General features: G+C 63.6%; 53 protein-coding genes, 1 tRNA gene and 1 other RNA gene (1 of these 55 running past the window's edge). 21 read left to right on the forward strand and 34 right to left on the reverse strand.

Annotation, left to right across the window (positions count from 1 at the left end; translation table 11 throughout):
• The coding region (locus AC2FMN_RS01810; RefSeq protein ID WP_496685759.1) for a radical SAM protein at positions 1–694 on the reverse strand (694 nt) is incomplete at its 3' end.
• A gap of 94 nt (positions 695–788) precedes the next feature.
• On the opposite strand from AC2FMN_RS01810, the gene AC2FMN_RS01815 reads away from it, so the two are divergent.
• Complete coding sequence (locus AC2FMN_RS01815; protein ID WP_496685762.1) at positions 789–2,780, forward strand: AsmA family protein; 1,992 nt, start codon at positions 789–791, stop codon at positions 2,778–2,780.
• A 39-nt stretch (positions 2,781–2,819) separates the two neighbouring features.
• On the opposite strand, the gene AC2FMN_RS01820 is transcribed toward AC2FMN_RS01815, so the two are convergent.
• The 4 genes from AC2FMN_RS01820 to AC2FMN_RS01835 are packed head-to-tail and all read right to left on the reverse strand — an operon-like array spanning position 2,820 to position 7,382.
• A complete protein-coding gene (locus tag AC2FMN_RS01820) occupies positions 2,820–4,316 on the reverse strand; it encodes a phosphomannomutase/phosphoglucomutase (protein WP_496685765.1) in 1,497 nt (498 codons plus the stop codon).
• A gap of 15 nt (positions 4,317–4,331) precedes the next feature.
• On the reverse strand, positions 4,332–5,165 hold the full coding sequence (kdsA, locus tag AC2FMN_RS01825; protein WP_496685767.1) for a 3-deoxy-8-phosphooctulonate synthase: 834 nt from the start codon (positions 5,163–5,165) through the stop codon (positions 4,332–4,334).
• A 5-nt stretch (positions 5,166–5,170) separates the two neighbouring features.
• Positions 5,171–6,745: a KpsE/RkpR family capsule polysaccharide export protein gene (locus tag AC2FMN_RS01830; protein WP_496685770.1), complete on the reverse strand. Its 1,575-nt coding sequence runs from the start codon at positions 6,743–6,745 to the stop codon at positions 5,171–5,173.
• Positions 6,723–7,382 carry an ABC transporter ATP-binding protein gene (locus AC2FMN_RS01835; RefSeq protein ID WP_490362212.1) on the reverse strand — a complete coding sequence of 220 codons (660 nt, stop codon included), beginning with the start codon at positions 7,380–7,382 and terminating at the stop codon, positions 6,723–6,725. Before AC2FMN_RS01835 ends, AC2FMN_RS01830 begins: the two co-directional genes overlap by 23 nt.
• 214 nt (positions 7,383–7,596) lie before the next feature.
• Between AC2FMN_RS01835 and AC2FMN_RS01840 the strand changes: the two genes are divergently transcribed.
• Together AC2FMN_RS01840 and AC2FMN_RS01845 are read left to right on the forward strand one after the other, a co-directional pair.
• The gene (locus tag AC2FMN_RS01840) at positions 7,597–8,184 is read left to right on the forward strand and encodes a uracil-DNA glycosylase family protein (RefSeq protein WP_496685773.1); all 588 of its coding nucleotides are present in this window, start codon (positions 7,597–7,599) and stop codon (positions 8,182–8,184) included.
• Positions 8,177–8,965 (forward strand): SseB family protein, encoded by a 789-nt coding sequence (locus AC2FMN_RS01845; protein WP_496685776.1) that lies wholly within the window; start codon positions 8,177–8,179, stop codon positions 8,963–8,965. Before AC2FMN_RS01840 ends, AC2FMN_RS01845 begins: the two co-directional genes overlap by 8 nt.
• Positions 8,966–9,020: 55 nt before the next feature.
• Here AC2FMN_RS01845 and yghU read toward each other — a convergent pair whose 3' ends face one another.
• Entirely contained in the window at positions 9,021–9,899 is an 879-nt protein-coding gene (gene yghU, locus AC2FMN_RS01850; protein ID WP_496685777.1) for a glutathione-dependent disulfide-bond oxidoreductase, read from the reverse strand.
• Positions 9,900–10,133: 234 nt separating this feature from the next.
• On the opposite strand from yghU, the gene AC2FMN_RS01855 reads away from it, so the two are divergent.
• Positions 10,134–10,652 (forward strand): YHS domain-containing (seleno)protein, encoded by a 519-nt coding sequence (locus AC2FMN_RS01855; RefSeq protein WP_496685779.1) that lies wholly within the window; start codon positions 10,134–10,136, stop codon positions 10,650–10,652.
• A 55-nt stretch (positions 10,653–10,707) separates the two neighbouring features.
• On the opposite strand, the gene AC2FMN_RS01860 is transcribed toward AC2FMN_RS01855, so the two are convergent.
• Positions 10,708–11,349, reverse strand: a complete 642-nt coding sequence (locus tag AC2FMN_RS01860) for a J domain-containing protein (RefSeq protein WP_496685782.1) — start codon at positions 11,347–11,349, stop codon at positions 10,708–10,710.
• A gap of 203 nt (positions 11,350–11,552) precedes the next feature.
• Entirely contained in the window at positions 11,553–12,419 is an 867-nt protein-coding gene (gene metF, locus AC2FMN_RS01865; protein WP_496685785.1) for a methylenetetrahydrofolate reductase [NAD(P)H], read from the reverse strand.
• A 94-nt stretch (positions 12,420–12,513) separates the two neighbouring features.
• Between metF and AC2FMN_RS01870 the strand changes: the two genes are divergently transcribed.
• Together AC2FMN_RS01870 and AC2FMN_RS01875 are read left to right on the forward strand one after the other, a co-directional pair.
• Complete coding sequence (locus AC2FMN_RS01870) at positions 12,514–13,419, forward strand: LysR family transcriptional regulator (RefSeq protein ID WP_496685788.1); 906 nt, start codon at positions 12,514–12,516, stop codon at positions 13,417–13,419.
• Between the two features lie 108 nt (positions 13,420–13,527).
• Complete coding sequence (locus AC2FMN_RS01875; protein WP_496681769.1) at positions 13,528–14,313, forward strand: inositol monophosphatase family protein; 786 nt, start codon at positions 13,528–13,530, stop codon at positions 14,311–14,313.
• Positions 14,314–14,322: 9 nt separating this feature from the next.
• Here the strand turns inward: AC2FMN_RS01875 and AC2FMN_RS01880 are convergent, their stop codons facing one another.
• Genes AC2FMN_RS01880 through putA form a run of 3 tightly spaced genes read right to left on the reverse strand, consistent with a single transcriptional unit; the run spans position 14,323 to position 18,874 of the window.
• Positions 14,323–14,694 (reverse strand): GFA family protein, encoded by a 372-nt coding sequence (locus tag AC2FMN_RS01880; protein ID WP_496681771.1) that lies wholly within the window; start codon positions 14,692–14,694, stop codon positions 14,323–14,325.
• The gene (locus AC2FMN_RS01885; RefSeq protein WP_496681773.1) at positions 14,691–15,434 is read right to left on the reverse strand and encodes a rhomboid family intramembrane serine protease; all 744 of its coding nucleotides are present in this window, start codon (positions 15,432–15,434) and stop codon (positions 14,691–14,693) included. Before AC2FMN_RS01885 ends, AC2FMN_RS01880 begins: the two co-directional genes overlap by 4 nt.
• A gap of 41 nt (positions 15,435–15,475) precedes the next feature.
• A complete protein-coding gene (putA, locus tag AC2FMN_RS01890) occupies positions 15,476–18,874 on the reverse strand; it encodes a bifunctional proline dehydrogenase/L-glutamate gamma-semialdehyde dehydrogenase PutA (RefSeq protein WP_496685791.1) in 3,399 nt (1,132 codons plus the stop codon).
• A 102-nt stretch (positions 18,875–18,976) separates the two neighbouring features.
• On the opposite strand from putA, the gene AC2FMN_RS01895 reads away from it, so the two are divergent.
• Positions 18,977–19,465 carry an Lrp/AsnC family transcriptional regulator gene (locus tag AC2FMN_RS01895; RefSeq protein ID WP_496685793.1) on the forward strand — a complete coding sequence of 163 codons (489 nt, stop codon included), beginning with the start codon at positions 18,977–18,979 and terminating at the stop codon, positions 19,463–19,465.
• Between the two features lie 30 nt (positions 19,466–19,495).
• A complete protein-coding gene (locus AC2FMN_RS01900) occupies positions 19,496–20,062 on the forward strand; it encodes a tetratricopeptide repeat protein (protein ID WP_496685795.1) in 567 nt (188 codons plus the stop codon).
• A gap of 57 nt (positions 20,063–20,119) precedes the next feature.
• Here the strand turns inward: AC2FMN_RS01900 and AC2FMN_RS01905 are convergent, their stop codons facing one another.
• The gene (locus AC2FMN_RS01905) at positions 20,120–22,009 is read right to left on the reverse strand and encodes a PhoX family protein (RefSeq protein WP_496683585.1); all 1,890 of its coding nucleotides are present in this window, start codon (positions 22,007–22,009) and stop codon (positions 20,120–20,122) included.
• A 226-nt stretch (positions 22,010–22,235) separates the two neighbouring features.
• Between AC2FMN_RS01905 and AC2FMN_RS01910 the strand changes: the two genes are divergently transcribed.
• The 4 genes from AC2FMN_RS01910 to AC2FMN_RS01925 all read left to right on the forward strand — a co-directional run bounded on the left by AC2FMN_RS01910 (position 22,236) and on the right by AC2FMN_RS01925 (position 27,240).
• Positions 22,236–22,309, forward strand: a tRNA-Gly gene (locus AC2FMN_RS01910).
• 127 nt (positions 22,310–22,436) lie between these two features.
• Complete coding sequence (locus AC2FMN_RS01915) at positions 22,437–24,257, forward strand: ABC transporter transmembrane domain-containing protein (protein ID WP_496685797.1); 1,821 nt, start codon at positions 22,437–22,439, stop codon at positions 24,255–24,257.
• 157 nt (positions 24,258–24,414) lie between these two features.
• Positions 24,415–26,304, forward strand: coding sequence for an acyl-CoA synthetase (locus AC2FMN_RS01920; RefSeq protein ID WP_496683579.1), 1,890 nt, complete (start codon positions 24,415–24,417; stop codon positions 26,302–26,304).
• A gap of 12 nt (positions 26,305–26,316) precedes the next feature.
• The gene (locus tag AC2FMN_RS01925; protein ID WP_496685800.1) at positions 26,317–27,240 is read left to right on the forward strand and encodes an alpha/beta hydrolase; all 924 of its coding nucleotides are present in this window, start codon (positions 26,317–26,319) and stop codon (positions 27,238–27,240) included.
• 6 nt (positions 27,241–27,246) lie between these two features.
• Here the strand turns inward: AC2FMN_RS01925 and AC2FMN_RS01930 are convergent, their stop codons facing one another.
• The 16 genes from AC2FMN_RS01930 to AC2FMN_RS02005 form a co-directional block, all read right to left on the reverse strand.
• Positions 27,247–28,083, reverse strand: a complete 837-nt coding sequence (locus tag AC2FMN_RS01930; RefSeq protein ID WP_496685802.1) for an alkaline phosphatase family protein — start codon at positions 28,081–28,083, stop codon at positions 27,247–27,249.
• A 142-nt stretch (positions 28,084–28,225) separates the two neighbouring features.
• Positions 28,226–29,863 carry an ABC transporter ATP-binding protein gene (locus AC2FMN_RS01935; protein WP_496685804.1) on the reverse strand — a complete coding sequence of 546 codons (1,638 nt, stop codon included), beginning with the start codon at positions 29,861–29,863 and terminating at the stop codon, positions 28,226–28,228.
• Complete coding sequence (locus AC2FMN_RS01940) at positions 29,860–30,675, reverse strand: ABC transporter permease (protein WP_170340710.1); 816 nt, start codon at positions 30,673–30,675, stop codon at positions 29,860–29,862. Before AC2FMN_RS01940 ends, AC2FMN_RS01935 begins: the two co-directional genes overlap by 4 nt.
• Positions 30,672–31,628, reverse strand: a complete 957-nt coding sequence (locus AC2FMN_RS01945) for an ABC transporter permease (protein ID WP_496683567.1) — start codon at positions 31,626–31,628, stop codon at positions 30,672–30,674. The genes AC2FMN_RS01940 and AC2FMN_RS01945 overlap by 4 nt, the downstream gene beginning before the upstream one ends.
• Before the next feature lie 15 nt (positions 31,629–31,643).
• The gene (locus tag AC2FMN_RS01950; RefSeq protein WP_496685807.1) at positions 31,644–33,230 is read right to left on the reverse strand and encodes an ABC transporter substrate-binding protein; all 1,587 of its coding nucleotides are present in this window, start codon (positions 33,228–33,230) and stop codon (positions 31,644–31,646) included.
• 126 nt (positions 33,231–33,356) lie between these two features.
• Positions 33,357–35,351, reverse strand: a complete 1,995-nt coding sequence (locus AC2FMN_RS01955; protein ID WP_496685810.1) for a CocE/NonD family hydrolase — start codon at positions 35,349–35,351, stop codon at positions 33,357–33,359.
• A 51-nt stretch (positions 35,352–35,402) separates the two neighbouring features.
• On the reverse strand, positions 35,403–36,506 hold the full coding sequence (locus AC2FMN_RS01960) for a glycerate kinase type-2 family protein (protein ID WP_496685813.1): 1,104 nt from the start codon (positions 36,504–36,506) through the stop codon (positions 35,403–35,405).
• Positions 36,506–36,943: a D-aminoacyl-tRNA deacylase gene (dtd, locus tag AC2FMN_RS01965; protein WP_496685816.1), complete on the reverse strand. Its 438-nt coding sequence runs from the start codon at positions 36,941–36,943 to the stop codon at positions 36,506–36,508. Before dtd ends, AC2FMN_RS01960 begins: the two co-directional genes overlap by 1 nt.
• Positions 36,944–36,967: 24 nt before the next feature.
• On the reverse strand, positions 36,968–37,648 hold the full coding sequence (locus AC2FMN_RS01970) for a nitroreductase (protein WP_496685819.1): 681 nt from the start codon (positions 37,646–37,648) through the stop codon (positions 36,968–36,970).
• 99 nt (positions 37,649–37,747) lie between these two features.
• A complete protein-coding gene (locus tag AC2FMN_RS01975) occupies positions 37,748–38,863 on the reverse strand; it encodes a TFIIB-type zinc ribbon-containing protein (protein ID WP_496685822.1) in 1,116 nt (371 codons plus the stop codon).
• Positions 38,864–38,869: 6 nt separating this feature from the next.
• Positions 38,870–39,187, reverse strand: a complete 318-nt coding sequence (locus tag AC2FMN_RS01980) for a CPCC family cysteine-rich protein (protein ID WP_496685825.1) — start codon at positions 39,185–39,187, stop codon at positions 38,870–38,872.
• Positions 39,188–39,196: 9 nt separating this feature from the next.
• Positions 39,197–40,345 carry an SPFH domain-containing protein gene (locus AC2FMN_RS01985; RefSeq protein ID WP_496685827.1) on the reverse strand — a complete coding sequence of 383 codons (1,149 nt, stop codon included), beginning with the start codon at positions 40,343–40,345 and terminating at the stop codon, positions 39,197–39,199.
• A 22-nt stretch (positions 40,346–40,367) separates the two neighbouring features.
• Positions 40,368–41,321, reverse strand: coding sequence for a DUF2927 domain-containing protein (locus AC2FMN_RS01990; RefSeq protein ID WP_496685830.1), 954 nt, complete (start codon positions 41,319–41,321; stop codon positions 40,368–40,370).
• Between the two features lie 11 nt (positions 41,322–41,332).
• Positions 41,333–42,523, reverse strand: coding sequence for a toxic anion resistance protein (locus tag AC2FMN_RS01995; protein WP_496683541.1), 1,191 nt, complete (start codon positions 42,521–42,523; stop codon positions 41,333–41,335).
• Between the two features lie 30 nt (positions 42,524–42,553).
• Positions 42,554–43,468 (reverse strand): 5-bromo-4-chloroindolyl phosphate hydrolysis family protein, encoded by a 915-nt coding sequence (locus AC2FMN_RS02000; protein ID WP_496685832.1) that lies wholly within the window; start codon positions 43,466–43,468, stop codon positions 42,554–42,556.
• A 177-nt stretch (positions 43,469–43,645) separates the two neighbouring features.
• Complete coding sequence (locus AC2FMN_RS02005; RefSeq protein ID WP_496685835.1) at positions 43,646–44,521, reverse strand: pseudouridine synthase; 876 nt, start codon at positions 44,519–44,521, stop codon at positions 43,646–43,648.
• Between AC2FMN_RS02005 and AC2FMN_RS02010 the strand changes: the two genes are divergently transcribed.
• Positions 44,520–44,990, forward strand: a complete 471-nt coding sequence (locus AC2FMN_RS02010; RefSeq protein ID WP_496685837.1) for a nucleoside deaminase — start codon at positions 44,520–44,522, stop codon at positions 44,988–44,990. The two genes, AC2FMN_RS02005 and AC2FMN_RS02010, sit on opposite strands and share 2 nt — an antisense overlap.
• A gap of 7 nt (positions 44,991–44,997) precedes the next feature.
• Here AC2FMN_RS02010 and AC2FMN_RS02015 read toward each other — a convergent pair whose 3' ends face one another.
• Complete coding sequence (locus AC2FMN_RS02015; RefSeq protein ID WP_496685839.1) at positions 44,998–46,176, reverse strand: M24 family metallopeptidase; 1,179 nt, start codon at positions 46,174–46,176, stop codon at positions 44,998–45,000.
• Positions 46,173–46,865, reverse strand: coding sequence for a metal-dependent hydrolase (locus tag AC2FMN_RS02020; RefSeq protein ID WP_496685841.1), 693 nt, complete (start codon positions 46,863–46,865; stop codon positions 46,173–46,175). The genes AC2FMN_RS02015 and AC2FMN_RS02020 overlap by 4 nt, the downstream gene beginning before the upstream one ends.
• Positions 46,866–46,922: 57 nt before the next feature.
• Here AC2FMN_RS02020 and AC2FMN_RS02025 point away from each other — a divergent pair, with 57 nt between their 5' ends.
• Positions 46,923–47,609, forward strand: coding sequence for a ceramidase domain-containing protein (locus AC2FMN_RS02025; RefSeq protein ID WP_496685843.1), 687 nt, complete (start codon positions 46,923–46,925; stop codon positions 47,607–47,609).
• Here the strand turns inward: AC2FMN_RS02025 and AC2FMN_RS02030 are convergent.
• The 3 genes from AC2FMN_RS02030 to AC2FMN_RS02040 all read right to left on the reverse strand — a co-directional run bounded on the left by AC2FMN_RS02030 (position 47,569) and on the right by AC2FMN_RS02040 (position 49,261).
• Positions 47,569–48,327: a class I SAM-dependent methyltransferase gene (locus AC2FMN_RS02030; protein ID WP_496685844.1), complete on the reverse strand. Its 759-nt coding sequence runs from the start codon at positions 48,325–48,327 to the stop codon at positions 47,569–47,571. The two genes, AC2FMN_RS02025 and AC2FMN_RS02030, sit on opposite strands and share 41 nt — an antisense overlap.
• Positions 48,328–48,333: 6 nt before the next feature.
• Positions 48,334–48,897, reverse strand: a complete 564-nt coding sequence (locus AC2FMN_RS02035) for a DUF4202 domain-containing protein (protein WP_496678679.1) — start codon at positions 48,895–48,897, stop codon at positions 48,334–48,336.
• A gap of 202 nt (positions 48,898–49,099) precedes the next feature.
• Positions 49,100–49,261 carry a hypothetical protein gene (locus AC2FMN_RS02040; RefSeq protein ID WP_496678680.1) on the reverse strand — a complete coding sequence of 54 codons (162 nt, stop codon included), beginning with the start codon at positions 49,259–49,261 and terminating at the stop codon, positions 49,100–49,102.
• A gap of 216 nt (positions 49,262–49,477) precedes the next feature.
• On the opposite strand from AC2FMN_RS02040, the gene gatC reads away from it, so the two are divergent.
• The 7 genes from gatC to AC2FMN_RS02075 all read left to right on the forward strand — a co-directional run bounded on the left by gatC (position 49,478) and on the right by AC2FMN_RS02075 (position 54,296).
• Complete coding sequence (gatC, locus tag AC2FMN_RS02045) at positions 49,478–49,765, forward strand: Asp-tRNA(Asn)/Glu-tRNA(Gln) amidotransferase subunit GatC (protein WP_005981734.1); 288 nt, start codon at positions 49,478–49,480, stop codon at positions 49,763–49,765.
• A gap of 3 nt (positions 49,766–49,768) precedes the next feature.
• Complete coding sequence (gatA, locus tag AC2FMN_RS02050; protein WP_496685847.1) at positions 49,769–51,256, forward strand: Asp-tRNA(Asn)/Glu-tRNA(Gln) amidotransferase subunit GatA; 1,488 nt, start codon at positions 49,769–49,771, stop codon at positions 51,254–51,256.
• Between the two features lie 40 nt (positions 51,257–51,296).
• A complete protein-coding gene (locus tag AC2FMN_RS02055; RefSeq protein ID WP_496678686.1) occupies positions 51,297–51,995 on the forward strand; it encodes a hypothetical protein in 699 nt (232 codons plus the stop codon).
• Complete coding sequence (locus AC2FMN_RS02060) at positions 51,934–52,662, forward strand: N-acetylmuramoyl-L-alanine amidase (RefSeq protein WP_496678687.1); 729 nt, start codon at positions 51,934–51,936, stop codon at positions 52,660–52,662. Before AC2FMN_RS02055 ends, AC2FMN_RS02060 begins: the two co-directional genes overlap by 62 nt.
• 125 nt (positions 52,663–52,787) lie before the next feature.
• Positions 52,788–53,203, forward strand: an RNA gene (gene rnpB, locus AC2FMN_RS02065) — RNase P RNA component class A.
• A 215-nt stretch (positions 53,204–53,418) separates the two neighbouring features.
• Positions 53,419–53,586, forward strand: coding sequence for a 50S ribosomal protein L33 (gene rpmG / locus AC2FMN_RS02070; protein ID WP_005630270.1), 168 nt, complete (start codon positions 53,419–53,421; stop codon positions 53,584–53,586).
• 191 nt (positions 53,587–53,777) lie between these two features.
• A complete protein-coding gene (locus AC2FMN_RS02075; RefSeq protein ID WP_496685849.1) occupies positions 53,778–54,296 on the forward strand; it encodes a hypothetical protein in 519 nt (172 codons plus the stop codon).
• A 124-nt stretch (positions 54,297–54,420) separates the two neighbouring features.
• Here the strand turns inward: AC2FMN_RS02075 and AC2FMN_RS02080 are convergent, their stop codons facing one another.
• On the reverse strand, positions 54,421–54,980 hold the 3' portion of the coding sequence (locus AC2FMN_RS02080; protein ID WP_496678691.1) for a Bax inhibitor-1/YccA family protein. The gene runs 178 nt beyond the window's last position; only the last 560 of its 738 coding nucleotides appear in the window; its start codon lies off the right edge, out of view — the gene reads right to left on this strand; its stop codon occupies positions 54,421–54,423.

Here is a 54,980-nt window from a genome sequence, read left to right on the forward strand (position 1 = left end):
CGCGATCTTTCCACGGGTTCACGTCATATTTGCGGTCCAGCCCATAGGCCGAGGTGTCCTGGCTGATGACCAGCAGTTCGCGCACGCCGTTTTCCACCAACTTTTCGGCCTCGCGCAGCACCGCATGGGCGGGGCGGCTGGCCAGCTTGCCACGCATGTCGGGGATGATGCAGAATCGGCACTTGTGATTGCAGCCCTCGGAAATCTTGAGATAGCTGAAATGGCGCGGGGTCAGCTTTACCCCCGAGGCCGGCAGCAGATCGACGAAGGGGTTCGGGTCGGGCGGCACGGCGCTGTGCACGGCATCCAGCACCTGTTCATACTGGTGCGGGCCGGTCACGGCCAGAATGCGCGGATGGTGTTCGCGGATGTAGTCCGGCTCGGCCCCCAGGCAGCCGGTCACGATCACCTTGCCGTTTTCCACCAGCGCCTCGCCGATCGCCTCAAGGCTTTCGGCCTTGGCGCTGTCGAGAAACCCGCAGGTGTTCACGATCACCGCGTCCGCCCCGTCATAGTCGGGCGAGATGCCGTATCCTTCGGCCCGCAGGCGGGTCAGGATGCGTTCGCTGTCCACAAGCGCCTTGGGGCAGCCGAGCGAGACCATGCCGATGGTGGGCTGACCGCGGCGCGGGGCATCGTCAATCCGGGCGGCAGGCGCCAGGTCGGGGCGGAGGTTGGGCGGGTTGGTGCTCATGGCGCGGCATATAGTGGGGAAATCTTCCCCTTGCAAATCCCACGCGTCGGGCAGACATCATTTAGGCAAAGGACAACAGGGGCGCATAGAAATCATGAAGTGGCTGTTTCGCATTCTTTTCATTCTGATGGCCGCCATCGGATTGACCATCGGGGCCTTGCTGTTGATGCCCGGCGACAAGCTTGGCGCGATCCTGGCGGAACAGGTCAAGGCCCAGACCGGGCGCGACCTTGCGCTTGAGGGCGACGTACGGTTTTCGTTCTGGCCCGTCCTGGGCCTGGAAACCGGACCGGTGCAATTTGCGAATGCCCCCTGGGCCGGACCCGAACCCATGCTCAGCGCGTCCAGCCTGGAGGTGGGCGTTGATGCCTCGGCCCTTCTGGGCGGCGAGGTCCGGATCGGTCGTGTATTGGCGCGCGACCCGGTCGTGCGGCTGGAACTGTCCGACGGACGCGGAAACTGGGAACTGGCACCCCGCCAACAGGCCGCGCCAGCCGAGGCCGCCTTGCCGTCTGGCGGGCCGAAACCCGCATCGCAGCCCAGTTCCGTGACGCTGGACAAGCTGGAGCTGACCAATGCCCGGCTGGTCTATGTCGAAGACGGCGCGGTTCGCATGGATTTCGCGAACGTGGATCTGTCGGCCAGCTGGCCCGACATTTCCGCCCCGATGCGGATGGACGCGGAAATGCCCGTGCCGGGTGGGGCGGTTACGGTGGCGTTGAGCATATCGGATCTGCCGGCCTTTTCTTCAGGTCAGGCGACGCCGCTGGCGCTGGACCTGAGCGCGCCCGGGGGCCAGGTTAACTTTGACGGACGCGTCAATCTGGCAGGGGAAATGGACGGGCGCACCCGGATCACGACGACCGATACACACAAGATGCTGGCCGCTTTTGGCCAGGCGGGTGTGACCGTGCCTCAGGGTCTGGGCCGCGCGGCCGACGTGCGCGGTCAGATGACCTATACCCGCGACGGACGCATCGCGCTGCGCGACATCCAGGTCGCGCTTGATCAGAACCGGATCACGGGCAATGCAGACATCCTTGTCGCCGCCACTCCGCAGATCACCGCAAACCTGACGGCGGGCCATCTGGATCTGTCGCGTGTCGCCGATGCGGATGCTGATACGCAGACCCGGAGGCAACCAAAAAACGACGCCCCGAAAGCCGGATCGTCGCCACGGGGCGACGACGGATGGTCAAAGCAGCCGATCGACGCATCGGTTCTGGGCCTGGCCGATGGGCAGATCCGCCTGAGGGCCGAGTCGATTGCGGTTCCCGGTCTCGAATTCGGCGCAAGCGACCTGACACTCAGCCTCGACCGGTCGCGCGCGGTCATGCAGATGAACCCGGCCACGCTGTTCGCGGGGCAACTGACTGGGCAGGTGGTCGCCAACAACCGCAACGGATTGTCGGTCGGCGGCAAGCTATCGGCGCAGGGGATCGACCTGCAGCAGGCTTTGACGGCGCTGGCGGGGGTTGAACGGTTGTCGGGCAAGGGGGGGCTGGATCTGGAATTCCTCGGCGAAGGTCAGAGCGAAGATCAGATCATGCGCTCGCTCAGTGGCAAGGGCAGTCTGAAGGTGGGCAAAGGGGTCATCGCGGGGATCGACCTTGATCGTCTGATGGGACGTGGCGATGCCGTGGGCGGGACGACGGTGTTCAACAGCCTGACGGCCTCATTCGTGATCCGCAAAGGAAACCTCAGAAACAATGATCTGCTGATGCAGTTGGACAATTTCCGCGCGGACGGGTCTGGCCGGATTGGACTGGGTCGGCGGGATATCGACTATGTTTTCACGCCGGTGGCCTTGCGCGCCAATTCAGGCGAGGGGCTGGCGGTTCCCGTGCGGATCCAGGGCCCGTGGAGCAACCCGTCGATCAAACCGGATCTGAGCAAAGTGATCGAGGCGGCCACCGACGAAAAGCTGAAAGAGCTGGAACAGGACGCCAAGCAGAAGGCTCTCAGGAAGGCCGGAGAAGAGCTTGACACGACCATCACGGACAGCGACCAGATCGAAGACGCGGTCAAGAAAAAGCTTGAAGAAGAGGCCAAGAAAGGCCTGCTGAAACTGCTGGGAAACAACTGATCAATGGTTGTGGGGGCGCTGGCGGCGCCCCCATTGCTGTCAGATCGTCTGGTCGTAGTCGCCCACGCCGGGCTCGGTGCGGATCACGGCGTCGAGATCGGCGAAAATGGCCCGCATTTCCGCCTCGCTTTCACTGCTTTCACATACGACGACCAGATTGGGAGTGTTCGACGAAGCCCGCACCAGACCCCAGCTGCCATTGTCCAGGATCACGCGCGCGCCGTTGACCGTGACCACCTCTTTGATGGGGCGCCCGGCCAGTGTTTCCTGCGCCTCGGCCTTGGCAACCAGCTTGTCGACCAGCCGCGCAAGGATGTCGTATTTCTCGGTATCGGCGGCATAGGGCGACATGGTCGGGGTCGACCACGTTCTGGGCAGCGCGCGGCGCAGGTCCGACATGCTTTTGTCCGGGTTCCGGTCCATCAGCTTGCAGATTTCGACGGCCACCCGCATGCCGCAGTCATAGCCGCGCCCGACAGGCTCGGCCAGGAAATAGTGGCCGGACTTCTCGAACCCGGCCAGCGCGCCGATTTCCTTAACGCGCCGTTTCATGTGGCTGTGGCCGGTTTTCCAATAGTCGGCCTTGACGCCAAGCGCCTGCAGTTCGGGATCGCTGGCGAACAGGCCGGTCGATTTCACGTCGGCCACGAAGGTGGCGCCGGGATGCAGCTTGGCCAGATCGCGCGCCATGATCACACCGACCTTGTCGGCAAAGATCTCTTCGCCTTCGTCATCGACGACGCCGCAGCGGTCTCCGTCGCCGTCAAACCCCAAGGCCAGATCCGCGCCCGTTGCTTTGACGGTCGCGGCCATGTCGTGCAGCATCTCCATTGCTTCGGGGTTGGGGTTGTAGTTGGGGAAGGTGTAATCCAGCCGATTGTGGCTGGGTACGACCTCGACCCCGATGCGCTCAAAGATTTCCGGTGCAAAGGCCGAAGCCGTACCGTTGCCCGTGGCACAGACGACCTTCAGCGGGCGGGACATTCTGAAATCGCCGACCAGATCGTCGATATAAGCCTCTTTCACCCCATCGACGAATTCATAGGACCCGCCGGGGCGGGCTACGCCTTCACCGTTCAACACGATATCGCGCAGTTCGGACATTTCATCGGGGCCATGGGTCAGCGGGCGGTCAAAGCCCATCTTGACCCCGGTCCAGCCGTTCGGGTTGTGGCTGGCGGTCACCATGGCCACGGCCGGGACATCCAGGTGGAACTGCGCGAAATAGGCCATGGGCGACAGCGCCGGGCCGATGTCCTTGACCCGGATGCCCGCCTGCATCAGACCAAGGATCAGTGCGTTCTTGATCGCCAGTGAATAGTCGCGATAGTCGTTTCCGACCGCGATCTCGGGCTTGATCCTGCGCCTGTGCATCTGCGTCCCCAGGCCGAAGCCCAGCGCGGTCATGCCGGGCAGGTTGATCTCGTCGGGATATTTCCAGCGGGCATCATATTCGCGAAAGCCGGTAGGCTTGATCATCGCGTCGCGCAGAAAGCTCCAGGTGTTCGGGGTCACCTCGGACAAGGGTTTGGTCATGTCAAATCTCGGTTTTCAAATCTGAATTGGGTTGGCTTTGGCAAGGGCGTCGAACTGCATCAGTGTCCCGATCAGGTCGCCAATCTGATCCAGCGGGATCATGTTCGGCCCGTCTGACGGTGCGTTGTCCGGGTCTTGGTGAGTTTCGATGAACACTGCGCCAATGCCCAGCGATACCGCGGCGCGGGCCATGACCGGCGCGAATTCGCGCTGACCACCCGACGATCCGCCCCGGCCACCGGGCTGCTGCACCGAGTGCGTAGCGTCCATCACGACCGGATATCCCGTCCGGGCCATTTGCGGCAGCGATCGCATGTCGGCAACCAGCGTGTTGTAGCCAAAGGATGTTCCGCGCTCGGTCAGCAGGATGTTCCGATTGCCGGTGCTTTCGATCTTTTCGACGATGTTCGGCATCTCCCATGGGGCCAGGAACTGACCCTTCTTGACGTTGACCGCCTTGCCCGTTTCACCCGCAGCCAACAACATGTCGGTCTGACGGCACAGGAACGCCGGGATCTGCAGGATATCCACCGCTTCGGCCGCGATGGCGCATTGTGCTTCGGTGTGAACGTCGGTCAGGACCGGAACACCCATCGTCTTGCGGATGTCGTCCAGAACCTTGAGGCCCGCATCGATCCCCATGCCGCGTTTGCCGGACAGGGACGTGCGGTTGGCCTTGTCATACGAGGCCTTGAAGACGTATTGCGCTCCGGCCTTGTCGCAGATTTCCTTCATCCGGCCAGCGATCATCTGGGCATGGTCGGCGGACTCAAGCTGGCACGGCCCGGCGATGACGGTCAGCGGAAGATCGTTGCCGACCGTCAGGTCAGCGATTTTTACATGTTGCATATGCTCTACGAAGATACCTGTTCACGGAGGACTGACGTGGTCAGCGAAATCATAAGGTAGATACCAGCAAACAGCAGGAATGCCAAAATCGTATTTTCGAATTTGCGCGGATAGCTGGGCTCTTGGCTGGGTACCGGGTTGACCGAAACGGTCAGGTATCGGACCTGACGGTTGGCCTCGGTCCGGGTGTTCTCCATCTGCTGCATGGCGGTCTGCAGCATCATGTCCCGGGCCGCCAGGTCGGCCTGGGCCATCTGGATGCGCACGCTCAGTCGCGCCAGCGAGTTCTCGCCAGCAGACGCATCCAGCATCTTTGCGTTCAACTCCTCCAGCACCGCCTGCAACCGCTCGATATCGGCGCGCACGCCGTCGACCTTGGCCTGGTTCGGCCGCGGGTTGTCCAGCAGGGCAGCCAGTTGCAGTTCCTTGTCCTGCAGCTGAATCTCGATTTCATTGATACGGGCGCGCAGGCTGGCGATCACGTTCTCCGGGTCCAGAACAGCGCCTTCAAGCTGCAACTCGATCAGGTCTTCCTGCGCCTTGCGCCGGGCCGCCTGTGCCGCCTCGAAGCTTTCGACGGCGTCGCGCATCTGGTCTTCGCGTTTCTTTTCAGACAGGGCGTTCACACGGTCTTCGGCATAAGAAATCAGTTTCTCCGAGAACAGGGTCGCCGTTTCCGGATCCGGTGCCGCGACTTCCATTCGAATCACGCCTTCGGTCGGGTCATAGCCGATGGTGATCATCCGCTTGTACAGCTTGAAGGCATCTTCCAGGGTCGCATCCTGTTCGAGGCGTTGGATGGGGTCGATCCAGTCTTGCTGGAAGACCTGCGAAAACCCGGCGTCACGGTCCAGAAGCAGCAGCGCCTCTTTCGATTCCAGAAAGGACTGCACCGAGATCGAATCCTGGGTCGTTGCAAATTGCGTCCCGGCAAGCAACCCGCCGATGCTGCCGGGCCCGCCATCGGCCTGCAGGATCAGAAATTCCGAATTGCTGGCGTACATCGGCGTTGCCACCTTGTAGAAATAATAGCCGACCAACAGCGTCGGCAGCAGCACGAAGGCGGCCAGCCGGGCGAACAGACCGATCAGCTTGCGCCGCCGCCGCCGGGCGATGTCTTTCTGGATCTGGCCAATCTCGAACGCACGACGCTCGGCCGGGCTGAGTTCGGGGCCCGGCAGGTTTTCAGTTTTTTCCTTGATCGTCTGCGGCAGGTGGATCTTGACTTGGTCTCTGGAGGTGCCGTCCGGGGCAGGGGCATCGCCCAATTGGCCGACGATATCCAGCAGGTTCTTGCGCGGGAACGGGTCGATCCCCTTTTGGCGCAGCAGCCGCACGGCGTCGTAATCCGACGTCGCGGCCAGGCCATGTTTCTGCGCCATGCGCCGTGCTATGCGCAATTGCCGCCCCGTAAGCCCCTCGCGCTTGATCGCATCCAGCTCGGTTCCTGCCGGCGTTTCGGCCACGCCCTGCGTCGCCTTTCGAATGCGCGAAATGGCTTCGGCCCGGGCTTCGACCGTTCCTTCGCCCTTGGCAGCCCGGTTCGGGTCGTATTTCTTAGCCTTGGGTTTGGTAGTCATACACCTGTTTCGCTTCTTCCAGAGACTCAAAAACGTGAAGCCGGCCGTCCAGTAGTACGGCCGCCTGTCTGGCGAATTTCTCAAGAACCTTCGGGTCGTGCGATACGATCACCAGAGTCGTCGTCCGCAGGCGTTCCTGCAGGATCGAACCCGCTTTCTTGTTGAATTCCACATCTGTGGTTGCCGGCATGCCTTCGTCGATAAGGTACATGTCAAAGTCCAGTGCCAGCATCAATGCGAAGGTGAACCGTGCGCGCATCCCCGAGGAATAAGTGGCCAGCGGCTGGTTGAAATATTCGCCAAGACCACAGAGCCAGCTGCAATAGGCTTCGACATAGTCCGGATCCATTCCATAGATTTTGGCGATGTAGCGCGCGTTCTCCAGCGCCGACAGGCGTTTGGACACGCCGCCGGTAAACCCCATCGGGAAAGAGACCCGGCAGTCCCGACGAATCACGCCTTCGTCGGGCTTTTCAAGACCCGCCATCATGTTGATGAGCGTCGTCTTTCCGGTTCCGTTCGGGGCAAGGATGCCCAGCGACTTTCCCAGCTCGACCCGGAACGAGGCCCGGTCCAGGATCACCTTGCGGCGTGTCCCGGTCCAGAAGGATTTGCTGACATTTTCAAACTCGAGCATTTCCGGCCTGTGCAACCTGTTCGTTCCGGCCCGGCCACGACGGTCCGGCCAAAGCCCCTTTGTTATCGGGCCATGTTGGCTACATTATGTCGAATTGTGAAACAAATCTTCAATGCGCGCGGAAAACTGTTCCGTGCGAATGTGACATGCACTTGGTCAAAATGTCACTTGGCGAGCGAAGGCCCGGCTCAAAACGAGAAGGTGAGCAGAGTTTATGGAAAGCCTATCCGACCGGATCCGGTCGTGCAGATTGTGCGCCGAGCGGTTCGCCGCTACTGCGACCGGACACAGCCCGCGACCGGTGGTGTGGTTCCGGCCCGGCGCCCGGATCCTTGTCGCGGGGCAGGCGCCGGGCGCGCGGGTCCACGACTCCGGCCGGCCCTTTACCGATCCGTCCGGCGACCGGTTGCGTGATTGGCTGGGGCTCAGCCCGGCTGAGTTCTATGACCTTTCGCGGGTCTCGATCGTTCCGATGGCCTTCTGTTTTCCCGGCTATGACGCGCGGCAGGCTGATCTGCCGCCGCCGCCCATCTGCCACAAGACCTGGCATGCGAAGGTCATGCGGGAATTGGGGGCGGTGCCCCTGACCGTGCTGGTCGGCAACCATGCCCATCGATTCCACCTGGGGACCCGATCCTCGGTGACCGAGACGGTGCGCGCCTGGCGGGACCATGCGCCGCGGGTCTTCGTCTTGCCTCATCCGTCGTGGCGCAATACGGCATGGTTGAAGAAAAACCCCTGGTTCGAGACCGAGTTGCTGCCGGTTCTGCGCGCCCGGGTGCAAGAGGTGCTGAATGACTGATACCACGGCCTTGGATGCAGCCCATGCCGCTATGGAGGCCCGTCCGCAGGACGATGCGGCCCGGCTGCGATTCTTTGAGCGGCTTGCCGATTCCGAGCTGTTTCTGATGCTGACCGAAGAGGCGCGCGGCGAAAACATCTCGCCCGAGTTGTTCGAAGTCGCCGACGGGCGCTTCGTGCTGGCCTTCGATCGCGACGAGCGTCTTGTGCAGTTCGCAGGCAGACCGGCGCCCTATGCGGCGCTGTCGGGCCGGGTTCTGGCCGGGATGCTGGGCGGGCAGGGGATCGGGCTGGGCCTGAACCTCGAGGTGGCGCCCTCGTCGATGCTGATCCCGGCCGAGGCGCTGACCTGGCTGGCCGAGACGCTCAGCCACGCTCCGCAGGCGGTCGAGGCGCGGCTGGAAGAGTTCCTGCCGCCTGCCGGCTTGCCCGATGCATTGTTGACGGCGCTGGATACCAAGCTGGCAACGGCGGTAGGGCTGGCCTCGGCCGCCTATCTGGTGGCGACGCGCGCCCAGGGCGGCGGGGCCGGGCATCTGCTGGCCTTCGTCGATGCGGTCCAAGGCGCGGAACCGGCGCTGGCCAAGGCGGTCTCCGAGGCGCTGACCTTTTCCGGGATCGAAGCTGGAGCATTGGACGTTGGGTTCTTTGCTGATGACGATGCCGCGACCGAGGCGTTGTCGATGGTTGGGCTGCGGTTTGACATCCCGCAACCGACCCGCCCGGATCCTGTCCGCGCCGCGCCCGGAAGTGATCCGGACAAACCGCCGATCCTGAAATGAAAATGCAGCGCCGGGGCGCTGCATCTTCGGTCAGGCGGCTGAAAAAGACGTCAGACTATTCGGCGGCTTGTTCCAGCTTGTCCTGCGTGCGCGTCTCGAAATCACTGGCATCGTGGCGTTCGCGCAGTTGGGTGTGCGGCTCGCCGAAGGCGCGGTTGACCATCCGGCCGCGTTGCACCGCCGGGCGGGCATCGATCTCTTTTGCCCACCGCATCACGTTCGTGTAGGAATCGACATTCAGGAATTCAGCGGCGTCGTATAGGCGGCCCAGAACCAGTTGGCCGTACCACGGCCAGATCGCCATGTCGGCGATCGAGTAGTCATCACCGGCAATGAAGGGTTTGTGAGACAGTTCCCGGTCCAGAACGTCCAACTGGCGCTTGGTTTCCATGGCAAATCGGTTGATCGGATATTCCCATTTCTCGGGCGCGTAGGCATAGAAATGGCCGAACCCGCCGCCCAGATAAGGCGCGCTGCCCATCTGCCAGAACAGCCAGTTCATCACTTCGGTGCGGTCCGGGCCGGATTGCGGCAGAAACGCACCGAATTTCTCGGCCAGATGGAACAGGATCGACCCACTTTCGAACACGCGCACCGGTTTGTCGCCAGACCGGTCCAGCAGGGCGGGGATTTTCGAGTTGGGATTGATCTCGACAAAGCCCGAGCCGAACTGGTCACCCTCGCCGATATTGATCAGCCAGGCATCGTATTCGGCGCCGTCGTGGCCCAGGGCCAGCAGTTCTTCCAGCATCACGGTGACCTTGACCCCGTTCGGAGTGGCCAGCGAATACAGTTGCAGCGGATGCTTGCCCATGGGCAGATCCTTGTCATGGGTGGCGCCCGCGATGGGGCGGTTGATGCTGGCAAAACGTCCGCCGCTTTCGCTGTCCCAGGTCCAGACTTTCGGGGGAGTATAGGTGGATGTGTTGCTCATCTTCTGCCTTTCATGCCTAAGCCCGGCGCGCCGGGTCGTCCCAGAGGTAGTATCGTCACGCCCCGAGGCCAACCCCCGACGTTGCGCGTTTCGTGAAACAATCCTCCGCAATTCGCTCACGTTTTCTCGTGGCCGGTCACAGCAGCGTTAGCTGGGCTGTGCGATCCGGGGAATTCCAATACTCTCGCATCTGACGATCACGCTGACACTGCCTCCAGAACAAGGATCACGCACATGAACCGTTTTGCACTGACTTTTGCCGCCGCCATGATGCTGGGCGTTCCGGCCCTTGCCGGGCCTCAATATGTTGACGGGACCGGCTATGCCGCATCCGGCTACGACGTTGTCGCCTATCGCGACCTCGAACAGGTGCCCGTCGGGCAATCCCAACCCGAAGCCGTGCGTGGCCGCGCCGACATCACGGCTGAGTACAACGGGGCCATCTGGGCTTTCGCATCCGAGGAAAACCGGGCGAAGTTTCTTGAAAATCCCGCCTATTACGCCCCGCAATATGACGGGCACTGCGCCTATGGTGTGTCCAAGGGCGGCAAGGTGCCGGGCAACCCCAACCTGTGGCGCATCGTGGATGACAAGCTGTATCTGAACATCACCGATGTCGTGGTCGGTTTCTGGGAGGAGGACGTGTCGGGCAACATCAACCTGGCCGAAGGCAACTGGCCCGAGATCGAGCCGTCGGACGCCTCGACCAGCGTCATCCCCAAATTCACCTCGGCCGGACCGATCCAGAACTGATCCTTTGTTTCGATGATCGCGGGCCCTGCGGGACTTGCAGGGCCTTTTCGCGTTTTCAGAACGCTTCGTTCATGTGCGGGTCGGCCTCAAACCGGATCCGCACGCTTTTCGCCCCGGGGAACTTGCGTTCGCGGATCGTGTCGGGAACCAAGACCTCTCCCGCGCCGGATGACGTGGCCTGAAAAGACAGGATCTCGGCCTCGAACTTGCGGCCGCTGGTCAGGATCGAGGTCGGCAGGGCGACCCGGTTCTTCCCCTCGCAAACCGGCGTGGCCACGAAGAACGTCAGATCGCGCCCCCGGCACCCCACGGCCGAGGGAATGTGGTCTGCGTTGGCCTGTTCTGAATTTCGGCAGGGCGCGCGGTGATCGTCATGCGGCAAGGCGCCGCCGGCCCCAAGAAGAGACCGACATGACTCGAGCGCATCTTCGGCCAATTCGATCAGACGCGCCCTGAGCTTGGGGCGGCGTGGACGTGCCGGGCCGGCGGCCTTAGTGGCCAGCCCTTCGCTTCTGAGAAGGTCAAAGGCCGATTTGGCCTTGGCAAACTGCACGGAATCCCCGCCGGTGCGGTCGGGGTGCGCGCGAAAGGCGATGTCGCGCCATGCGTTGCGAATGTCAGATGCCGTCGCGGTCTGATCCAGGCCAAGCGCCCGCAATGCATCAACCCGAGCCTGAATTTTGTCGACTGGCTCCATACCAAAATCACTCTTTAAAACACGTTCCCTTATTTTCCGGGACAACCGGTGTTTGTGTCAAATAAATCAACTGATTGGGCGCTTCTGGACAACAGTTCGAGGTTTGCGCGGCGATTGTATTCATGGCTGGTTTACGCAGCCGCCGGACGAAAAAAGAGGGCCGCCCGGGGCGGCCCCAGCACAGGGGATTGCGGCAAGAGAGGTCAGGCGACGTGTTGCAGGTCGACCTTGGGCGTTATCCCCAAGGCGAAACACACGTCGCGCGTCAGCTCGGGGCGGTTGAGCGTGTAGAAATGCAGCTTGTCCACGCCGCCCTCAATCAGGTCCGAGCACAGTTCGGTGCACAGCGCGGTGGCCAGCAGGTCGTGCCGGTCGTCGCGGACGGCCTTCTCAAAGGCATCCTCGACCCATCCGGGAACCCGGGCACCGCAGCGTTTCGCGAATTTGCGGGCGCCCGTCCAGTTCTCGATCGGCAGAATGCCCGGCACGATCGGCTTGTCGATCCCCGCCTTTGCGCAGGCATCGCGAAAGCGGAAGAATGTCTCGGCTTCGAAGAAGAACTGAGTCAGCGCCTCATCGGCGCCAGCATCCAGCTTGGCCTTGAGCCAGTCGATATCGGCCTGTGCATCGGATGCCTCGGGGTGGATGTCGGGATAGGCGCCGACCCGGATCTTGAACTTGCCGGTTTCGGCCAGCGCCGCGATCAGTTCGACCGAGGTCGCGAAACCGTCGGGATGCGGAATGAAACGGTCCTGCCCCTTGGGCGGGTCGCCGCGCAGGGCAACGATGTCGGTGACGCCGGCGGCGGCGAATTCCTGGGCGATGGCAAGGGTTTCAGAGCGCGAAGCATCGACGCAGGTTAGATGCGCGGCCACCGGCAACCCCGACGATTTGTGCAGCGTGGCCACGGCGTCACGCGTCAGCTCGCGCGTGGTGCCGCCCGCGCCATAGGTGACCGAAACGAATCGCGGCCCCAGCGGTGCCAGGGTCTGAACCGTATCCCACAGCCTAAACGACGCTTCGAGCGTTTGCGGCGGAAAGAATTCAAAGGAGATCTCGGGCTTGGTCATCGGTGTCTCGCTGTTTGTGACCAGGCTCTTGTGCCATGATGCGGGTTGTGAGACAAACTCATATTCCTCAAGAACAACATGAGTTAGACTGCAAATGCATATCGAGTTCCGGCACCTGCGCACGATCAAGGCCATCCATGACTGCGGCGGGCTGGCGCGCGCGGCCGATCAGCTGAACATCACGCAATCGGCGCTGAGCCATCAGATCAAGGGGCTCGAGGATCAGGCCGGGGTCGAGCTTTTCCTGCGCCGGTCGAAGCCGATGAAACTGTCGGCGGCGGGGCTGCGCCTGCTGCGTCTGGCCGAGCAGATCCTGCCGCAGGTCGAGGCCATGCAGGAGGAGTTTTCCTCGCTGCGCGACGGGCGTACGGGGCGGATGCACATCGCGATCGAATGCCACGCCTGTTTCGAGTGGCTGTTCCCGGTGCTCGAGGCCTTCCGCAAGTCGTGGCCGGATGTCGATGTCGATATCCGGCCGGGTCTGGCCTTTGACGCGCTGCCCGCGCTGCAGAAGGAGGAGGTCGATCTGGTCGTCTCCTCGGACCCCGAAGACCTGCCGGGCGTCGAGTTCATCGAGCTGTTCGACTACAACCCCGTTTTCGTTGCGGCCTCGACCCATCCGCTGGCAGAAAAACCGTATATCGAGGCCGAGGATTTCCGCGGCCAGACCCTGATCACCTATCCGGTCGAACGGACCCGGCTGGACGTGTTCAGCCAGCTGTTGATACCCGCGCGGGTCGAACCGGCGGCGATCCGGCAGGTCGAGCTGACGGCAGTGATCCTATTGTTGGTCGCATCGAACCGAGGGATTTCGGTCCTGCCCGACTGGGTCGTGCGCGAGGTCAAGTACAACTCGGACTATGTGACCCGCCCGCTGACCAAGAATGGCATCACGCGGCGCCTCTACGCTGCTGTTCGCGCCGAGGACATGGAAAAGCCTTTTGTGCAGGAGTTGGTCAAGCTGGCCAGCCAAGAGGCGCGCAAGTTGCAGGCGCAATAGGGCCGTGGCCCCGCGCGAGACGGTGGGCTGCCATGCGCATCATTCCTCTTGGCAAGGGGGCGTTGCGCCAGTATACGCGCGGTTTGACCGGACAGGAGCCTCGGAACAATGGTTGGCAGTGCAAATCTCAACATCATGATCAAGGCCGCACGCAAGGCGGGCCGATCGCTGGTAAAGGACTTTCGCGAAGTCGAGAACCTGCAGGTGTCGATGAAGGGCGCGGGCGATTTCGTTTCGAAGGCCGACATTGCCGCCGAGAAGATCCTGAAAGAGGAACTGCTGGGCGCGCGCCCCACTTATGGCTGGCTGGCCGAAGAGGGCGGCGAGATCGAGGGCGAAGACCCGACCCGGCGCTGGATCGTCGATCCGCTGGATGGCACCACCAACTTTTTGCACGGCCTGCCGCACTGGGCCATTTCGATCGCGCTGGAACACAAGGGCAAGATCGTCGCCGGCGTGATCTATGACCCGGCCAAGGACGAGATGTTCTTTGCTGAAAAGGGCGAAGGCGCCTGGATGAACGACATGCGTATCCGCGTGTCGGGCCGGCATCGCATGATCGAGTCGATCTTTTCGACCGGTCTGCCGTTTGGCGGGCGGTCCGATCTGCCGGCCACGCTGCAGGATCTGGCCCGGCTGATGCCGGTCTGCGCGGGTGTGCGCCGTTGGGGCGCCGCGGCGCTGGACATGGCCTATGTGGCTGCCGGTCGCTACGAGGGGTTCTGGGAACGTCGGCTGAATGCCTGGGACATGGCCGCGGGCATCATCATCGTGAAAGAGGCCGGTGGTCTTGTGCAGCCGCTGAACCCCGAGGGCAGCATTCTGGAGGATGGTGAAGTGATCTGTGCCAACGAGCCGATCTTCGACCAGTTCGCCAAGGTGATCCGGGGCTGAGCCTTCCGCTCAATCGGTTCGGTCCGAGGGGTGGTTGACCCCGTCATTCCACGGAATCGGGCCATGCGTGCGCGGGTTGCCACCTTCGATGCACCCCAGGTTGACCCCGCATTCCGCGGGGTCTGATCGCCTCTGGTGATAGACATATATCCCGCAGGTCTTGCAGAAATAGTGTTTGGCCGTGTGCGTGCCCCATGTGTAGAGGCTCAGATTGTCTGCGCCCTGCAGGATGCGCAGGCTGTCGGTGATGGCGGTCACGGCGGCGGCCCCACGGCGGATGCAAAAGGAACAGTCGCATCGGGCGGCCGTGGACAGGCCGCCGGGGAACTCGGCCTCAATCTTCACGGTGCCGCAATGGCAGGTGGCGGTCATCCGGGTCATCGGCGTGGCACTCTTGGTATACGGGACTGGCTGAGCTTGTAGCGGTGTTCGGGATGCGGCGGGTGACCGTGGGTACGGCTCCAATAAGCTGGCCCGCCGCGTTTCAGCCACAGCGGGATGCACAAAATCAAACCGATCACGAAGCCGCCCGTATGCGCCCAATAGGCTACACCGCCGGCGTCAGGGTTGCTGGACACGCTGCCAAGGAACTGCATTCCCAGCCAGACGCCCAGCATCACGAAGGCCGGGATGGTGAAGACCCGCACATAGACGACCAGAATCAGCAGGATATCTACGCGTGCCCTTGGGAACATCAGAAGGTAGCCTCCCATGACCCCGGCAATGGCGCCCGAGGCGCCTATGGTCGGAACCAGCGACCCCGGTGCCGTGATGATGTGGATCAGCCCTGCGCCGATACCGGCGACCATGTAGAACAGCAGGAAGGGCAGGTGGCCCATCTCGTCTTCCAGGTTGTCGCCGAAGATCCAAAGGAACAGCATGTTGCCGATCAGATGCATCCAGCCGCCATGCAGGAACATCGACGTCACCAACGTCTCGAGCGCCACGCCGTCGCTGATGCGGGCGGGGATGATCGCATAGTCGAAATAGAACCGATTGATCAGCCGGGCGTCGTCCATGATTCCTACATAGCTGAGGAAAATCAAAACATTCGCCGCGATCAGCGCATAGACGACATAGGGCGTGCGCCCCGAGGGGTTGTGGTCTCGAATTGGGAACATGGGGGGACGCTGGGCTTTTCCCGGCCCAGCGTCAAGTCAGCTTATGCCGCACCGCCCAGAAGTGCGGCGTTTCCTCCGGCGGCCGTGGTATCGACGCAGAGATGGCGCTCGGCCATCACCCGCGACCGGTCGGGCAAGCCGGGGATCAGCGGCAGGATGGGCCCGGTTCTGCGCGACAGATGCAGTTCGATCTGGCGCGCGGTGTCCGCGTCGCCCCACCACAGAACGCCTGCAATTCCCTGCAGGTCCTCCAGCCGGTGCAGGGCCAGCGCCCCCTCGGCCCGGATTGCCGTGCCGCCCAGAGCGAATATGGCCTCCGCCTGCGCCTTGGCCGCCTCGGGGCCGGGGCCTAGGCACAAGAACGGCGCGCGGGGAAACTCGGTCAGCCGGTTCGATTCACCGGTCGGTCCGGGCATCGAGCGGGTCGTCGGCGCGGCAGGCTGCCCGATCGGTGCGGGCAGGTCGGCCGCGGCGGACCATTCCGCGGCCACGACCTGTCGGTCCGGGGCGCAGAAACGGGCCAGATAGTTCGGGCCACCCGCCTTGGGGCCGGTGCCGGACAGGCCTTCGCCGCCGAAGGGCTGCGAGCCGACGATCGCGCCGATCTGATTGCGGTTGACATAGATGTTGCCCGCGTGGATCGCTTCAGTGACGTGCTGCACGCGGTCGTCGATGCGGGTGTGCAGGCCGAAGGTCAGGCCGTAGCCGGTGGCGTTGATGTCGGCGATCACCTGGTCGATTTCGTGCGACTTGAAGCGGGCGACGTGCAGGACGGGGCCGAAGATCTCGCGTTCCAGCGCATTGATGCCGGGGACCTCGATCAGCGTGGGCGCCACGAAGATCCCCTCGGGCGGCAGCGCCAGTTCTTTCAACACACGACCCTCGGCGCGGGCCTTGGCGACGTGGTCGGCGATGCCCTGACGGGCCTGCTCGTCGATCACCGGGCCGCAATCAGTCGAGAGCAGCCACGGATCGCCCACCGACAGAGCGTCCATCGCGCCCTTGAGCATGGTCAGCACGTCATCGGCGATGTCCTCCTGCAGATACAGGCAGCGCAGGGCGGAACAGCGCTGGCCCGCCGACTGAAAGGCGCTTTCGATGATCGACTGCACGGCCTGCTCGGGCAGTGCGGTGCTGTCCACGATCATCGCGTTCAGCCCGCCGGTTTCGGCGATCAGCGGCGTGCCGGGTTTGAGGTTCTGGGCCATGGCCGCGCGGATTTTCAGGGCCGTCGCGGTCGAGCCGGTGAAGGCCACGCCCGAGACGCGCGGGTCGGATGTCAGCGCGGCGCCCACCGACGGCCCGCCCGGCAAGAGTTGCAGGGCATCGCGCGGCACGCCGGCCTGATGCAGCAGTTGCACGGCCCGGTGGGCGATCAGCGGGGTCTGCGGCGCGGGCTTGGCCAGCACGGCGTTGCCGGTGGCAAGCGCGGCCGCGATCTGGCCGGTGAAGATGGCCAGCGGGAAGTTCCATGGGCTGATGCAGGTGAAGGTGCCCGCAGGCTCGCCCTCGGGGATGTTGGCGGCGTAGTAGCGCAGGAAGTCCACCGCCTCGCGCAGTTCGGCCACCGCGTCGGGCAGCGATTTGCCGGCCTCGCGCGCCAGCAGGGCGAAGATCTCGCCATAGTGCTCCTCGTAGAGGTCGGCTGCGGCGTTGAGGATGCGGCTGCGCTCGGCCGCTGGGGCCTGCCACGGAGCAGCTGCGGCCAACGCAAGCTCGACATCCGAGGCGCTGGCCGGGGCGACGGTGCCGGGCCGGTCCTGCGGGTGGGCCGGGTTGGTGACCACCTCGTCGGCCTCGGGCGATGCCTCGCCGGCCAGCAGCGGGCGGGCATACCAGTGGTGGGCGCGGAAGGCGTGGCGCGCGGCGTCGATCGCATCCAGCGTCGGCGTGTGGGTCAGGTCAAAACCGCGCGAGTTCGGGCGCTCGGGCAGGAACAGTTCGGGGCCGGTGGGCAGGTGTTTCGCGGGCTCTTGAACCGCCTCGAACGGGTCGGCGGCGACCTCTTCGGGCGGGACGTGCTCGTCAACGATCTGGTTGACGAAGGAGCTGTTGGCGCCGTTTTCCAGCAGGCGCCGCACCAGATAGGCCAGCAGGTCGCGATGCGCCCCGACCGGCGCGTAGATCCGGCAGCGGGTGTTCTGGCGCTCCATCACCAGCCGGTGCAGGGTTTCGCCCATGCCGTGCAGGCGCTGGAACTCGAAGGGCTGGTCCTCGGCCATGTGCAGGATCGCGCTGACCGTGTGGGCGTTGTGGGTGGCAAATTGCGGATAGATCCGGTCGGTCATGCCCAGCAGCTTGCGGGCATTGGCGATGTAGGAGATGTCGGTCGCCGCCTTTTGGGTGAAAACCGGGAAGCCATCGACGCCCGCGACCTGCGCGCGCTTGATCTCGGTGTCCCAGTAGGCACCCTTGACGAGGCGCACCATCAGCTTGCGGTCGTGGCGCTCGGCCATGTCATAGAGCGTGTCCAGCACCAGCCCCGCGCGCGGGCCATAGGCCTGCACCACGATGCCGAACCCGTCCCAGCCCGCAAGCGCCGGTTCGGCCATCACCGCCTCGATCACCTGCAACGACAGCGACAGGCGGTCGGCCTCTTCGGCGTCCACGTTCAGGCCCATGCCGGCGGCCTTGGCCAGCAGGGCGAGGGCCCGCAGGCGCGGCACCAGTTCGTGCATCACGCGCTCTTCCTGGGCTACTTCGTAGCGGGGATGCAGGGCCGACAGCTTGACCGAGATGCCGGGGTTGGCGCGGATGTCGTCATGGGTGCAGGCCTCGGCAATCGCGGCGATGGCGCGAGAATAGGCAAGGTGATAGCGCGCCGCGTCCGCCTCGGTGCGGGCGGCCTCGCCCAGCATGTCGTAGGAATAGGTGTAGCCCTTGGCCTCCATCCCGGCGGCGCGTTTCATGGCGGACTGGATGGTTTCGCCCAGAACGAACTGCCGGCCCATTTCCTTCATCGCGCGCCCGACGGCGGTGCGGATGACCGGCTCGCCCAGCCGCTTGATAGCGCCGCGCAGGGCGCTGACCGGCGAGGCCTTGCCCTCGTCCAGCACCTTGCCCGTCAGCATCAGCGCCCAGGTCGAGGCGTTGACCAGCGACGATGACGAGTGACCGAGATGCTTGCCCCAGTCCGAGGGTGCGATTTTGTCCTCGATCAGCGCGTCGATCGTGTCGGCATCGGGCACGCGCAAGAGCGCCTCGGCCAGGCACATCAGCGCCACGCCTTCTTCGGTCGAAAGGCCGTATTCGGCGAGGAATACCTCCATCAGCCCCGGCGCGGTGCTGGAGCGGATGTCGCGCACCAGTTGCGCAGCCGCCTCGCAGATGGCGGTGCGGTCCGCTTGGGTCAGGGCGGCCTGATCGGTCAGGGATTTCAGCAACGCGGTCTGGTCCGCGTAGGTCATGGAATCGATGGTGTGGCGCAGGCTGTGAGTCATATGTCCTCCGGTCTTTCGCGCAGTATACTTATCATTTTGCGGGACAACGGACCGAAAATGAAATATCGGGCACCCGATGTCCTGAATTTAGGATCAAATGCCATGCGAAAAGACTTTCCGGGTTTGGACCGGTTCGACCGCGTGATTCTGTCCATCGTGGCCGAGGACGGGCGGATCTCGGTCGCGGATCTGGCCCGTCGGATCGGGCTGTCGAAATCGCCGACACAGGCGCGGCTGAAACGACTCGAGTCCGAGGGGATCATCACCGGCTACCGTGCGATGCTGGACCCGATCCGCCTGGGCCTGGACCATGTGGCCTTTGTCGAGGTGCGCCTGACCGACACGCGGGAAAAGGCGCTGGCCGAGTTCAACGCGGCCGTGCGCAAAGTGCCCGAGATCGAACAGGCGCACATGATCGCGTCGAATTTCGACTATCTGCTAAAGGTGCGGACCGGGTCTATGACGGAATATCGCGCGGTTCTGGCCGAAAAGATCTCCTCGATGCCGCATGTGGCCAGCACCTCGACCTTCGTGGCGATGGAGGCGGTGAAAGAGACCGGGCTGGCCGATGCCATCGATGGTGTGGGTTGACGAAATCTGGTGGTGCGCCACCATTGGTATATGAGAAACCTTGTCCTTTCCGCAGTGCTGAGCACGGGCGTCGGGATCCCGGCGCTCGCCGAAACATGTCCTCCCGCGCCCGACCACGACGCCCGGCTGGGCGAACTGATCGACCAGATCCGGCAGGCCGAGACCGAGATGGCCGCCCGCGAGATCTCGAACCAGATGTGGGAGTTGTGGGCCGACGCGCCAGACGAGGCCGCGCAGGCGGTTCTGGACAGCGGCATGTCGCTCCGCAGTGCCTGGGACCTGCTGGGCGCATTGCAGGATTTCGACCGGCTCATTGCCTATTGTCCAAACTATGCCGAAGGGTACAACCAGCGCGCCTTCGTCAATTTTCTGCGTCAGGATTTCGAGGCGGCCTTGACCGATCTGGACCGCGCACTGGCGTTGTCGCCCAACCACATCGCGGCGATCAGCGGGCGCGCGCTGACCTTGATGGGCCTGCACCGAATCGACGAAGCGCGCGAGGAACTGGCTCGGGCGCTGGCCCTGAACCCGTGGTTGCCCGAACGTCACCTGGCCGCCAAGGGCGGGCCGCTGGCCCCTCTGGGGCAGGATCTTTGAACCCAATGATGGCCACCTCCGGCACAGGCCGGAGGTGGCGTTGAACCTGAGGCCGGATCAGCCCAGAACCTCGTTGTCAGTGCGCTTGATCGCGATGATCGCAGAACGCGGCGTGCCTCCGTCGGGCCAGTTCTTTCCGGGATGCTGGATGCCCACAAACATCGTGCGCCGATCCGCCGACCAGGTCAGGCCGGTGACCTCGCAGCCGTTCGGGCCGGTCATGAACCGCGCGATCTCGCCGGTGACCGGATCGCCGACCAGCATCTGGTTGTTGCCGTGCCCGGCAAAGTCGCCTTCGTTGTCGTCATTGCCGTCGGTCTGGATCCAGACCATCCCGGTGCTGTCGATCATCATGCCATCGGGCGAGTTGAACAGGTTGCCCTCGTTGATGTTTTCGGACCCGGCATAGGCATCGGAATGCACCGTCGGGTTGCCCGCCATGACGTACAGATCCCAGTCAAAGCCATCGGCGGCGTGGTCGTCATCCGCGGGGCGCCAGCGGACGATCTGGCCGTATTTGTTGGCTTCGCGCGGATTGGGACCGTTGACCGAGGTGTCGTCGCCACCCGCATTCGGCTTGACGCCGCGGTTCTTGTTGTTGGTCAGGCAGCAATAGGCCTCGGACGCGACCGGGCTGGTGGCCACCCATTCGGGCCGATCCATGGTGGTGCCGCCCGCCTTCGAGGCCGCCATGCGGCTGAAGATCAGGATCTCGGCCTGCTCCATTCCGGTGGTCTCGGGCGTCAGCGGAACCCATTGCCCGGTACTGTCGTCATTGAATCTGGCCACATAGAGCGTCCCGTCATCCAGCAGCCCTTCGGTTTCGCCGCCGGGTGTGTATATGCCGTTCGAGACATAGCGGTACAGGTATTCGCCGCGTTCGTCATCGCCCATATAGACCACCACGCGGCCATCCCGGGCCAACTCGACAGCGGCGTTTTCGTGCTTGAAACGCCCCAGACCGGTGCGCTTGACCGGCGTGCTTTCGGGGTCGGTCGGGTCGATCTCGACCACCCAACCGGCGCGGTGCGGCTCGTTGGGGTTCTTCGAGGTGTCAAAGCGCGGATCGAACAACTCGTAGCCGTTCCAGCTCTGGGCCTTGATGCCATAGCGTTGGTAGCCGTCGGCGACTTTGGGGTCGTAGCTGGCAGTCTCGTCGCTCGAGCCGAAATAGCCGTTGAAGTTTTCCTCGCAGGTCAGATAGGTGCCCCAAGGCGTCTTGCCCGCGCCGCAGTTGTTCAGGGTGCCCAGCGACTGGGTGCCGGTCGGGTCGGCCTCGGTCTTCATCAGGTCGTGCCCGGCGGCGGGGCCTGCGATCTTCATGGGCGTGTTGTGATGGATGCGGCGGTTGAACGGGCTGTCCTTAACGACGGTCCAGCCATCGGCGCCTTCGGCGATCTCCATCACGGTCACGCCTTGGATGTTCTGAAGCTTGCGCACGTCATCGGCGCTGGCGGGTTTGCCGTCCTGAGCGGCGGGCAAGTTGATCTTGCGGTTGGGGTATTCGTGGTTCACCGCGATCAGTTGGCGACCACGATACGAAAATGCCTCCATCCCGTCGGTATTCTCGCCGAAAATACGATCAGATTTTTCGACCGGGCCGCCATCGGTGACGTCATAGCCGTCGGCGTCCGAGAACAGCGGATCGCCCCAGCGGATCAGAACCTTCCAATCGTAGCCCTCGGGCACATGCACCGTCCCGTCGGTCTGGGCCGGGATTGGTGTGAAGGCAAACCGTGACGCGGCCTGGGCCTGTGCCGAGGTCGACCCCAGCAGGCCGGTGCCCATTGCGGCGGCCCCGGAGCCGAAGGCAAGAACGCCGCTCAGAAACCCCCGGCGCGACAGCGCGCTGTCCACGACACGGTCAAAATCGTTCTCGGCAGGGCGGGGGAAATGCAGCTCGTCCCAATCGTCGGCGGACAGGGTGGTGGGATCAACGTCTTTCATGGGATAGTTCCTCGCTGTCGGAATGGATTCGTGAAACGGATTTAGGCACTGAGTATGACAAACACTTGAAGGCTGGGCAGGGCGAGCGGACGATACGGCAATCTGACGGCACATTGAGGCCGAGGCTGCGGCACGAACACAGGCAAAGCCGCACGGAAAAGCACGGGAACCACCGATTTCGGTGCTTGACGACCGCCCGGGCATGGACTACTCAGCCCAGCACCAAGCGGGTATAGCTTAATGGTAAAGCCCCTGCCTTCCAAGCAGGTTATGTCGGTTCGATTCCGTCTACCCGCTCCAGTCTTCCCGGAGATGCTTGCGTCAAATAGCCCTTGCCACGGGCTGATGTGCCACGGACAGCTTGACCCGACCGGCCTGTGCCGCCAAGAAGCCCCATCAACAGCTGATCGCGAAACAAGGGCCAGGCATGGCAAGACCACAACCCGCCAACCAAGCAACCAAACGGGCACACGGTTCGCATGACGAACGCCCCGGATCGCGGAAACTGGGCGTTCTGGCCTCGCTCTGGCCGTTCATGCGGCCTTATCGCCTGTTGATGATCGGGGCGACGCTGGCGCTGGTTCTGACCGCCAGCATGACGCTGACGCTGCCGCTGGCGGTGCGACGGGTGGTCGACAATTTCCGTATCGAAGATGGCGAGTTGCTGGATTGGTACTTTCTGGCGGCGCTGGGTATTGCCGCGATGCTGGCCGTGGGCACAGGGGTCCGCTATGCGCTGGTTACGCGGCTGGGCGAGCGGGTCGTGGCCGACATCCGCAAGGCCGTGTTCGACCGCGTGATCGGGATGAGCCCGGCCTTCTATGAACGCATCATGACGGGCGAGGTGCTCAGCCGGATCACCACCGACACGACGCTGATCCAGTCAGTTCTGGGCTCGTCGGTCTCGATCGCGCTGCGCAACATGCTGCTGTTCTTCGGCGGTCTGGTTCTGATGCTGCTGACCTCGGCCAAGCTGACCGGGCTGGTGCTGTTGCTGATCCCGGCGGTGGTGGTGCCGATCCTGGTGCTCGGTCGGCGCCTGCGGGCCATCAGCCGCGAAAACCAGGACTGGATCGCAGCCAGTTCCGGTAACGCGGGCGAGGCGCTGGGCGCGGTGCAGACCGTGCAGGCCTTTACCCACGAGGATGCCAGCCGCAAGCAATTCGCCGACCTGACCGAGACCGCCTATCAGGCGTCCCTGCGCCGCATCCAGACGCGCGCGGTTCTTACGGTGATCGTGATCTTCCTTGTGTTCTCTGGGATCGTCGGCGTGTTGTGGATGGGCGCGAACGATGTGCGCAACGGCGTGATGACCGAAGGCGTTCTGATTCAGTTCGTGATCTATTCGATCATCATGGCCGGGTCCGTGGCCGCCCTATCCGAAATCTGGAGCGAGCTGCAACGCGCCGCAGGCGCAACCGAACGGCTGGTTGAGTTGCTGAACGCCGAGGGTACGGTAAACGACCCGGCGCAACCCAAGGCGCTGCCGCAGCCGGTCAAGGGGCAGATCTCTTTCGACAAGGTGAACTTCCGCTATCCGGCCCGTCCCGACGTTCTGGCTCTGGACGACCTGTCGCTGACGGTGAGCCCGGGCGAGACTGTGGCTTTCGTCGGCCCCTCGGGCGCGGGCAAGACGACCGTGATCCAGTTGATCCAGCGATTTTATGACCCCGAGGCCGGTCAGGTCAGCCTGGACGGGATCGACTTGCGCGACATGCGCCGGGCAGATTTCCGGCAGTACATGGCCTTGGTGCCGCAGGACCCAGTGATCTTTGCGGCCTCGGCGCGCGAGAACATCCGCTTCGGACGGCTGGACGCCTCGGATGACGAGGTCGAGGCCGCCGCCCGTGCCGCCGCGGCGCATGACTTCATCTCGGCCCTTCCCGAAGGCTATGACAGTTTCGTCGGCGAACGCGGCGTGATGCTGTCGGGCGGGCAGAAACAGCGCATCGCCATCGCGCGGGCGATTTTACGCGACGCTCCGGTTCTGCTGCTGGACGAGGCGACATCGGCGCTGGATGCCGAGAGCGAGCGCGCAGTTCAGGCCGCCGTCGACCAAATGCGCGCCGGGCGCACTACCCTGATCGTGGCGCACCGTCTGGCCACCGTGAAAAAGGCCGATCGCATCGTGGTGATGGAGAACGGCCGGATCGTGGCGCAGGGCACCCATGACGACCTGGTGGCACAAGGTGGGCTCTATGCGCGTCTGGCGCGCCTCCAGTTCACCGATGGCGTGGCCGCCGAGTGAAGTGACGCGCGGGCAATTCCCGAACCGCCGTAGCGTCATTCTACATTTTCCCCTTGCCCGAGGGTAAGCCCTCGCTTGCGCAGGGCACTGTTTGCTTTCATCTTGAAAGCGATGGACAGCCTGCGAAAAACGCAGGGCAGAAATGGGGAGGAACCACATGGCCTTTGTGGGCAAGGAAGACAAAATCAGGATCGAGCAGGAAATGCCGTGGGAGGCCCGCGACGTACCCGTCTCGTTCCATCAGCTGCTCTCGCGGACGGCCGCCAAGTTCCCGGATCGCAACGCGATCAGTTTCCAGATCCTGTCCGGCCCCAAGGACAAGGCCGAAACCCTGACATGGTCGAAACTGCTGGCCAAGACGAACCAGGCAGCCAATCTGTTCCGTTCTTTGGGGGTCAAGGAAAACGACGTGGTGGCCTATGTGCTGCCTAACTGCAACGAGACGTTGATCACTATGATGGGCGGCGCGGTGGCCGGGATCGTGAACCCAATCAACCCGCTGCTCGAGCCCGAGCAGATCGCGTCGATCCTGCGTGAGACCAAGGCCAAGGTCGTGGTCACGCTGAAGCCTTTCCCAAAGACGGATGTGGCGCAGAAGGTCGCCGAGGCCGTGCGCCACGCGCCGGGTGTCAACACCGTGCTGGAGATCGATCTGAACCGGTACCTGACGCCGCCGAAATCGTGGATTGTGCCGTTGGTCCGGCCCAAGATGGAGGACAAAGAGCATCTGGCCCACGCCGACTACCTGGATTTCAACAAGGAACTGGCCAAGCAACCCACCACGCTGACCTTCGAGGACAGCAAAGAGGACCGGGTCGCCTGCTATTTCCACACCGGCGGCACCACGGGAATGCCGAAGGTCGCGCAGCACAAATATTCCGGCATGATCTACAATGGGTGGCTGGGCCACACGCTGCTGTTCTCGGAAGAGGACGTGATCATGTGCCCGCTGCCGATGTTCCACGTCTTTGCCTGCCATGTGATCGTGATGGCGGCGGTGTCGTCGGGCGCCCATGTGGTGTTCCCGACCCCCGCCGGGTATCGCGGCGACGGTGTGTTCGACAACTTCTGGAAATTGATCGAGCGCTGGAAGGTTTCGTTCATCATCACCGTGCCCACGGCGATCTCGGCCAAGATGCAGCGCCCGGTGGATGCAGACATCTCGACCGTCAAGACGGCCTTCTCGGGGTCGGCCCCGCTGCCGGTCGAGCTGTTCCGCCGGTTCGAGAAAGCGACCGGTGTGACCATCGTCGAAGGCTATGGCCTGACCGAGGCCACCTGCCTGGTGTCCTGCAACCCGGTGGATGGCGAGAAGAAGATCGGCTCGATCGGGATCCCGTTCCCGTACACTGACGTCAAGATCCTGCGCGACGGCCCCGACGGACCCAAGGAATGCGCGGTGGACGAAGTGGGCGAGATCTGCGTGTCGAACCCGGGCGTCTATGCCGGGAACACCTATACAGAGGAAGACAAGAACGTTGATCTGTACTACTTCGACAAATACCTGCGCACCGGCGACTTGGGTCGGTTCGATGCGGACGGGTACCTGTGGATCACGGGCCGCGCCAAGGATCTGATCATTCGCGGCGGTCACAACATCGACCCGGCCGAGATTGAAGAGGCCTTGCTGGGCCATGACGCGGTGGCCTTCGCCGGCGCCATCGGTCAGCCCGATGCTCATGCGGGCGAAGTCCCCTGTTCCTTTGTCGAACTGGTCGAAGGCGCCAGCGTGACCGAGGAAGAACTGCTGGAATACTGCAAGATCCACGTGCATGAACGCGCCGCGCATCCCAAGCACATGACCATCCTGCCCGAACTGCCGAAGACTGCGGTGGGCAAGGTCTTCAAGCCTGAACTGCGCAAACAGGCGATCACGCGGGTCTACAATCAGGCGTTGGAAACCGCCGGCGTTCCGGCGCGGGTCGTGTCGGTCATCGACGACAAAAAGCGGGGCCTTGTCGCGCAGCTTGACGTGAACGGTGCATCCGAGGACGATGTGAACCAGGTGCTGGGCAACTTCACCCGGCCATGGGAGTGGGCCGACTGATCCGGAGGGGCAATGGACTATGAACGTCTGATCGACGAGGAGACTTGGGCGTTCATCCGGCGCACCGCCGAAAGCTATCCCGAAGACGCGGTGGAGCGGTCCATCGAGGACCAGCGCCGCGTCTATGACGACATGTGCCGCGCGTTTCGGCAGCCGCGTCCACCGGGCGTCGAAACGCGGGACAGTTCGGCCGATGGGGTCGGGGTGCGCGTCTATTTCTGCGGCGATCCAACCCGAACCGTCGTCTACATGCATGGCGGCGGGTTCGTCGTCGGCGGGCTGGACAGCCACGATGACGTCTGCGCCGAACTGTGCGCCCAGACCGGCTATCGGGTGGTGGCGGTCGACTACCGCCTGTGTCCTGAACATGTTCATCCGGCGCAGTTCCAGGATTGCTGGACCGCGGTGAACTGGGTGCAAGCCGAATTCGGCGACCCGCTGGTTCTGGCCGGGGACAGCGCGGGCGGAAACCTGGCCGCAGCCGTCGCCCATCATGCGCGCGGGCGGATTGGGAACATCCTGGGGCAGGTTCTGATCTATCCCGGTTTGGGTGGCGACCCGAACCAGGGATCGTATATCGAACACGCCCACGCGCCGATGCTGACGCGCGACGAGGTTCTGTTCTATGAAAAAGTCCGGTGTGGCGGCGCCGTCCCGGAACATGACCCCAAATTCGCCCCACTGCACGATACCGACTTTTCCGGGCTGCCGCCGACGGTGGTGGTAACCGCCGACTGTGACCCGCTACGCGATGACGGTGCCGCGTACTGCGCCAAAATCACCGCCGCCGGTGGGCAGGCGGATTGGATCAACGAAGCCGGCCTCGTGCATGGCTACCTGCGCGCCCGCCATTCGGTGACCCGCGCCGCCGACAGCTTCGAACGGATCTCGATCGCGGTCGAGGCGTTGGGGCAGGGGTTGTGGAACTACGACTGACGGCGCTCAGCGCAGGAATGGCTTGGCCTTCATCGTCTCGGCCACCGGAGCGCCCATGCGGGTCAGAACCGTGGGCGCCAACTGCAACTGGTCAATGACCGTTTCCGCATCGGGGCCTTCGGCATCGCCGAAGTAGTACAGCGCCGTTTCCTGCTGTAGGGGGCTGCGCCCGCCGTGGTGGCCGCGCTCGTCCTGGCCGTGATCGGCGGTCACGATCACCTCGTATCCCAACTGCCGCCAGCGGGGAATGAAGGGGGCCAGCATCTCGTCCATGACGAAGCAGGCGTGATCCATCTCTTCACAATCGTGGTAGAACCGGTGGCCCATGCTGTCGAGCGTACAGGTATGGAGAATGCCGTAATCCAGCCCGAACCGCAGGCACAGGTTGGTCAGGGTCGCAAACAGGTCGACATCGGACGGCGTCATCTGGTTGGCTTTGCCATAGCCCGTCATCGAGTGGAACCGGCCGTGATTGATGGTCGGGCTGTCCGGCTCGTCATATTCGATGTCGCGCACATAGTCGAAAGGGTGGCGGTTGAAGAACTCCGACCAAAAGCTGTGGGTGACGGCCCCGGTCACGCCGCCGGCCTCGCGCACTTGGCTGAAGATGTCCTTGTGGTCCAGTCGGAACACGTTGCCGTTTCCGGTGCAGCCATGCTCCTGCGGTGAAACGCCGGTGTGGATCGAGGCATAGCAGCTGGCCGAGATCGAAGGCAGCACAGAGCGGTGTTTCCAAACCCGCGCCTCGCCGCTGTCGACCCAGCCTTCGAGATTGCCGAAAAGCCGGCGGAAATTGCGCCAGGGAACCCCGTCGAGAATGATCAGCAGCAGTTTGCGGTCCATCGCGATCTCCTTGTTCGCGGGGTTTGTTTCCGGTCGAGTCTATCGCCTGAAACGAGAGCGATCTGTCAATTCGCGCTCGGAATGGCAAAAATCCCGACGTCTGTCTTGGGACAAAACGCCGGGATTTCCGGTTTTGGGCGGTTCAGTTGCCGGCGCTCTCCATCTTGCGGTGGGCCACGACCTCTTCCAGCCAGCCCAGATGCATCTCGGGGACCGAGCTGAGCAGCAGATCGGTATAGTCGTCGAATGGCGGGCTCAGCACCTGGGACTTGGAGCCGTAGCGCACGACGCGGCCCTGATACATCACGGCAATGCTGTCGCTGATGGCGCGCACCGTCGCCAGGTCATGGGTGATGAACAGATAGGCGACGTCCTCGATCTTCTGCAGGTCCAGCAACAGCTTGAGGATGCCGTCCGCCACCAGTGGATCCAGCGCCGATGTGACCTCGTCACAGATGATCATCTTGGGCTTGGCCGCCAGCGCGCGGGCAATGCACACACGCTGCTTCTGACCTCCTGACAGCTCCGCCGGATAGCGATCGATGAAACCTTCGCCCAGTTCGATCTCGTCCAACAGTTCGATGATGCGCTTGTGCTTCTCGGCGCCGCGCATGTTGAAGTAGAACTCGAGCGGCCGGCCGATAATGGTACCCACCGTCTGGCGCGGGTTCATCGCAACATCGGCCATCTGGTAAATCATCTGCAACTCGCGCAGGTCCTCGCGCGAGCGTCCGGCCAGATCGGGGCTGAGCTTGCGCCCGGCAAAGGTGATCTCGCCGTCGCGCGGGGGCAGCAGGCCGGTGATCACCCGGGCCAGCGTGGATTTGCCCGACCCCGATTCCCCTACGACCGCCAGCGTCTGCCCCGGATGAAGCTCGACATTGACGTTGTGCAGCACGTCGAAGTTCAGCCCCTTGTAGCGGGCCGTAATGCCATCGACCTGCAGCACGGGTTCGGGCGTGGGCTGTTTTTCCTCGTGTTCGATCGAACGGACCGAGACCAACGCCTTGGTGTATTCTTCCTGCGGGTTGTTGATGATCTGGTCGGTGGTGCCGTATTCGACCGTGTCGCCCATGCGCAGCACCATGATGTCATCGCTGACCTGCGCCACGACCGCCAGATCGTGGGTGATGTACAGCGCGGCCACACCCGTGTCTCGGATCGCTTCCTTGATCGCCATCAGAACGTCGATCTGGGTTGTCACGTCAAGCGCGGTCGTGGGTTCGTCGAACACCACCAGATCCGGCTCGGGGCACAGCGCCAGTGCCGTCATGCAACGCTGCAACTGCCCGCCCGAGACCTGGTGCGGATAGCGGTTGCCGATATTGTCCGGGTCGGGAAGGCCTAGCTTGGCGAACAGCTCACGCGCGCGGGCTTCGGCCTCTTTGCGGCCGAACTTCTTCTGCTCGACCGCAGCTTCGACCACCTGATCCATGATCTTCTTGGCCGGGTTGAAGGACGCTGCCGCCGATTGCGACACATAGGTCACCTCGCCGCCGCGCAGTTTGCGGATATCCGAGAGCGACGTCTTGAGAATATCGCGCCCGTTCACCCAGACCTCGCCGCCGGTGATCTTCACGCCGCCCCGGCCATAGGCCATCGAGGCCAGCCCGATGGTCGACTTCCCGGCACCGGACTCCCCGATCAGGCCCAGCACCTTGCCGCGCTCGAGGTCAAAGCTGACCCCGTGCACGATCTCGATGTCGCGGGGTTTTTCGCCCGGCGGATAGACGGTCGCGCCGATCTTGAGGTCACGGACCTTGAGAAGGGTATCGCTCATCCCCGGCCTCCTTTCAGCGATGTGGTGCGGTTCAGGATCCAGTCAGCCACCAAATTGACCGAGATGGCCAGCGTGGCGATGGCCACCGCCGGATACAGCGCCGCGCCGATGCCATAGACGATGCCGTCCTTGTTTTCTTTCACGATGCCGCCCCAATCGGCCAGCGGGGGCTGAACGCCCAGGCCCAGGAACGACAGGGTCGAGACGAACAGCACCATGAAGATGAAGCGCAGGCCCAGTTCGGCCACCAGCGGTGACAACGCGTTGGGCAGGATCTCGCGGAAGATGATCCAGCCGCGGCCTTCGCCGCGCAGCTTTGCGGCCTCGACATAGTCCATGACCTCGATGTCAACAGCCACGGCCCGGGCCAGGCGATAGACGCGGGTGGCGTCCAACAGGCCCATGACCACGATCAGAACCGGGATGGTGACCGGCACCATCGCCAGAACCACCAGCGCGGTGATTAGCGACGGGATCGACATGATCAGGTCCACGGTCCGCGACATCACCTGATCAGCCCAGCCCCCCAGTACGGCGGCCAGAAATCCCAGGATCGAACCGGTGACGAAGCTGAGGATGGTGGCGGCGGTAGCGATGAAGATCGTGGTGCGCCCGCCATAGATCATGCGGCTGAGAAGGTCGCGGCCGATATTGTCGGTGCCCAGCCAGAATTCCGAACTCGAGGGTTCCCATACGTCGCCCACAACCTCGGCCATGCCGTAGGGCGCCAGGAAGGGTGCAAAGACGGCGATAATGAAATACAGGGCGGTGAAGGCCAGCCCGATCATTGCAGAGATTGGGATGTTCTTCATTTCGGGTGCCTCAGCCTTGGGTTGGCCAGGATCGCGACGATGTCGGCAACCATGTTTAGCCCGATATAGATTGCGGCAAAGATGACCCCGCAGGCCAGAACCACCGGCACGTCGCGCTTGGTCACATGGTCCACAAGGTACTGCCCCATGCCGGGATAGACGAACACCACCTCGACGACGACCACACCCACGACCAGATAGGCCAGGTTCAGCATCACCACGTTCACGATGGGGGCGATGGCGTTCGGGAAGGCATGGCGCCAGATGACCTTGAAGTTGCTCAGGCCCTTCAGTTCGGCCGTTTCGACATAGGCCGACTGCATCACGTTCAGGATCGCGGCGCGGGTCATGCGCATCATGTGTGCCAGAACCACCATGGTCAGCACGATGACAGGCAGCGCGATCGAGTTCAGTTTCTGCCAAAAGGACATGCTGTCATTGATCATCGCCAGCGGCGAGAACATGCCCAGTTTGACTGCCACGAAATAAACCAAGACATAGCCGATCAGGAACTCGGGGATCGAGATCGTCGTCAGGGTGACGGCCGAGATCAGCTTGTCGGGCCAGCGGTTGCGATAGCGGACCGCGACGAGGCCAAGGAAAATTGCAAGGGGCACCGAGACGATGGCCGCCCAGAAGGCAAGAAACAACGTATTGCCCAATCGGTTGCTGACCGACTCGGCGATGTCCAGCTTGTTGGTCAGGGACGTGCCCATGTCACCTTGGACAATTCCGCCAAGCCATTCGAAATACCGGGTCAAGGCGGGACGGTTCAGCCCCATCTCCTCACGCAGGTTGGCAAGGGATTCAGGGGTCGCGGACTGCCCCAGGACGGCTTGCGCGGCGTCTCCGGGTAGGGCCTCGGTCAACCCGAAAATCAGGGCCGAAGCGCCAAACAGCAAGAGGAATCCCAGCGCCAGGCGCTGGGAAACCAGTTTGATGATAGGATGCATACCTGTCGATCCGAGTTAGACGAACCACATCTTGCGGGACATGTTGCCGTTCATCATCTCTTGGGTCGGATCAGTTTCCCAGCCATCCAGCTGGTTGCTGATGCCTTCGACAAAGTCGTTGAACATCGGGCAGATCAGGCCGCCCTGGTCACGGACCATCATACCCATCTGGCTGTAGATTGCCTTGCGCTTTGCCGGGTCCAGCTCGGCACGCGCGGCAAACAGCAGGTCGTCGAACTCTTTGACCTTGAACCGGGTGTCGTTCCAGTCGGCGGTGGACAGATAGGCAGTTGCGTACATCTGGTCCTGCACTGGACGGCCGCCCCAGTAGGACGCGCAGAAAGGCTGAACGTTCCAAACTTCGGACCAGTAGCCATCATTCGGCTCGCGCTTGATCTCAAGCGGGATCCCGGCCTGCTGGGCGGTCTGCTGGAACAGGGCTGCGGCATCCACGGCGCCAGGGAAGGCTCCGTCGGCCACACGCAAAATGATGGGCGACCCGTCATGGCCGGACTTCTTGTAGTGTTCGGCTGCTTTTTCGACGCTGAACTCACGCTGCGGGATCGTCTCATCGAACAGCGGGTATGCTGCGTTGATCGGCATGTCGTTCCCGACCGAGCCATAGCCGCGCAGTACCTTCTCGACCAGCTCTTCGCGGTTGATCGCGTATTTCAGAGCAGTCCGCAGTTCGTTGCTGTCGAACGGCGCCGTGTCACAATGCATGATAAACACGTAGTGGCCGCGACCTGCCGTGGAATGCACGGTCAGGTTGGGTGCACGACCCAGCAGGTCTGCAACCTTGGGCTCAACCCGGTTGATCGCGTGGACCTGACCTGACTGCAGCGCAGCCGTCCGGGCCGTGGCATCGTTGATGACCACCACTTCGACGCTGTCAAAGTTGCCGAAATCCGGGTTCCAGTGGTTCTCGAATTTGGTGAACAGGTGGCGCACACCGGGTTCGTCCGCTTCCAGCTTGTACGGACCGGTGCCGATACCTGCGCCCGGGTTGTCCATTCCGCCGTCCGGCTGGATGATCAGGTGGTAGTCGGCCATCAAGTAAGGAAGATCGGCGTTCGGCTCGTTCAGGGTGACCTGAAAATACTCGCCATCGGCCTTCATCGACTCGATGCCCTTCATGATGCCCAATGCGCCCGACTTCGAATCTTCGTTCGAGTGGCGCTGCATCGTTTTCAGCACGTCTTCGCTGGTCATGGTCTTGCCGTTGTGGAACTCGACCCCCTGACGCAGTTTGAACGTCCAAACCTTTGCATCGGCGCTGCCTTCAACGCTTTCGGCAAGGCGCGGCTCGATCGTGCCGTCAGGGGCGACTTCGACCAGTTGGTCACCGAACTGCTTGCCGTTCTGGAACGGAACCGAACTGGCATAGGTGGCCGGATCCAGTGAGTTTGTGGATTCACCGCCCTGCAGGCCCAGCTTGAGGTCGCCGCCCTTCTTGGGGCCGGCGGCGCGGGCGGCATCCGCAAAGATGGTGCTGGCCATGGCCGCCGAAACGCCCAGTGCGGCTGCCTTGCCCATGAATTCGCGGCGGGTCAGTTTCCCGGCGGTCACCTGGCTGGCCATGTGAGTGAGTTGTTCGTTCATTCAAGTTACTCCCAGTTGCTTGAGTTTTTCGCCCGTTGGGGGCTTTTTATTGACGCATGAGTCAACGTTCGCGCATTTCACGCCACCGGGCAAGGTCAAATCTCGGGTGCCGCGGGGGCCGGTCCATCACATCTGATAGCGCGGGATGCAGTCCTCCAGTGATTTTGAAAAGATGGGCGTATCATTCTCGAACGCGTCGAGCGTCGCCCGCAGGTGAAAATGGGTCAGGTCCGCCCACATCTCGCAGCGCGCCTCGGTGCGTAGGCGCAGCGCGTCGCGTTCCAGCTCCTGCACCCAGGCGCAATCGCCGCGCGCAGAGAGGGGATCGTCGGGGTGGATGGTCCATTTCTCGTGCGCGGTGCCGCCGCTGATCAGACCGTGGTCGGCATCCTGGACCAGTCCGAAATCGTCCTCGATGACCAGGTGGATCAGGCCGGTGGTCATGTCCGTTTCGACGCGGCGGGCGTGGTTGGAAGGACGCAGGTGGCGGACCTGCCATGCGGTCTCAGCGTCGGGCGGCGGAAAGACGCATTCATCGCCATTGGCCCGGGGGCGAAGGGGCAAGGTCAGGTTACCGCCGGTCAGGTGCAGTTCGGCGGTTTCGGGCGTGGGCCAGATCAACGGCCAGTACGCACTCGAGATCGCGATGCGCAAGCGGTGCCCCTTGGGCACACGATAGGCGATGTGGTCGAGATCCAGCGCGATGTCGCAAGGCTCTCCGGGTTTCAGCGGGCGCGGGTCGGCATGGCTGTCCCGGTGGGCCAGGTTCAGCACGCCATAGGTGATCCGGGTCGAGGCGCCATCCGGGTGCACATGGTTCAGGCGCACGGCGATCTGTGCCTGGGGCCGGTCGGCGGCAAGCGTCAACCGGATGCGCGGCGCGCCGACCAGATTCATGTCTTCGGCCAGTGGCGCGGTGTCGAAACAGGCGGACAGCGCGTCATCTGCCCGCTGGTCACCGGGCATGTCGGGACCCAGCCAGATGGCGCAATACTCGCCGCCATCCATCCCGCAGTGATGGGGCGAGCGGACGCGGGCATTCAGCGGCCCGTTCACACCCAGCCCTGCATCGGAAAGGGGCAGGGTGACAGTCGGCAGGTGGGACGTAGCGCCGTCATCCTCGGTGATCCAATGGCCGGGGCGCTCGGCATACCAGCGCGCCGGGCGCACGCCATCCATCAGATAGGCGCGATAGGCCGGGTCCTGTTCGACGCCGGTCTCTTCGCCCTTCAACCAGCGGTCCCACCAGCGCAGCGCCTCTTGCAGGAAGCCGATGCGTGGTTCGGGCACGGCAAAATGCGGATACTTATGCACCCAGGGGCCGACGATGCCTTTGACGGGCGCGGTCAGGTTCTCGACCAGCCAGGGCACCGTGTTCTTGTAGGCATCTCCCCAGCCGCCCACCGCCAGAGTCGCGGCCCGGATCGCGCCGGGGTCTTCGCAGACAGACCCATGCCGCCAATAGGCATCACGGGTCTGGTGCCGCAGCCAGACCGCGGGCAGGAACGGTTCGGCCTTCAACCGCTGCAGCCACATCTCGCGCCAGTCGTCACGCAGCGCTGGGTCGGGCGGGCGGGACGAATACGACCACATGGTGGCCCCCCAGCCCAGATTCTCGTTCAGCAGGCAGCCGCCCTTGTAGTGGATGTCATCGGCATAGCGGTCGGCGGTCGAACATAAGGTGATGATGGCCTTCAACGGGGCGGGCTGCAGCGCCGCCACCTGCAGCGCGTTGAAGCCGCCCCAGCTGATCCCCATCATCCCGACCGCGCCGCTGCACCAGGGCTGTTGGGCCAGCCACTCGATCACTTCGACGGCGTCATCCAGTTCCTGCTGGGTGTATTCATCCTCCATCAGTCCCTGGCTGTCACCATTGCCGCGCATGTCGACGCGGATGCAGGCGTATCCCCGTTTGGCAAACCAAGGATGGGTCAGGGCATCGCGCGCCGTCGTGCCGTCGCGCTTGCGATAAGGCAGGTATTCCAGGATGGCGGGCACCGGGTGCTGCGCCGCATCGACAGGTCGCCAGATCCGAGCCGACAGGCGGCAGCCGTCCGACAGAATGATGCCTTGGTCCGGAACCTCTTCGATCTCGGCTAGTGAGTTTTTCGCCTGTATCATGCGTCCAGTCTCGGGCGCATCGGCGGATGGTGTGAGAGGAAAAGCGTCAATTCATTCCTTTGTTGCGACAACCAGATCCATGACATTGGTTCCCGTGGGGCCGGTCACCAGCAAAGCGCCGACCCGGTCAAGGAACGAGCCCGCATCGGCATCGCGCAAGGCCTTGTCCGCCCCATTGGCCCATGTCGCGCCGGTCACGACACCGCCGGCCGCATCGGTCGGCCCGTCGGTTCCGTCGGTTCCACCGACCACGACATACAGCCCCTCGCATCCCTGAATCTCGCGCGCCAGCGCCAGGGCCAGCGCCTGGTTCCGCCCGCCTCGTCCCGGGTTTTCGGGCAGGACAACCGTTGGCTCTCCGCCAAAGATCATCGCGCCCGGCGGCATCTGGCGAAGCCGCGCGCCGATATCAGCGGCGACGGACAGATAGTCGTCGTGCAGGGACTCTTCCTCGGCCAGAACGTCTAGACCGGCGGCACGTGCCGCGTAGGCTGCGGCGCGGCGTGCATGTGCGTTCGAGGCAATGATCTCGACTCTGGATTCGAATTGAGGGGCTTCGGGTGCGGCGCCGATGCCCGATCCGATGACGCCGATGTCGTCCCCCGGTACGTCCGAAATGGCCAGGACCGTCGCGCGCGCTCCGCCGAAACCGGCCAGCAGGCCCCCGCCCTTGATCCGCGACATCTCGCGCCGGCGGGCGTTCATGGCGGTGATGTCCAGGCCCTCGGACAGCAGCTGCGCGTTCAGCCGCGCCAGATCTTCGAGGGTGGCCCCCGGCACCAGATCCTCGGCCAGCGAGGACGCACCGCCCGAGACCAGCAGCAACAGATGCTTGCCGGGACCCATGGCCTGAACCGCCGCGCGCAGAGCCTGGCCGCCCTTCAGGCTGCGGGCATCGGGCACGGGGTGAGAGGCTTCGATGATCTGCAGATGTGACGGCAGCCCTTCGGCATGGCCGTCTTTCGTGACCACAAGGCCCGGTGTCTTGCCGAAATGATCCTGCGCTGCATTCATCATCGCCGCCGCGGCCTTGCCTACCGCCAGAATCTGATCGGGGCGCGGAACATCGGGCAGCGCCGCCTTGACCGCGCCGTAGCCGTCAACGGCGGCAACGCCAGCCTTCCAGATCGCGATCGCCTGATCCTGCATCGTCATCACATGTCCATCCAGATCGTAACCGGGCCGTCATTGATCAGGGACACCGCCATATCCGCTCCGAAAGACCCGGTTTCGGTCGGAACGCCAAGCGCGGCCAGCGCGTGGGCAAAGTGTTCGTACAGGCGTTCGCCGGTTGCGGGATCGGCGGCCGCCGCAAATCCGGGGCGGTTCCCGCGCGAGGTGTCGGCAGCCAACGTGAACTGGCTTACCACAAGGACCGAGCCGCCGATGTCCAGCACGGACCGGTTCATCTTGCCCGCGTCATCCTTGAAGATCCGCAGCTTGGCAATCTTTGCCGCCAGTTGCTCGGCGCGGGAGTCGTCGTCACCCTGCATGGCGCAGACCAGCACCAACAGCCCCGGCCCGCACTGGCCAATGAGTTGCCCCTCGACCGAGACCGATGCCTCGGACACCCTTTGTATCAATGCGCGCATATCGGTGTCTTTCTCAAACTCCGCTCACTCGGCCGAAGCCCCACGCCAGGTGACGAACTCGTCCAGCGTGGCGCGCTCGGTCCGAAATTGGTTGGCCGGATGGTCGGTATCCGGATAGCCGAAGGAAATCGCGCACAGGATCAGCCGGTTATCGGGGATCTTGAAATAGCGGTGCAAGAACGGCCCATAGGCGGCCACCGCCGCCTGAGGGATCGTGGCGATGCCCAAGGCCTGTGCCGCCAGTGTGAAAGCCGTGACAAACCCGCCGCAATCCATCGCGCCATAGGGGCCGAGTTCCGCCGGGCTGGACAGGACGGCGCAATGCGGGGCGCCGAACAGGTTGAAGTTTTCCATCATCTGCCGGGCCGATCCGGCGCGGTCGCCCTTCTCTACGCCTACTGCTTGGTACAGGGCCCATCCGCAGGCCCGGCGCCGGTCCTGATAGACGCCGGAATAGCCGGTCGGAAAGGGCAGGTCGGGCTCCGCCTGGCCTGTCTCGGCCTCGGCCCGCAAAGCGCTGCGGAACGCATCCGTTTCCGCGCCGCTGGTCACGACCACCTGCCAGGGCTGCGCGTTGCACCAGCTGGGCACCCGGGCCGCGCTGGTCAGGATCCGTTCGATGTCACCCCGCGGCACCGGATCGGGCCGGAAGGCGCGGCAGGAATGGCGCGCGGTCAGAAGCGTGTTCAGATCGGCCAGGGTCACGTCGTCCTCTCCTCCGGGGCAGCCGGCGGCAGGATGGGTGAGAAGCCGGGGATGTTCAAGGGGTTCCGCGGCAGAGTTTTCGGCGGCGGAACCCAGCGGTCATTGCTGTCCGGTCGCCACCAGATACCCGATGCCGGCTGCCGCCAGCAGGCCCAGGACGACCGCAATCGTGATCTTGATCGCCGACCAGGGCCGTTCACCCTGCACCTGACCGGTGCGACCGTTGACGACAAAGCGATAGGTCTGGCCGCGATACTTGTAGGCGGCCATCCAGACGGGCAGCAGGATGTGCTTGAAGGTCACGTCGCGGATGTCGGTTTCGATCGCGTGGATGCGCTGCCGGTCGCCGCCGATGTCAAAGCGGACGTCGCGCTCGATCACGCGGGCCATGTGGCCGCGGGCCTCCTGATAGCCTTGCTGCAAATCGACCGTATAGGCCTCGGCCCGGAACCCGGCCAGGTACTCGGGCTGATAGGGTTCCAGCGCGGGCAGGTCCCAAGGTTGCAGCGCGTCGGTGTATGATTTGGGCAAGGATTGCGAGGCCAGCACCAGCACGTCATCGAAGAACCGGGCCACCCGGCCGGATTTCGGTGTCCAGCGCACCTTGGGTACCTGCTGTTGCACCCGCTTGCCGTCACGCATCACGGTCCGGGTTTCGTAATAGACCACGCCCCGTTCGCCGCGATAGGCCGATTTCGTATCGGCGTCGAACGTCCAGTAGGGCACATAGATACCCTGCATACTGCGGCCTTTGCGGGCGTAGTCCTTGAGCCCGTTCGGCGCGAACCACAGTCGCCCCAGCCAGTCGCTCATGGCCTTGTGCGCGGCGCGTTCGTCAAGCGCAAAGGGCAGTACGCCGCGCGGTTTGATGTGCCGGTTCACGCCGGTATCGGTCACGACCGGGGTGGCGCAGAACGGGCATTCCGCGGCGTGGGTGTTGGGGTCGAACTCGACCTGCGCCGCGCAGTTGGGGCAGGTCAGAACCCTCGTCTCTTCGATCTCGCTGTCGGGCAGGCGGTCGGCGATGGCCGCGTCGAAGTCCAGCTCGCGCAGGCTGGCGCCTCCCCAAGGGCCAGCACCGATCGGTTCGGAATGGCCGCAATGGTCACAGGTCAGCGTGCCGGATTGCGGATCGAAGCGATAGTCCGCGCCACAATTGTCACATGGAAAACGGTGTTCCGCAGAGCCGGGTGGTGGGGCAGGGGGCTGTGTCATAGGTGGTCAGTTGTCGACGGGAAAGTGAATATAGGCTGCGCGCTGCACCTCGGGCAGGACATGCGGCAGCATAGCGGCCTCGCAGGCCCCGATCGCCCTGAAATTCTCGCGCGCCTCGGCCAGCGTCAGGCCGTGGTTGGCGGCAGAGGGTTCGCGGGGGTTCTTGTCGTACAGAATGTCCTCGTCCTCCCAAAAGCAGACCGCGCAGATCAGATAGGCCCCGCGCTCGGCCAGGGTGACATAACCGCAGCACGGGCAGATGAATTGCGGCGGCTGCGGCGCTTTGCGCCCGCCTGTCTTCGAGCGTTTCCGCGATGCGGTCATGCCGATGCCTCATGCCTCGGGCGGTGGAGGCGGCAGAATCGTGAAAAGCTGCGCGAGTTCCTGTACCTCGCCCGCTTTCTTCCATCCGTCCTGACCTGGTGTCCACACGAAGGTGTCCCGCGAAATCTTGCCCGCGCTGGCCATGCGGCCCATCTTGGCCTTCGAGAACGGCCCGCTGGTCTGACCGTCTACCGCGATATGCCACACATGCTCGACCGGAGGCGGAGGCGGCGGGGCCACATGCGCGGCCGGTTGCGGGGCAGCGGGCGCGGGCGCGCCCCACGGGCCTGACGGCCGACCCGCTGCCATGTTCGACATCTGGTTTGCCATCGCCATGCCCATTCCCATACCAAGGCCAGCACCCATACCGCCGCCACCGCTTGGGTTGCTGGCGGCCGCCGTCATCGCCTCGGCCGCCGAATACTGGGTGAACTTGCCCAGATCCCCCGCCAGCCCCATCGAGGTGCGCTTGTCCAGCGCCGCCTCGACCGCCGGCGGCAACGAGATGTTCTCGATGTAGAATTCCGGCATCTCAAGCCCATAACCGTCCAGCACCGGCGAGACCTCGGCCGCGATCAGCTTGCCCAGATCGGCGGTGTTGGCGGCCATGTCCAGAACCGGGATGCCTGCCCCCGCGATCACCCGGCTGAATTCCTGCACGATGATGTTGCGGATCTGAAAGCTGATCTCGTCCATGGTGAACTCGCCATCGGTGCCCACGATCTCGACCAGGAAACGAGCCGGGTCCTTGACCCGGATCGTGTATGTGCCATAGGCGCGGATCCGGGTCGGGCCAAATTCGGGGTCGCGCAGCATGATCGGGTTCTTGGTGCCCCATTTCAGGTCGTTGAACCGGGTCGTGTTCACGAAATAGATCTCGGACTTGAACGGCGACTGGAACCCGTGATCCCAGTGCTGCAGCGTCGTCATGATCGGCATGTTGTTGGTTTCAAGCATGTAGAGGCCGGGCGTGAACACGTCGGCCAGCTGGCCCTCGTGAACGAATACGGCCGCCTGGCCTTCGCGCACGGTCAGCTTGGCGCCATACTTGATCTCGTGTCCCTCGCGCTCGAACCGCCAGACCATCGTGTCGCGGGTGTCGTCCACCCAATGAATGACATCAATGAATTCTCCGGTCAGAAAATCGAAAATTCCCATCTGGGTTCTCCTGTCATCGGGGTCAAAGCGACTGCCCCATCAATTCACGGGCGATGATCCGCACCACCGGCGCGGCCTCTTGCGCGGTCATGCCGGGTTTCAGGCGCGGATCATACAACATCGTCAGCAGCTTTTCGTCATGGCTGGTCAGCAGGGCGAATTCGTCGTCATCATTGAAGATCGAAGGCCGCGCCCGGGGGCTGTCATTGGGCAGCCCCAGCCCCTGGGCGATTTCCTCGTGGATGCAGCTCAGACGCATGAGGTCGGGTTGCTCGGCGCGCACCAGGGCGACGGCGCGCGTATAGGTGTTCGGCGCCCCGCGCGTGGCCGAGGCGAAGACAAAACAATAGAACGAGCGTGGCAGATCCGCGAACAGATCCAGTTGCTCTTGCGCGATGCCGGGGATCAGCTGACGCAGCCGGGCCTGCACATATTCGGTGTCATCCTGACCGGCGATGAAGACGTGGAAATTGCCGTTGCGGCTGACCGAGGACACGGGATGGCCGGTCAGGGCCGCCAACCGGGCCGAGAAGGCCTGTACATCGGCACTGTCCGCCGCGCGGCGCTGTGGCGGAACCGAGGGACCGAACTCGACCGCAACGCGGACCGGGCTGGCCCAGCGGCTCAGGCGCCCACCGACGCGTTGCCCGCCCGCCGAAACAGTGGTGCCGGGATACTCATTGAAAAACGCGATGGTTTCGAAATTCCGCGCCAGATCGTCGGCGTCATACGGGGTATCCGGCCCGCCCCCGTCGGTGCGCAGCAGGCCGCGCGTCAGCAGGTCGCGCTCGACCCGCTCGTAGTAGCGGGCCAGGTCCCGGCTGGCGGCCGAAGGTTCAACGTAGACATCAGCGGATGGAGCAGCCTCGGGTCGAGCCTGCGGCGCCAGCGACGTCTTGAGCTGATCGTCGCAGCCGGCGACGATCAGCAATGCGCCCAAGCCGCAGATGCGCCCAAGAAGATGCCTCATCCGCATGCGCGCAGCCCTTATTTCGGCACGGCCGTTCCGGCGGTGTCGCCCAACCCGTCTTTGCGGGCCTTGGCCGAGGCCAGCGTGTCGCGCAGTTCCGCCTCCATTTTCTTCAGCTCTTGCTCGGCGGCGGCGCGGCGGGCTTTGCCCTCATCTGCGATGGCGAGGCTTTCATTGATCGTGCCAATCAGATCCTCGTTGGCCTTTTTGACGGCTTCGATGTCGAACACGCCGCGCTCCATTTCCTCGCGGATCATCTTGTTCGACTGGCGCAGGTTTGCGGCGTTCGAGGTCAGCAACTCGTTCGTCAGATCATTGGCGTCGCGCACGGCGGCTGCGGCCTCGGCGCTGCGCTGGATGGTGACCGCCTGCGCCAGCTGGGTTTCCCACAGCGGCACGGTGTTCACCAAGGTCGAGTTGATCTTGGTCACCAGTGACTTGTCGTTTTCCTGAACCAGCCTGATCGAGGGCAGCGATTGCATCGTCACCTGCCGCGTCAGCTTCAGGTCATGCACACGGCGTTCCAGATCGTCGCGGGCGGCCCGCAGGTCGCGCAGTTCCTGCGCCTTCATCACCTGCTGATCTTCCGGGGCTGCCTGCACCTCGGCCTCTTTCTCGGGGATGTCGTGGCTGTCCAGTTCGGTCAGCTTTTCTTCGCCGGCCGCGATGTACAGCGCCAGTTCATCATAGAAATCCAGCGTCTTTTCATACAGCAGGTCCAGCGACTTGATGTCCTTCAGCAGCGTGTGTTCGTGCGACAGAAGGTTGTCGGTGATCCGGTCGATCTGATCCTGCACCTCTTCGTAGCGCGCGGTGAACTTCGCGAAAGGCGCGGCGCGGCCCAGCAGTTTCTCCCACCAACTGCGCTCGCGGCGCACGTCCAGTTCAGACACGGAAAAGCCACGGATCGTGGTGACGATGTCGCGCAGGCTGTCGCCGGCGGGTCCGACATCCTTGTTGCGAACGTCAGCCAGCATGGCCTGGCTGATTTCCTGCAGCTCGGCCTGCGCAGCCGACCCGAAGGACACGATCGAGTTGGTGTCGCCCATGTCGATCTCGGCCATGCGCTTGCGGATCTCGGCGCCGACCGGTTCGTCGGCTTCTTCCAAAGGCACGATCTCGGAACTCGGCTCGGGCAACGCGACGGCCACAACTTCCTGAACCAGCGTTTCGGCCTCGGCCGCCTTTTTCTTGATTTCGTCAGACATGAGAAGCTTCCCTGTTCTTGGTTTGGCCGGTCAGTCCAGCCGGACGCCTTCGCGCTGCAGCCTTTCGCGCAGCACGTCGATTTCGACCGTCAGATCACTGCGGTCATCCAATAGCATCTTTCGGGTGCGGGCCGAGAAATTCTGCTCGAGGTCGTCCAGCAGCGCCGAGTAATCGGACAGAGCCTGTGGGTCGCGGGTGCGCGCATATACATCGGCAAACTTGATCGTCGCATCCCGGGCTCCCTGCAGATAGACGGTCAGGTATTTGCGGGCACCGGCCAGATCGCGAGGATCCTCCTCGACCGTACGGAACAGATCGCGAGCGGTGGTTTGAAACCGCTCGACCCGGGCTTCGATCCTGCGGTCGCCGGCCCGTTTGATGGCATCCGACATCTGGTTCAGATGCGCTTCGGCATCTTCGACCACGCGGGCAACCCGGTCTTGCTGATAGGTGTCCACGCCCTCCATGCCCTTGTTTTTCATCGGGTCGAGGCCGAAGGCGACGGAATGCAGGGCCGTGGCCACGCCGCCGAACAAGATCGGCGCTAGGAGGCTGACCTGGCTGGCGGCCTCGGCATCCAGATAGTCGTTGCGATAGGCGGCCAGACCCACCCCAAGCCCGGTCAAAACGGACGAGAAGATCTTGCGGGGAAAGGCTGGGCGGCGCGCGGTGCGGCGCGCGTTGTAGGCATCTTCGGCTTTCAGCCCTTCACGCAGCAGAAAGGCTGCAGCGGTCAGAATGCCGGCGGCGAGCAATCCCAGGGTCATCCCGATCGCGCCGTCGTTGAGCGACAAAAAGACCAGAGGGATCGCCGGAACGAACAGGACATTGGCGCGTGCGCCGACCGGGTTCACCCGGGCGCCATCGTATTGCCCGCGCTGGGCGGGCGCGTCGGTGTCGGACTGGCCGTCGGGGCTGAACTTTCCGCCGTATCGCTTGGCCATGGCTTCAGAGCCCCCCGAGCCAACCGGTACAGACGCCGAACAACAGCACCAGCAGGGCCGCGTAGGCCATTTTTTGCACTCCGGTCCCGGACATGACGTCCTCCAACTGCGGTTGTCCCCTTGAAAACCTAGGGTATCAAGGGGCTTGGCGCTAGGGGGAAGGTTCGATAACCCGCGTCAATTGCGTGATTTCTTGCCGCCCGGCCTGCGGGATCTTTGGGGGCGGCTTGAGCGTTTCGCAGCAGCCGGTGGGGTTTCGGGTTCCAGGCCCAGCTGGTCGCGTAGAACGCGGCGACGGATTTCCTCGACCTCGCCGGGTTTGAGATTGCCCAGCTGGAACGGTCCGTAGGACACGCGCAAAAGCCGGTTCACGGTAAAGCCGATGTCTTCGATCGCGCGGCGGATTTCTCGGTTCTTGCCCTCGCGCAGTCCGATCGTCAGCCATGCATTCGCACCTTGCTGGCGGTCCAGCGACACGGTCATGGGCTGGAACCTTTCGCCCTCGATCACAAGACCTTGGCGCAGGGGGGCAAAGTCCTCGTCCTTGGGGCGGCCGTTGATCCGCACCCGGTATTTGCGCAGCCAGCCGGTCGAGGGCAGCTCGAGCTTGCGCTTGATGGCCCCGTCATTGGTCAGCAGCAACAGGCCCTCTGAATTCAGGTCCAGCCGGCCAACGCTCATGACGCGGGGCATGCCCTCGGGCAGGTTGTCGAAGATCGTGGGGCGGCCTTTTTCGTCGCGGTTCGTGGTCACCAGACCGGTTGGCTTGTGATACAGCCACAGACGCGCGGGTTCGGGCTCGGCCACGGGCTTGCCGTCGACGGTGATCCTGTCGTTGGGCGTGACGTTCAGCGCCGGGCTGTCGATGGTTTTGCCGTTCACGGTCACGCGGCCCGCTTCGATCATGCGTTCGGCCTCGCGGCGCGAGGCGATGCCGGCGCGGGCCAGCACTTTGGCGATCCGGTCGCCGGGAGGAGGGGTGTTGCTCATGCCCTGCGCATAGCGCATCGGCGCGGCTTGCGAAAGGTGGGTTTCTGGGGCAGTCAGGGGCATGGTCTTCAGAACGCATATGGACAAGGCGCTGGAACAGGCGCGCGCGGCGGGTGATCGGGGCGAGGTTCCAGTGGGAGCGGTGATCGTGTCGCCCAACGGGCAGATCATCGCGGCAGACGGCAACCGTACGCGCGAGTTGCACGACCCGACCGCGCATGCCGAGATCATGGCCCTGCGCGCCGCCTGCCGGGCCGTCGGGTCCGAGCGTCTGACGGGGCATGACCTGTATGTCACGCTGGAGCCCTGCGCTATGTGCGCCGCGGCGCTGGCGGCGGCGCGGATCCGGCGGATCTACTATGGGGCCGCCGATCCGAAATCGGGCGGCGTGGCGCATGGGGCGCGGGTGTTCTCGCACCCTCAGGCCCATCACAGGCCGGACGTCTATGACGGCATCGCGGCCGAGGACTGCGCCCGGTTGTTGCGCGATTTCTTTGCCGCGCAGCGCGGTGGCGGCGGGCCCAAAGGCTGAGGCGCGCTCAGGCCGATTTCACGACCAGTTCGCGGGGGATGTCTGCCAAGGGTTGCCCGCCCGTCGGCGTGACCACGAAGGTTTCGGTGATGGCCAGCCCCCAATCGGGGGTCCAAAGACCCGGCATCAGGTGAAAGGTCATGTTGTCCTGCAGAACGGTGCTGTCGCCGGGGCGCAGGCTCATGGTGCGCTCACCCCAATCGGGCGGATAGCTCAGGCCCACCGGATAGCCCGTGCGATTGCCTTTGACATAGCCGGCCCGGGCAAAGCTGTCATAGACGCAGGCGGCGATCTCTTCGCAGGTGGCGCCGGGGCGGGCGGCGGCAAGCGTGTCCTCAATCGCGGTGAGGATCGCGGTTTCCGCGCGCCGGATCTCGGCGGGTGGGTCACTCAGAAACAGGCTGCGGCTGGCCGGGCAGTGATAACGGCGATGGCAGCCCGAGATTTCGAAATAGGTCGCCTCGCCCGGTGTCAGCGGACGGTCGTTCCAAGTGATGTGCGAGGCCGAGGCCTCGGCCCCCGAGGGCGCGATGGGCGCAATCGCGGGATAGTCGCCCGCAAGACCCGGCAGCCCGGCGATGCCCGCAGCCTGAACCTCGGCCACGAGCACGTTCTTGGGAACCCCGGGGCGGAACCCGTCGCGCAGCACTGCGTGCATATGCGCGGTCAACTGCCCGGCCTTGCGCATCAGGGCGATCTCGGCCTCGCTTTTGACCGCACGCTGCCAGTTCACCAACCCGGTCGCGTCGATCAGCGCATCGCGGCCGAACGCGGTCTCAAGGATCCGGTGGCTGGCGGCCGAGTAGTAATAATTTTCCATCTCGACACCCAGATGGGTTGTCCAGCCGCGCTCGCGCAGCAGCGATGCCAGCGACTCGACCGGGTGATGTTCGGGGTGCTGTACATGCTCTTCAGGCCAGTCGTGCAGGTCGGTGGGGTCCAGCCAGGTGGTCTGCGCCGCGCCGGGCTTGTCCTGCGTCCGGCCCCACCACAGGGGCGCGCCGTCGCGCGGGACGATCACCATCTGCGGGACGTAGAAGCTCCAGCCGTCATACCCTGTCAGCCAGGCCATGTTCGACGGGTCCGCAACCAGCAGGGTTTCGACACCCCGCTGGGCCATCGCGGAACGGGTCTTGGCCAGCCGCGCCGCGTATTCTTCCGTCGAGAAGGCCAGCGCGGGTGTCAAAGCTCGATCTCCTGCAGGACCTCGGGTTCGATGACGGTCACGCCCGGCAGCCCATCCGCCAGGTCCTTGGCGGATTGTTCCAGGATCGGGAAGGTCCGGTAGTGGCAGGGGATCACCGTCTTGAAGTCGAAATACCGCCGGGCGGCATAGGCGGCGGCTTTCATATCCATCGTGAAATAGCCGCCCGCCGACAGAATGCCGATATCCGGTTTGTAATAGTCGCCGATCCACTCCATGTCGGCCATGATCGTGGTGTCGCCCGAGACATAGACCGTATGACCATCAGCCGACAGGATGAACCCCACCTCGGACCCACCGGCGCGCGGGCTATAGGGTGTGGCGAAGGTCGAGCTGTGCGAGGCCGGCACCATGTCGACCTTGACCCCGTTCAGGTCGACCCGGCCGCCTTTGTTGAAGCCGATGGTCTCGATCCCTTCGGCCTCGGCCCAATGGGCCATGACGTCGTATTGGCCCACCACCGGAATGTTCAGGCGTTTGGCCAGCGGCAGAACGTCGGCGACGTGGTCGAAATGCGCGTGGGTCAGCAGGATATGCGTGGCGCCTTGGATGGCTGCGTCGTGCTGGTCCTCGGGCAGCATCGGGTTGCCGCTCAGCCAGGGATCGATAAGCAGGACTTGTCCCGCCGCGTGAATTCGGAAGCTGCCATGCCCCAACCAGATGATTTTCATGAAAGACCCTCCTGAAACCGGTTCAGGGCCAGCCTAGCATCGGCTATGTAAAAATCCATGGACTGGATGCGAGAAATCGACGGCTATTGCGAGCGCCTGTCGCCGGACTATTGGGCCGAACCCGTAAACGCCGTGTCCAACGCGGCCTTTCTGTTGGCGGCATGGGTGATGTGGCGGCGGGTGCGGGGGCAGGGTCTGCCGTTGGCCAACTTGCTGGTCGCCATTCTGGTGGTGATCGGCATTGGCAGCTATCTGTTTCATACCCATGCGCAAGTCTGGGCCGCGCTGGCGGATACGACGCCGATTCTGCTGTTCATCTTGGTCTATATCTTCGCCGTGAACCGGGACATCTGGCAGCTATCCACGCCGAAGGCGGCGGCGCTGACAGCCTTGTTCATCCCCTATGCGGCGTTGACCATACCGGTGTTTCAGCTGGTTTCTGGCCTGGGCGGGTCGGCCGCATATGCTCCGGTGCCGTTGCTGATCCTGATCTATGCGTATCTTTTGCGCGCGCGCAGGCCGCAGGTGGCCTGGGGTCTGGCGGTCGGAGCTGCGATCCTGATCGCGTCGATCACCTTCCGCGCGCTCGATGCTCCGCTTTGCGCCCGCATCCCGATGGGAACGCATTTTATGTGGCACATCCTGAACGCCACCATGCTGGGCTGGATGATCGAGGTTTACCGGCGGGCCATGACGGATGCGGTCAGTCCGGCAGACGCCGCGCCACGTAGAACCCATAGCTGACAAAGTCGGAATAGGTTTCGTACAAGTCGATCTCGGCCCGTTCGGCATCGACAATGGCTTTGGCCTGCTCGGAATTGCCATGCCGGTCGAGGAAGGCAGGGAAGCTGCGTTGAAGAGGGAAATAATAATTGTCCATCCAGCAGTCGGAGCCCAGCGGGAAATAGCCGACAGGTTCATAACCGGCCGTCTCGATCTGGCGGATCTTATGTCCGGCGGTCGCAACTTCGGGATAGGCGGCATCCCAGTGCCGTGTCAGCGGTTCGGGGCGTTGATCGGTCAGCCAGGTCAGCTCGGACACAGCCAGGACACCGCCGGGTTTCAGGAACCGACGCCAGGCGTTCAGACCGTTTTCGAACCCCATGTTGTAAATCGCGCCTTCCGACCAGATCACGTCAAGGCTGGCATCGTCGAAGGGCAGGTCCTCCATCGACGCCTCAACCGTCTGAATCCGGGCCGCCAGGCCCAAGAACTGGGCGCGTCTCTCCAGCTCGGCCAGAAACTCCGGGAGGAAATCCACTGCCGTCACCGATGCGCCTAGATGGCGCGCAAGGCAGAAGGCCGCGGCTCCGGTGCCGCAGCCAATGTCGGCGACCTTCAGTCCGGGATCGGCTTGCACGTCCGCCAGCTTCAACGCCATTTCCGTTGCCGCGTCGCTGCCGGGGCCTTGCCGGTCGTTGGGCAGGTGCAGGTCGATCAACAATCGCATGTCATCGGTCATGATGTGTCAATCCTTGAAAGCGCGGGCCAGGTCTTCGGGCAGGTCGAACTCGTCCAGCACGCGTCGGCGCGCCTCAGACGACATCTTGCGGGCGGTCTTTTCGACGATGCGCTGAATCTTTTCGCCCGAGTGTTTCGCGGCGAAGGGTGCAAAATACCATTTCAGAAAGACAAAGCAGATCACGTCCTCCAGCGCCTGAACGTCGTCGTCGCGCTTGATGCCCTGTTTGCGCAACATACGGCGGGCGGCGTCGATCTCGGCCTGATCGTAACCGGCCTCGGACATCAACTCGGCCACGACCTGCGCGTGATGCTCGGCTTGGGCCTTGCGCCACGCCAGATAGCCCGCGCGCCCCTCGGGGTAGGCCGAGCGGGCCAGCTTCCAGCGCTCGACATGCTGGCCGCGGGCGGCGATCTGCAATGGCTCTGATGCGTCGGGGAACAGTCGATGCAACTCGGCGCTCATCCGTTCGCCATAAAGCAGCGCAGCGGGGCGCCCGTCTTCCTGGGTGGGGTCGGCCGAATTGGCTGCGTCGATTGCGTCCAGAACCTTCTGCTTGCGCTCCGTCATGACACCTCCTGCGTTCGTCAAACGGGTTCGGCAAACCTGGTTGAGCCAGCCCGATACTGCGTGGTGCATGTACGATAAGGCATCGCGCCACAACAAAAAAGCGCCGACCCGTTAAGGGCCGGCGGCGCCACGAGGGCAGGTAGGGGACTGGGCCGGAAAAAAGGGGAAACCGGCCCGATCCAACAGGGAGGCAAGAACGAAGTCAGTTTCGGGGCGAGGTTTTTTCCTGGCTCACCTGATCCGAAGGGTGCTGATCGGGAAAGGTCAGCGTCGGGGTCAGGTCGCCCATCGGGACACCCAGGGCAAAGGCCGGAGCTGCTGCGGTGGCAAAAACTACAGACAGTGCAATCATGGTTGATTTCATCGGCTTTCTCCGAACTGAACAGTTTGGTTTATAATATAAGGGGATGCAGCACGCGGACTTCAAGTGAAAAGTGAACGAAACGGTTCACTTTTTTGCGTGGCGGGTATTCCGGATCGGTCTGGCCCCGGCGCCGCCCGACCATTCCCGCACGCAGGCGGTCTTGCGACTGCTGCACCAGACGGGTAAATGCCCCTGTAACGCACACGAGGGTTTCCCATGTCGATTGACCAAAGCACCGCCGCCAAGGTGGCCAAACTGGCCCGGATCAAGGTCGAGGATGATGCGCTGCCGGCGCTGGCCTCGGAGTTCAACACGATCCTGGGGTTCATCGAACAGCTGAACGAAGTTGACGTCGAAGGGGTCGAGCCGATGGTCTCGGTGACGCCGATGCGGCTCAAGCGCCGCGAGGACGTGGTGACCGACGGGAACATGCAGGACAAGATCCTGTCCAACGCCCCCGACGCGCGCGAGGGCTTTTTCGCGGTTCCCAAGGTGGTGGAGTAAGACATGAGCGATCTGAACAAACTGGGCCTGGCCGAGGCCCGCGACGCGCTGCGCAAGGGTGAAACCACCTCGGTCGAGCTGACCGAGGCCTGCCTTAAGGCGATAGACGCGGCCGACGCGCTCAATGCCTTCGTCCACAAGACGCCCGAGATCGCGCTGGAGCGCGCCAAGGCCGCCGACGAGCGCATCAAGGCCGGCGACGCGCCCGCCATGTGCGGCCTGCCGATCGGCATCAAGGACCTGTTCTGCACCAAGGGCGTGCCCAGTCAGGCGGCCAGCCGCATTCTGGAGGGCTTCAAGCCCGAATACGAATCCACCGTCTCGCAGCAACTGGCCGATGCCGGCGCGGTGATGCTGGGCAAGCTGAACATGGACGAATTCGCCATGGGCTCGTCCAACGAAACCTCGGTCTACGGCAATGCGGTCAGCCCGTGGCGGCGCGGCAATGATGATGCGCAACTGACCCCCGGCGGTTCGTCGGGTGGCTCGGCTGCGGCGGTCGCGGCCGATCTGTGCCTTGCGGCGACCGGCACCGATACCGGCGGCTCGATCCGTCAGCCCGCCGCCTTTACCGGCATCACCGGCATCAAGCCGACCTATGGCCGCTGCTCGCGCTGGGGCATCGTGGCCTTTGCGTCCTCGCTGGATCAGGCCGGACCGATGACCAAGAACGTGCGCGACGCCGCCATCATGCTCGAGGCGATGTGCGGGCATGACCCCAAGGATTCGACCAGCGCCGACATTCCGGTGCCGAATTTCGAGGCGATGCTGACCGGCGACATCAAGGGCAAGAAGATCGGTATCCCCAAGGAATACCGGATGGACGGCATGCCCGCCGAGATCGAAAAGCTGTGGGCGGATGGCGCCGAAATGCTGCGTGATGCGGGGGCCGAGATCGTGGACATCTCTCTGCCGCACACCAAATACGCGCTGCCGGCCTATTACGTGATCGCGCCCGCCGAGGCGTCGTCGAACCTGGCGCGCTATGACGGCGTGCGCTATGGCCGCCGCGCGACGTTGGCGCAGGGCGATGGCATCACCGAGATGTATGAAAAGACCCGCGCCGAGGGCTTCGGCCACGAGGTGCAGCGTCGGGTCATGGTCGGCACCTATGTGCTGTCGGCCGGTTTCTACGATGCATACTACAACCGCGCCCGAAAGGTGCGGACCCTGATCAAGAAAGACTTCGAGGACGTGTTCGCCGCGGGCGTCGATGCGATTCTGACCCCGGCAACGCCGTCGGCCGCCTTCGGTCTGGGAGAGATGAAGGAAACCGACCCGGTTCAGATGTATCTCAACGACGTCTTCACCGTGACGGTGAACCTTGCCGGTCTGCCGGGCATCTCGGTTCCGGCCGGGTTGGACAAGCAGGGGCTGCCGCTGGGGCTGCAACTGATCGGCCGCCCGTGGGAGGAAGGCGACCTGCTGAACACCGCCTACGCGCTCGAATCCGCTGCGGGGTTCGTGGCCAAGCCGGGCAAATGGTGGTAACGGTCGGTCGACCCGACCGCTGCAAGAACGGAGCAGTCCGATGCGCAAACTTCTTGTGATTCCCGTGTGCGCCGTCGCCGCCGCTTGCGATACGGTGGCGCCGGTTCAGGGCACGGAGTTCAATACGCCGCAATACCAGGCCCAGCGCGAGGCGCAACTGGCGGGGCAGGGCGCAGCAGGCAATCCGCTGCTGCCGCCCCCAGCCATCTCGCAGGAGCCATGGTCGGCCGAGTCCTCCGCCGTCACCTATTCCACCGATGGCAGCGCCGCGGATATCGCGAATCAAACGGCCGCAGCGCTCGCCAGTACCTCCACCCAGGCACCGGCCCCGGCAACGGTGACGTCGAGCGGCATTTCGCAAGAACAGGATTTTGCCGCGGTCTCCAGCAGCCGCAGCATTCAGGATGACGCCGCCCTGATCGAGAGAAACCGTCAGACCTATGAGGTGGTCGCCCCGACGGCGGTTCCTCAGCGTGGCGCGGACGGCCAGCCCAATATCGTGCAATACGCATTGTCCACTACTAATCCGGTCGGGGCACAGATCTACAGCCGGTCCGGGTTCAACCTTCAGGCCAAGGCGCAACGGAACTGCGCCAAATACCCATCGGCAGATCAGGCTCAGATCGATTTCCTGGCCAGCGGCGGGCCACAACGTGACCGCAAGGGCCTGGACCCGGATGGCGACGGCTTTGCCTGTGGCTGGGACCCCAGCCCGTTCCGCCGTGTCGTCGGCAACTGATCTCTCGCCGATCTGGCACCCATCCCCCAATTTCGGCCCCCGCCGGGATGGGCTGAAGCCATCTCTGGTGGTTCTTCACTACACCGCGATGAACAGCGCCCGCGCCGCGCTCGAGCGTTTGTGCGACCCGGCGTCCGAGGTATCGGCCCACTATCTGATCGGCTGTGACGGAACACTCTGGCAGATGGTTCGTGAAGAGGATCGCGCCTGGCACGCCGGTGTCGGCGAGTGGCAGGGACAGAGCGATATCAACTCCCGCTCGATCGGGATCGAACTCGACAACCGAGGCGATCATCCTTTCGCCCAGGCGCAGATAAGGGCACTCGAGCGGCTTCTGCCGCAGATCATGACCCGTTGGTCCATACCGGCCGCCGGCGTGATCGGTCATTCGGACATGGCGCCGGGGCGCAAACACGATCCCGGGCCACGTTTCGACTGGATACGACTCGAACGTCAGGGGCTGGCCGCGCCGCGCGCTCACGCCGCCCCTTTGTCGCGGCCCGAGGCCCATTACTTCCGCGCCGTGGCCCAAGCCGCCGGCTATACTGCTGCTGTCGATGATGAAACGCTGCTCGCTGCTGTGCGGTTGCGCTTTCGGCCCTGGGGTAGGGGAGGGCTGGCCCCAGAGGACGTGGCTGCATTGCCGCAGCCGCACCGCCTCGCCTGACCAACCTTCATCTGGTCCAAAATATCCCGGGGTTGAATTGGCCGAAGGCCAAGAAGGGGCTGGCCCCTTGTAGCTTCCATTCCTCTCTTGACGTGCCCGGGTCAGGGGCATACCCAATTCAATGCGCGGAGGGCCGGATGGCCGCTGGGGCCTAGGCCCGAGAGGAAAGTCCGGACTCCACAAGGCAACGGTGCCGGGTAACGCCCGGGCGGGGAAACCCGACGGAAAGCGCCACAGAAAACAAACCGCCATGAGACGCCGAAGGTTCGCCTCCGGCAGATCATGGCAAGGGTGAAACGGTGGAGTAAGAGCCCACCGCGCCGCTGGCAACAGCGGCGGCACGGCAAGCCCCACCGGGAGCAATGCCAAATAGGGTCCCCACGCGGGCCGGTCGGCGTCAGCCGATACCGCCGCTAGGCCTGCCTTGGCCGAGAGGGACCGGGTTGGCAGCTCGAGCCGTGCAGCAATGCACGGCCTAGAGGAATGGTCATCGAAGGGGGCAACCCCGGAACAGGATCCGGCTTACAGGCCCTCCGCGCATCCGCTGCCTGCTGGTATTTTCCGGTGGGGACTCAAGTGCTGGCGGGCTGGAAATTCGCCTCGTTTGCCGTCGTTGCCAGAAATTCCAGGCCTCGGCCAGTTTATTCCGGTATCACGTTTCGAATCCGGTTGACTCGGGCGCGCGAGCGGGTAAAAGCGCACGCTCATAGGAATTCAACCGAAAGGCCCCTGCCTTTTCGGACGCAGGAGATAACCATGGCGAAGCCGACGACAATCAAGATCCGTCTGAACTCGACCGCGGGCACGGGCCACTTCTACGTGACCAAGAAGAACGCGCGCACCATGACCGAGAAAATGACCGTGCGCAAATACGACCCGGTCGCTCGCAAGCATGTCGAGTACAAGGAAGGCAAGATCAAGTAATCTGCCTTTTCAGGCGCAAGACGAAAAAGGGTCCTGGCGCGGTCAGGACCCTTTCTTGTTTTCAGGCAGGTTGGTCACCGGTTCACCCCTTTCGCGCGTTGCAGTGGTGCATCAGCACGCCGGGTATTCTGTTCGCCTGCGGGTTGCTTTTGCGGCCACCCTGGCCATAGGCTTTGGCAAACCTCCACAAAATGTTGAGCGCCATGAAAAAAATCTTGTTGCCTGCCATCGCCGTTCTGACCCTTTCGGCTTGTGAGGATCCTTGGAACCGGCAGGGTGTCGGGTTCACTGGCATTGACGGCGAACCGCGCACCGTGTCCGACGTAAAAGGCGCCGTCGCCTTTACGCCGCCTGCCACCAACGTCCCGGCCGAGCTTGCCCAGCTTCCGGCGGTTCAAGTTCAGACGGACCAGGCAGCGTTTGACAAGATCGCCGGCGTGGCCATCGACAACGGCGGGCGTACGGCCGACACCGCAGTGCAACTCGTCGGCAGCAGTACAGACCTCTTCCTGAGCACGGTCAACGTGAACGGCACGCTGTTTGGTGTTGTCCGTACCGCCAGCAATAGCACCAAGGTGGACAACTCGGTGGGTGCGGCTTTCGGGCGTGAGACCGAACGCTTCACGGGCTGTCTGGCCGCTGGCGATGTCTATCGCAAGGGCAACTCCTCGCGCAGTTCGGGCTTTGCGGTTCCGTTGAACTGTAGCTGATCCGAACGAAATCGAACTTGGGTTCAGGGGCTCTGCCGGTGGGCAGGGTCCTTTTCGTTTGGGAGCGGGGCAAAAAAAAACGGGCCCGGAATGGGCCCGTTTCCTGACAGGATTCTGCCGCTGGTTACTCACGATTTCCAAGCAGTTGCAGCAGGAACATGAACATGTTGATGAAGTCCAGATACAGGTTCAGCGCGCCCATGATCGCGGATTTGCCCAGCCACTCCTGGTCGCCGTGCGCGGCGTGCTGAATGTAGGTCGCCTTGATGTTCTGCGTGTCATAGGCGGTCAGTCCCGCAAAGATCAGAACGCCGATGATCGACACGGCGAACATGATGGCGGGCGACTGAAGGAAAATGTTGATCACCATGGCCACGATCAGGCCGATAACGCCCATCATCAGGAACGTCCCCATTCCCGAAAGGTCTTTCTTGGTGACATAGCCATACAGCGACAGGCCGGCGAAGGCGATCGACGTGATCAGGAACACCTGGGCGATCGAGATGCCGGTGAAGGCCACGAAAATCCAGCTCATGCTCAGGCCCATCACGGCGGCGAAAGCATAGAAGAACAGCTGGGCGCCGGCGGCGCTGAGGCGGTTGATGGCGGCGCCGAAGGCAAAGACCATGATCAGCGGGGCGAACATCACGATCCAGCCCAGGATATTCGGGCTGAGCGTGATCG

Source organism: Ruegeria sp. BHSC037, from assembly GCF_059613045.1.

What these genes read in the sequence shown, in the direction of transcription:
- AC2FMN_RS01920 (WP_496683579.1), top strand. Translation starts at nt 24,415, where the DNA reads ATGGCCTTTGTGGGCAAGGAAGACAAAATCAGGATCGAGCAGGAAATG.
- AC2FMN_RS01860 (WP_496685782.1), bottom strand. Translation starts at nt 11,349, where the DNA reads ATGGAGCCAGTCGACAAAATTCAGGCTCGGGTTGATGCATTGCGGGCG.
- AC2FMN_RS02060 (WP_496678687.1), top strand. Translation starts at nt 51,934, where the DNA reads ATGGCGACGGCTTTGCCTGTGGCTGGGACCCCAGCCCGTTCCGCCGTG.
- gatC (WP_005981734.1), top strand. Translation starts at nt 49,478, where the DNA reads ATGTCGATTGACCAAAGCACCGCCGCCAAGGTGGCCAAACTGGCCCGG.
- dtd (WP_496685816.1), bottom strand. Translation starts at nt 36,943, where the DNA reads ATGCGCGCATTGATACAAAGGGTGTCCGAGGCATCGGTCTCGGTCGAG.
- AC2FMN_RS01845 (WP_496685776.1), top strand. Translation starts at nt 8,177, where the DNA reads ATGACTGATACCACGGCCTTGGATGCAGCCCATGCCGCTATGGAGGCC.
- AC2FMN_RS02055 (WP_496678686.1), top strand. Translation starts at nt 51,297, where the DNA reads ATGCGCAAACTTCTTGTGATTCCCGTGTGCGCCGTCGCCGCCGCTTGC.
- rpmG (WP_005630270.1), top strand. Translation starts at nt 53,419, where the DNA reads ATGGCGAAGCCGACGACAATCAAGATCCGTCTGAACTCGACCGCGGGC.
- AC2FMN_RS01980 (WP_496685825.1), bottom strand. Translation starts at nt 39,187, where the DNA reads ATGACCGCATCGCGGAAACGCTCGAAGACAGGCGGGCGCAAAGCGCCG.
- AC2FMN_RS01835 (WP_490362212.1), bottom strand. Translation starts at nt 7,382, where the DNA reads ATGCTCGAGTTTGAAAATGTCAGCAAATCCTTCTGGACCGGGACACGC.
- kdsA (WP_496685767.1), bottom strand. Translation starts at nt 5,165, where the DNA reads ATGCAACATGTAAAAATCGCTGACCTGACGGTCGGCAACGATCTTCCG.
- AC2FMN_RS02000 (WP_496685832.1), bottom strand. Translation starts at nt 43,468, where the DNA reads ATGGCCAAGCGATACGGCGGAAAGTTCAGCCCCGACGGCCAGTCCGAC.
- AC2FMN_RS02035 (WP_496678679.1), bottom strand. Translation starts at nt 48,897, where the DNA reads ATGACGGAGCGCAAGCAGAAGGTTCTGGACGCAATCGACGCAGCCAAT.
- AC2FMN_RS01985 (WP_496685827.1), bottom strand. Translation starts at nt 40,345, where the DNA reads ATGGGAATTTTCGATTTTCTGACCGGAGAATTCATTGATGTCATTCAT.
- AC2FMN_RS02075 (WP_496685849.1), top strand. Translation starts at nt 53,778, where the DNA reads ATGTTGAGCGCCATGAAAAAAATCTTGTTGCCTGCCATCGCCGTTCTG.
- AC2FMN_RS02030 (WP_496685844.1), bottom strand. Translation starts at nt 48,327, where the DNA reads ATGACCGATGACATGCGATTGTTGATCGACCTGCACCTGCCCAACGAC.
- AC2FMN_RS01925 (WP_496685800.1), top strand. Translation starts at nt 26,317, where the DNA reads ATGGACTATGAACGTCTGATCGACGAGGAGACTTGGGCGTTCATCCGG.
- AC2FMN_RS01880 (WP_496681771.1), bottom strand. Translation starts at nt 14,694, where the DNA reads ATGACCCGGATGACCGCCACCTGCCATTGCGGCACCGTGAAGATTGAG.
- AC2FMN_RS01930 (WP_496685802.1), bottom strand. Translation starts at nt 28,083, where the DNA reads ATGGACCGCAAACTGCTGCTGATCATTCTCGACGGGGTTCCCTGGCGC.
- AC2FMN_RS01895 (WP_496685793.1), top strand. Translation starts at nt 18,977, where the DNA reads ATGCGAAAAGACTTTCCGGGTTTGGACCGGTTCGACCGCGTGATTCTG.
- AC2FMN_RS01995 (WP_496683541.1), bottom strand. Translation starts at nt 42,523, where the DNA reads ATGTCTGACGAAATCAAGAAAAAGGCGGCCGAGGCCGAAACGCTGGTT.
- AC2FMN_RS02040 (WP_496678680.1), bottom strand. Translation starts at nt 49,261, where the DNA reads ATGAAATCAACCATGATTGCACTGTCTGTAGTTTTTGCCACCGCAGCA.
- gatA (WP_496685847.1), top strand. Translation starts at nt 49,769, where the DNA reads ATGAGCGATCTGAACAAACTGGGCCTGGCCGAGGCCCGCGACGCGCTG.
- AC2FMN_RS01935 (WP_496685804.1), bottom strand. Translation starts at nt 29,863, where the DNA reads ATGAGCGATACCCTTCTCAAGGTCCGTGACCTCAAGATCGGCGCGACC.
- AC2FMN_RS01885 (WP_496681773.1), bottom strand. Translation starts at nt 15,434, where the DNA reads ATGTTCCCAATTCGAGACCACAACCCCTCGGGGCGCACGCCCTATGTC.
- AC2FMN_RS01815 (WP_496685762.1), top strand. Translation starts at nt 789, where the DNA reads ATGAAGTGGCTGTTTCGCATTCTTTTCATTCTGATGGCCGCCATCGGA.
- AC2FMN_RS01915 (WP_496685797.1), top strand. Translation starts at nt 22,437, where the DNA reads ATGGCAAGACCACAACCCGCCAACCAAGCAACCAAACGGGCACACGGT.
- AC2FMN_RS01975 (WP_496685822.1), bottom strand. Translation starts at nt 38,863, where the DNA reads ATGACACAGCCCCCTGCCCCACCACCCGGCTCTGCGGAACACCGTTTT.
- AC2FMN_RS01945 (WP_496683567.1), bottom strand. Translation starts at nt 31,628, where the DNA reads ATGCATCCTATCATCAAACTGGTTTCCCAGCGCCTGGCGCTGGGATTC.
- yghU (WP_496685777.1), bottom strand. Translation starts at nt 9,899, where the DNA reads ATGAGCAACACATCCACCTATACTCCCCCGAAAGTCTGGACCTGGGAC.
- AC2FMN_RS01960 (WP_496685813.1), bottom strand. Translation starts at nt 36,506, where the DNA reads ATGACGATGCAGGATCAGGCGATCGCGATCTGGAAGGCTGGCGTTGCC.
- AC2FMN_RS02025 (WP_496685843.1), top strand. Translation starts at nt 46,923, where the DNA reads ATGGACTGGATGCGAGAAATCGACGGCTATTGCGAGCGCCTGTCGCCG.
- AC2FMN_RS01855 (WP_496685779.1), top strand. Translation starts at nt 10,134, where the DNA reads ATGAACCGTTTTGCACTGACTTTTGCCGCCGCCATGATGCTGGGCGTT.
- AC2FMN_RS01955 (WP_496685810.1), bottom strand. Translation starts at nt 35,351, where the DNA reads ATGATACAGGCGAAAAACTCACTAGCCGAGATCGAAGAGGTTCCGGAC.
- AC2FMN_RS01900 (WP_496685795.1), top strand. Translation starts at nt 19,496, where the DNA reads ATGAGAAACCTTGTCCTTTCCGCAGTGCTGAGCACGGGCGTCGGGATC.
- AC2FMN_RS01870 (WP_496685788.1), top strand. Translation starts at nt 12,514, where the DNA reads ATGCATATCGAGTTCCGGCACCTGCGCACGATCAAGGCCATCCATGAC.
- AC2FMN_RS02005 (WP_496685835.1), bottom strand. Translation starts at nt 44,521, where the DNA reads ATGCCCCTGACTGCCCCAGAAACCCACCTTTCGCAAGCCGCGCCGATG.
- AC2FMN_RS02020 (WP_496685841.1), bottom strand. Translation starts at nt 46,865, where the DNA reads ATGAAAATCATCTGGTTGGGGCATGGCAGCTTCCGAATTCACGCGGCG.
- AC2FMN_RS01990 (WP_496685830.1), bottom strand. Translation starts at nt 41,321, where the DNA reads ATGCGGATGAGGCATCTTCTTGGGCGCATCTGCGGCTTGGGCGCATTG.
- AC2FMN_RS01830 (WP_496685770.1), bottom strand. Translation starts at nt 6,745, where the DNA reads ATGACTACCAAACCCAAGGCTAAGAAATACGACCCGAACCGGGCTGCC.
- AC2FMN_RS01840 (WP_496685773.1), top strand. Translation starts at nt 7,597, where the DNA reads ATGGAAAGCCTATCCGACCGGATCCGGTCGTGCAGATTGTGCGCCGAG.
- AC2FMN_RS01950 (WP_496685807.1), bottom strand. Translation starts at nt 33,230, where the DNA reads ATGAACGAACAACTCACTCACATGGCCAGCCAGGTGACCGCCGGGAAA.
- AC2FMN_RS01820 (WP_496685765.1), bottom strand. Translation starts at nt 4,316, where the DNA reads ATGACCAAACCCTTGTCCGAGGTGACCCCGAACACCTGGAGCTTTCTG.
- putA (WP_496685791.1), bottom strand. Translation starts at nt 18,874, where the DNA reads ATGACTCACAGCCTGCGCCACACCATCGATTCCATGACCTACGCGGAC.
- metF (WP_496685785.1), bottom strand. Translation starts at nt 12,419, where the DNA reads ATGACCAAGCCCGAGATCTCCTTTGAATTCTTTCCGCCGCAAACGCTC.
- AC2FMN_RS01905 (WP_496683585.1), bottom strand. Translation starts at nt 22,009, where the DNA reads ATGAAAGACGTTGATCCCACCACCCTGTCCGCCGACGATTGGGACGAG.
- AC2FMN_RS01875 (WP_496681769.1), top strand. Translation starts at nt 13,528, where the DNA reads ATGGTTGGCAGTGCAAATCTCAACATCATGATCAAGGCCGCACGCAAG.
- AC2FMN_RS02010 (WP_496685837.1), top strand. Translation starts at nt 44,520, where the DNA reads ATGGTCTTCAGAACGCATATGGACAAGGCGCTGGAACAGGCGCGCGCG.
- AC2FMN_RS01940 (WP_170340710.1), bottom strand. Translation starts at nt 30,675, where the DNA reads ATGAAGAACATCCCAATCTCTGCAATGATCGGGCTGGCCTTCACCGCC.